The sequence below is a fragment of the Rhizobium sp. P2_G9 genome (genome assembly GCF_056403475.1).
Window position 1 is genome coordinate 1 of the sequence record NZ_JBFUFK010000026.1, and the last position, 55,925, is coordinate 55,925.

The 55,925-nt window shown below is 60.1% G+C and carries 55 protein-coding genes, 1 tRNA gene, 1 pseudogene and 1 riboswitch (1 of these 58 running past the window's edge); of the genes and pseudogenes, 38 read left to right on the forward strand and 19 right to left on the reverse strand.

What is annotated here, in order from left to right; all coding sequences use genetic code 11:
• Positions 1-22: 22 nt before the first annotated feature.
• From AC1DYF_RS21065 to AC1DYF_RS21075, 3 genes are all read right to left on the reverse strand, one after another.
• Positions 23-1,138 (reverse strand): ABC transporter substrate-binding protein, encoded by a 1,116-nt coding sequence (locus AC1DYF_RS21065; protein WP_477878717.1) that lies wholly within the window; start codon positions 1,136-1,138, stop codon positions 23-25.
• A 217-nt stretch (positions 1,139-1,355) separates the two neighbouring features.
• A complete protein-coding gene (locus AC1DYF_RS21070; RefSeq protein WP_477878718.1) occupies positions 1,356-2,429 on the reverse strand; it encodes an ABC transporter ATP-binding protein in 1,074 nt (357 codons plus the stop codon).
• 108 nt (positions 2,430-2,537) lie between these two features.
• Positions 2,538-3,443, reverse strand: a complete 906-nt coding sequence (locus AC1DYF_RS21075; protein WP_477878719.1) for a LysR substrate-binding domain-containing protein — start codon at positions 3,441-3,443, stop codon at positions 2,538-2,540.
• A 139-nt stretch (positions 3,444-3,582) separates the two neighbouring features.
• On the opposite strand from AC1DYF_RS21075, the gene AC1DYF_RS21080 reads away from it, so the two are divergent.
• From AC1DYF_RS21080 to AC1DYF_RS21105, 6 genes are all read left to right on the forward strand, one after another.
• Positions 3,583-5,154 carry a zinc-binding metallopeptidase family protein gene (locus tag AC1DYF_RS21080; RefSeq protein ID WP_477878720.1) on the forward strand — a complete coding sequence of 524 codons (1,572 nt, stop codon included), beginning with the start codon at positions 3,583-3,585 and terminating at the stop codon, positions 5,152-5,154.
• Positions 5,155-5,185: 31 nt separating this feature from the next.
• On the forward strand, positions 5,186-6,109 hold the full coding sequence (locus AC1DYF_RS21085) for a dimethylarginine dimethylaminohydrolase family protein (RefSeq protein WP_477878721.1): 924 nt from the start codon (positions 5,186-5,188) through the stop codon (positions 6,107-6,109).
• 23 nt (positions 6,110-6,132) lie between these two features.
• The gene (locus tag AC1DYF_RS21090; protein ID WP_477878722.1) at positions 6,133-7,302 is read left to right on the forward strand and encodes an alpha-hydroxy acid oxidase; all 1,170 of its coding nucleotides are present in this window, start codon (positions 6,133-6,135) and stop codon (positions 7,300-7,302) included.
• Positions 7,299-8,660, forward strand: a complete 1,362-nt coding sequence (locus tag AC1DYF_RS21095; RefSeq protein WP_477878723.1) for an FAD-binding oxidoreductase — start codon at positions 7,299-7,301, stop codon at positions 8,658-8,660. Before AC1DYF_RS21090 ends, AC1DYF_RS21095 begins: the two co-directional genes overlap by 4 nt.
• A 120-nt stretch (positions 8,661-8,780) precedes the next feature.
• Positions 8,781-9,836 (forward strand): calcium-binding protein, encoded by a 1,056-nt coding sequence (locus AC1DYF_RS21100; protein WP_477878724.1) that lies wholly within the window; start codon positions 8,781-8,783, stop codon positions 9,834-9,836.
• A gap of 157 nt (positions 9,837-9,993) precedes the next feature.
• Complete coding sequence (locus AC1DYF_RS21105) at positions 9,994-11,040, forward strand: zinc-dependent alcohol dehydrogenase family protein (protein ID WP_477878725.1); 1,047 nt, start codon at positions 9,994-9,996, stop codon at positions 11,038-11,040.
• On the opposite strand, the gene AC1DYF_RS21110 is transcribed toward AC1DYF_RS21105, so the two are convergent.
• Both AC1DYF_RS21110 and AC1DYF_RS21115 read right to left on the reverse strand, forming a co-directional pair.
• Complete coding sequence (locus AC1DYF_RS21110; RefSeq protein WP_477878726.1) at positions 11,012-11,773, reverse strand: phosphodiesterase; 762 nt, start codon at positions 11,771-11,773, stop codon at positions 11,012-11,014. The two genes, AC1DYF_RS21105 and AC1DYF_RS21110, sit on opposite strands and share 29 nt — an antisense overlap.
• Positions 11,774-12,028: 255 nt before the next feature.
• On the reverse strand, positions 12,029-13,387 hold the full coding sequence (locus AC1DYF_RS21115; protein WP_477878727.1) for an aspartate aminotransferase family protein: 1,359 nt from the start codon (positions 13,385-13,387) through the stop codon (positions 12,029-12,031).
• Positions 13,388-13,588: 201 nt separating this feature from the next.
• Between AC1DYF_RS21115 and AC1DYF_RS21120 the strand changes: the two genes are divergently transcribed.
• Together AC1DYF_RS21120 and AC1DYF_RS21125 are read left to right on the forward strand one after the other, a co-directional pair.
• Entirely contained in the window at positions 13,589-14,947 is a 1,359-nt protein-coding gene (locus tag AC1DYF_RS21120) for a glutamine synthetase family protein (RefSeq protein WP_477878728.1), read from the forward strand.
• Between the two features lie 137 nt (positions 14,948-15,084).
• A complete protein-coding gene (locus AC1DYF_RS21125; RefSeq protein ID WP_477878729.1) occupies positions 15,085-15,690 on the forward strand; it encodes an imm11 family protein in 606 nt (201 codons plus the stop codon).
• A 2-nt stretch (positions 15,691-15,692) separates the two neighbouring features.
• Here the strand turns inward: AC1DYF_RS21125 and AC1DYF_RS21130 are convergent, their stop codons facing one another.
• Positions 15,693-16,214: a hypothetical protein gene (locus AC1DYF_RS21130; RefSeq protein WP_477878730.1), complete on the reverse strand. Its 522-nt coding sequence runs from the start codon at positions 16,212-16,214 to the stop codon at positions 15,693-15,695.
• Between the two features lie 319 nt (positions 16,215-16,533).
• Here AC1DYF_RS21130 and AC1DYF_RS21135 point away from each other — a divergent pair, with 319 nt between their 5' ends.
• The 7 genes from AC1DYF_RS21135 (at position 16,534) to AC1DYF_RS21165 (ending at position 23,672) form a co-directional block, all read left to right on the forward strand.
• On the forward strand, positions 16,534-18,207 hold the full coding sequence (locus AC1DYF_RS21135; protein ID WP_477878731.1) for an amidohydrolase: 1,674 nt from the start codon (positions 16,534-16,536) through the stop codon (positions 18,205-18,207).
• Positions 18,208-18,511: 304 nt separating this feature from the next.
• A complete protein-coding gene (locus AC1DYF_RS21140; protein ID WP_477878732.1) occupies positions 18,512-19,609 on the forward strand; it encodes an ABC transporter ATP-binding protein in 1,098 nt (365 codons plus the stop codon).
• 1 nt (position 19,610) lies between these two features.
• Positions 19,611-20,534 carry an ABC transporter permease gene (locus tag AC1DYF_RS21145; protein ID WP_477878733.1) on the forward strand — a complete coding sequence of 308 codons (924 nt, stop codon included), beginning with the start codon at positions 19,611-19,613 and terminating at the stop codon, positions 20,532-20,534.
• Positions 20,527-21,330 (forward strand): ABC transporter permease, encoded by an 804-nt coding sequence (locus AC1DYF_RS21150; protein ID WP_477878734.1) that lies wholly within the window; start codon positions 20,527-20,529, stop codon positions 21,328-21,330. The genes AC1DYF_RS21145 and AC1DYF_RS21150 overlap by 8 nt, the downstream gene beginning before the upstream one ends.
• Before the next feature lie 14 nt (positions 21,331-21,344).
• The gene (locus AC1DYF_RS21155; RefSeq protein ID WP_477878735.1) at positions 21,345-22,379 is read left to right on the forward strand and encodes an ABC transporter substrate-binding protein; all 1,035 of its coding nucleotides are present in this window, start codon (positions 21,345-21,347) and stop codon (positions 22,377-22,379) included.
• Positions 22,380-22,443: 64 nt separating this feature from the next.
• Positions 22,444-23,475 (forward strand): histone deacetylase family protein, encoded by a 1,032-nt coding sequence (locus AC1DYF_RS21160; RefSeq protein WP_477878736.1) that lies wholly within the window; start codon positions 22,444-22,446, stop codon positions 23,473-23,475.
• A gap of 122 nt (positions 23,476-23,597) precedes the next feature.
• Positions 23,598-23,672: transfer RNA gene (locus AC1DYF_RS21165), tRNA-Val, on the forward strand.
• Between the two features lie 84 nt (positions 23,673-23,756).
• Here the strand turns inward: AC1DYF_RS21165 and AC1DYF_RS21170 are convergent.
• From AC1DYF_RS21170 to AC1DYF_RS21185, 4 genes are read right to left on the reverse strand one after another with little or no spacing between them, the layout of a single operon-like run.
• On the reverse strand, positions 23,757-24,563 hold the full coding sequence (locus tag AC1DYF_RS21170) for a tyrosine-type recombinase/integrase (RefSeq protein WP_477878737.1): 807 nt from the start codon (positions 24,561-24,563) through the stop codon (positions 23,757-23,759).
• A gap of 20 nt (positions 24,564-24,583) precedes the next feature.
• Complete coding sequence (locus AC1DYF_RS21175) at positions 24,584-24,922, reverse strand: helix-turn-helix domain-containing protein (protein WP_477878738.1); 339 nt, start codon at positions 24,920-24,922, stop codon at positions 24,584-24,586.
• Positions 24,922-25,254: a hypothetical protein gene (locus AC1DYF_RS21180; RefSeq protein ID WP_477878739.1), complete on the reverse strand. Its 333-nt coding sequence runs from the start codon at positions 25,252-25,254 to the stop codon at positions 24,922-24,924. Before AC1DYF_RS21180 ends, AC1DYF_RS21175 begins: the two co-directional genes overlap by 1 nt.
• Positions 25,251-25,628: a hypothetical protein gene (locus AC1DYF_RS21185; protein WP_477878829.1), complete on the reverse strand. Its 378-nt coding sequence runs from the start codon at positions 25,626-25,628 to the stop codon at positions 25,251-25,253. The genes AC1DYF_RS21180 and AC1DYF_RS21185 overlap by 4 nt, the downstream gene beginning before the upstream one ends.
• 111 nt (positions 25,629-25,739) lie before the next feature.
• On the opposite strand from AC1DYF_RS21185, the gene AC1DYF_RS21190 reads away from it, so the two are divergent.
• From AC1DYF_RS21190 to AC1DYF_RS21200, 3 genes are all read left to right on the forward strand, one after another.
• The gene (locus AC1DYF_RS21190) at positions 25,740-25,991 is read left to right on the forward strand and encodes a hypothetical protein (RefSeq protein WP_477878740.1); all 252 of its coding nucleotides are present in this window, start codon (positions 25,740-25,742) and stop codon (positions 25,989-25,991) included.
• The gene (locus tag AC1DYF_RS21195) at positions 25,975-26,277 is read left to right on the forward strand and encodes a hypothetical protein (protein WP_477878741.1); all 303 of its coding nucleotides are present in this window, start codon (positions 25,975-25,977) and stop codon (positions 26,275-26,277) included. The genes AC1DYF_RS21190 and AC1DYF_RS21195 overlap by 17 nt, the downstream gene beginning before the upstream one ends.
• 169 nt (positions 26,278-26,446) lie before the next feature.
• Positions 26,447-26,695 carry a hypothetical protein gene (locus AC1DYF_RS21200; RefSeq protein WP_477878742.1) on the forward strand — a complete coding sequence of 83 codons (249 nt, stop codon included), beginning with the start codon at positions 26,447-26,449 and terminating at the stop codon, positions 26,693-26,695.
• Between the two features lie 317 nt (positions 26,696-27,012).
• Here the strand turns inward: AC1DYF_RS21200 and AC1DYF_RS21205 are convergent, their stop codons facing one another.
• Positions 27,013-27,846 (reverse strand): glycosyltransferase family 2 protein, encoded by an 834-nt coding sequence (locus tag AC1DYF_RS21205; RefSeq protein ID WP_477878743.1) that lies wholly within the window; start codon positions 27,844-27,846, stop codon positions 27,013-27,015.
• A 1,068-nt stretch (positions 27,847-28,914) separates the two neighbouring features.
• Here AC1DYF_RS21205 and AC1DYF_RS21210 point away from each other — a divergent pair.
• Positions 28,915-29,142, forward strand: a complete 228-nt coding sequence (locus AC1DYF_RS21210; RefSeq protein ID WP_477878744.1) for a hypothetical protein — start codon at positions 28,915-28,917, stop codon at positions 29,140-29,142.
• Between the two features lie 570 nt (positions 29,143-29,712).
• On the opposite strand, the gene AC1DYF_RS21215 is transcribed toward AC1DYF_RS21210, so the two are convergent.
• From AC1DYF_RS21215 to AC1DYF_RS21225, 3 genes are all read right to left on the reverse strand, one after another.
• Positions 29,713-30,030, reverse strand: a complete 318-nt coding sequence (locus AC1DYF_RS21215) for a hypothetical protein (RefSeq protein WP_477878745.1) — start codon at positions 30,028-30,030, stop codon at positions 29,713-29,715.
• Between the two features lie 429 nt (positions 30,031-30,459).
• A complete protein-coding gene (locus AC1DYF_RS21220) occupies positions 30,460-31,107 on the reverse strand; it encodes a hypothetical protein (protein WP_477878746.1) in 648 nt (215 codons plus the stop codon).
• Positions 31,108-31,498: 391 nt separating this feature from the next.
• Complete coding sequence (locus AC1DYF_RS21225) at positions 31,499-32,071, reverse strand: TetR/AcrR family transcriptional regulator (protein ID WP_477878747.1); 573 nt, start codon at positions 32,069-32,071, stop codon at positions 31,499-31,501.
• 108 nt (positions 32,072-32,179) lie between these two features.
• On the opposite strand from AC1DYF_RS21225, the gene AC1DYF_RS21230 reads away from it, so the two are divergent.
• Both AC1DYF_RS21230 and AC1DYF_RS21235 read left to right on the forward strand, forming a co-directional pair.
• A complete protein-coding gene (locus AC1DYF_RS21230) occupies positions 32,180-32,866 on the forward strand; it encodes a glutathione S-transferase family protein (RefSeq protein ID WP_477878748.1) in 687 nt (228 codons plus the stop codon).
• 95 nt (positions 32,867-32,961) lie between these two features.
• Complete coding sequence (locus AC1DYF_RS21235) at positions 32,962-33,933, forward strand: alpha/beta fold hydrolase (protein WP_477878749.1); 972 nt, start codon at positions 32,962-32,964, stop codon at positions 33,931-33,933.
• A 126-nt stretch (positions 33,934-34,059) separates the two neighbouring features.
• Here the strand turns inward: AC1DYF_RS21235 and AC1DYF_RS21240 are convergent, their stop codons facing one another.
• Positions 34,060-34,389 carry a transposase gene (locus AC1DYF_RS21240; protein ID WP_477878750.1) on the reverse strand — a complete coding sequence of 110 codons (330 nt, stop codon included), beginning with the start codon at positions 34,387-34,389 and terminating at the stop codon, positions 34,060-34,062.
• A 137-nt stretch (positions 34,390-34,526) separates the two neighbouring features.
• Here AC1DYF_RS21240 and AC1DYF_RS21245 point away from each other — a divergent pair, with 137 nt between their 5' ends.
• The gene (locus AC1DYF_RS21245) at positions 34,527-36,467 is read left to right on the forward strand and encodes a methyl-accepting chemotaxis protein (RefSeq protein WP_477878751.1); all 1,941 of its coding nucleotides are present in this window, start codon (positions 34,527-34,529) and stop codon (positions 36,465-36,467) included.
• 188 nt (positions 36,468-36,655) lie between these two features.
• Here AC1DYF_RS21245 and AC1DYF_RS21250 read toward each other — a convergent pair whose 3' ends face one another.
• Together AC1DYF_RS21250 and AC1DYF_RS21255 are read right to left on the reverse strand one after the other, a co-directional pair.
• Entirely contained in the window at positions 36,656-37,228 is a 573-nt protein-coding gene (locus AC1DYF_RS21250; RefSeq protein WP_477878752.1) for a dihydrofolate reductase family protein, read from the reverse strand.
• A 298-nt stretch (positions 37,229-37,526) separates the two neighbouring features.
• Positions 37,527-38,735, reverse strand: coding sequence for a calcium-binding protein (locus tag AC1DYF_RS21255; RefSeq protein ID WP_477878753.1), 1,209 nt, complete (start codon positions 38,733-38,735; stop codon positions 37,527-37,529).
• 216 nt (positions 38,736-38,951) lie between these two features.
• Between AC1DYF_RS21255 and AC1DYF_RS21260 the strand changes: the two genes are divergently transcribed.
• From AC1DYF_RS21260 to AC1DYF_RS21275, 4 genes are all read left to right on the forward strand, one after another.
• Positions 38,952-39,671 carry a hypothetical protein gene (locus AC1DYF_RS21260; RefSeq protein WP_477878754.1) on the forward strand — a complete coding sequence of 240 codons (720 nt, stop codon included), beginning with the start codon at positions 38,952-38,954 and terminating at the stop codon, positions 39,669-39,671.
• Between the two features lie 140 nt (positions 39,672-39,811).
• The gene (locus AC1DYF_RS21265; RefSeq protein WP_477878755.1) at positions 39,812-39,997 is read left to right on the forward strand and encodes a helix-turn-helix domain-containing protein; all 186 of its coding nucleotides are present in this window, start codon (positions 39,812-39,814) and stop codon (positions 39,995-39,997) included.
• 9 nt (positions 39,998-40,006) lie between these two features.
• Complete coding sequence (locus tag AC1DYF_RS21270) at positions 40,007-40,414, forward strand: hypothetical protein (RefSeq protein WP_477878756.1); 408 nt, start codon at positions 40,007-40,009, stop codon at positions 40,412-40,414.
• 146 nt (positions 40,415-40,560) lie between these two features.
• Positions 40,561-41,019, forward strand: a complete 459-nt coding sequence (locus AC1DYF_RS21275) for a hypothetical protein (protein WP_477878757.1) — start codon at positions 40,561-40,563, stop codon at positions 41,017-41,019.
• A gap of 580 nt (positions 41,020-41,599) precedes the next feature.
• On the opposite strand, the gene AC1DYF_RS21280 is transcribed toward AC1DYF_RS21275, so the two are convergent.
• Positions 41,600-42,244, reverse strand: coding sequence for a hypothetical protein (locus tag AC1DYF_RS21280; RefSeq protein ID WP_477878758.1), 645 nt, complete (start codon positions 42,242-42,244; stop codon positions 41,600-41,602).
• Positions 42,241-42,585, reverse strand: a complete 345-nt coding sequence (locus tag AC1DYF_RS21285) for a hypothetical protein (RefSeq protein ID WP_477878759.1) — start codon at positions 42,583-42,585, stop codon at positions 42,241-42,243. Before AC1DYF_RS21285 ends, AC1DYF_RS21280 begins: the two co-directional genes overlap by 4 nt.
• Positions 42,586-42,872: 287 nt before the next feature.
• Positions 42,873-42,992: riboswitch (TPP riboswitch) on the forward strand.
• Between the two features lie 92 nt (positions 42,993-43,084).
• Here AC1DYF_RS21285 and thiC point away from each other — a divergent pair.
• The 12 genes and pseudogenes from thiC to AC1DYF_RS21345 form a co-directional block, all read left to right on the forward strand.
• Positions 43,085-44,893 (forward strand): annotated as a pseudogene (gene thiC / locus AC1DYF_RS21290) (phosphomethylpyrimidine synthase ThiC).
• A 1-nt stretch (position 44,894) separates the two neighbouring features.
• Positions 44,895-46,115, forward strand: coding sequence for an FAD-dependent oxidoreductase (locus tag AC1DYF_RS21295; RefSeq protein WP_477878760.1), 1,221 nt, complete (start codon positions 44,895-44,897; stop codon positions 46,113-46,115).
• Positions 46,112-46,309: a sulfur carrier protein ThiS gene (gene thiS / locus AC1DYF_RS21300; RefSeq protein WP_477878761.1), complete on the forward strand. Its 198-nt coding sequence runs from the start codon at positions 46,112-46,114 to the stop codon at positions 46,307-46,309. The genes AC1DYF_RS21295 and thiS overlap by 4 nt, the downstream gene beginning before the upstream one ends.
• Position 46,310: 1 nt before the next feature.
• Complete coding sequence (locus tag AC1DYF_RS21305) at positions 46,311-47,084, forward strand: thiazole synthase (RefSeq protein WP_477878762.1); 774 nt, start codon at positions 46,311-46,313, stop codon at positions 47,082-47,084.
• Complete coding sequence (locus AC1DYF_RS21310) at positions 47,081-47,686, forward strand: thiamine phosphate synthase (RefSeq protein WP_477878763.1); 606 nt, start codon at positions 47,081-47,083, stop codon at positions 47,684-47,686. Before AC1DYF_RS21305 ends, AC1DYF_RS21310 begins: the two co-directional genes overlap by 4 nt.
• Complete coding sequence (locus AC1DYF_RS21315; protein WP_477878764.1) at positions 47,656-48,435, forward strand: hydroxymethylpyrimidine/phosphomethylpyrimidine kinase; 780 nt, start codon at positions 47,656-47,658, stop codon at positions 48,433-48,435. The genes AC1DYF_RS21310 and AC1DYF_RS21315 overlap by 31 nt, the downstream gene beginning before the upstream one ends.
• 179 nt (positions 48,436-48,614) lie before the next feature.
• Positions 48,615-50,255 carry a calcium-binding protein gene (locus AC1DYF_RS21320; protein WP_477878765.1) on the forward strand — a complete coding sequence of 547 codons (1,641 nt, stop codon included), beginning with the start codon at positions 48,615-48,617 and terminating at the stop codon, positions 50,253-50,255.
• A gap of 366 nt (positions 50,256-50,621) precedes the next feature.
• The gene (locus AC1DYF_RS21325; protein WP_477878766.1) at positions 50,622-51,791 is read left to right on the forward strand and encodes a transporter substrate-binding domain-containing protein; all 1,170 of its coding nucleotides are present in this window, start codon (positions 50,622-50,624) and stop codon (positions 51,789-51,791) included.
• Positions 51,788-52,378, forward strand: coding sequence for an ANTAR domain-containing response regulator (locus AC1DYF_RS21330; protein ID WP_477878767.1), 591 nt, complete (start codon positions 51,788-51,790; stop codon positions 52,376-52,378). The genes AC1DYF_RS21325 and AC1DYF_RS21330 overlap by 4 nt, the downstream gene beginning before the upstream one ends.
• A gap of 27 nt (positions 52,379-52,405) precedes the next feature.
• Complete coding sequence (locus tag AC1DYF_RS21335; RefSeq protein WP_477878768.1) at positions 52,406-53,299, forward strand: proline iminopeptidase-family hydrolase; 894 nt, start codon at positions 52,406-52,408, stop codon at positions 53,297-53,299.
• Between the two features lie 79 nt (positions 53,300-53,378).
• Positions 53,379-55,076 (forward strand): ABC transporter substrate-binding protein, encoded by a 1,698-nt coding sequence (locus AC1DYF_RS21340; RefSeq protein ID WP_477878769.1) that lies wholly within the window; start codon positions 53,379-53,381, stop codon positions 55,074-55,076.
• 121 nt (positions 55,077-55,197) lie between these two features.
• Positions 55,198-55,925, forward strand: the 5' portion of a protein-coding gene (locus AC1DYF_RS21345) for an ABC transporter permease (protein ID WP_477878770.1). Its footprint extends 310 nt past the window's final position; only the first 728 of its 1,038 coding nucleotides appear in the window; it begins with the start codon at positions 55,198-55,200; the stop codon falls past the right edge of the window.

The window sequence follows — 55,925 nt, forward strand, 5'->3', positions numbered from 1 at the left end:
CCCCCCCCCCCCGCCATCAATCTCAGGCCGAGATCACCTTCGTATACGCATCCAGCGCCGCACCGTAATTCTTCTCGTACCATTCCATGTTGAGCGCGATCTGCTTCTTCATGTTGTCGGGGTCGACCGGGTTGAGGCGCTTGCGGTCGGCCGGGATCAGCGCGTCGGCGGCCGGGTTGGCCGGGCCCTGGCCGAGCTTGTCGAACATGACGATCTGCTTGTTCGGATCCTGGGCGGAGGCGATGAACTTCATCGCATTGTCCTTGCCGCCCGGATTGTTCTTGAGCACGCCGAGTGCGCCGGGCGAGATCAGGCCCTGGTCCCAGATGAACTTGATCTGGCCCGAAGAATCGCTCTCGATCAGGCCAGCGCGGGTCGACCAGATCAGTGCCATCGAGGCTTCGCCGTTGATCAGCACCGACTGACTTTCGGCGCCGCCGCCCCAATAGGAGACGACATTGTCCTTGAATGCGGCGAGCTTCTTGTGGGCACGGTCGAGGTCGAGCGGGTAGAGCTTGTCGGGTGCGACGCCATCGGCGAGCAGGGCGGCTTCCCACATGCCGGCGCCCCATTTGTAGAGCGAGCGCTTGCCCGGGAATTTCTGCACGTCGAAGAAGTCGGCCATGCCGGTCGGGACTTTGTCGCCGTATTTCTGTGAGTCATAGGCGATGATGTAGGAGAAGAAATAGGTCGAGGCGGAATATTTCCAGCCGAAGCCGGGGCGCATCTTGTTCTTGTCGACGATCTTGTAGTCGATCTCTTCCATCATGCCCTGCTTGCCGAGGGATTCAGCAGAGAATGGGTCGACGTCGACCAGGTCCCAGGTGGGTTTGCCGGAGGCGACCTGCGCCTTGATCGCGCCTTCGGTCGGGCCGGTGCCGTCTTCCTTGACGGTGATCCCGGCTTCCTTCTGGAAGGGCTGGCCATAGGCTGCGTCATAGGCAGGCCCGGCATCGCCGCCCCAGTCGACCAGCACCAGTTCGTTGGCGGCGGCGAGCGCGCCCTTGGCCTTCAGTGCCAGCGGCGCGCCGACCAGCAACATGGCGGCCAGCTGGGTGAAGCGGCGGCGCGAAATCTCCCCGCGCGCGGCTTTCTGTTCCAGGATTGAGATGCAATCTTTCTCGAAATTGTCAGTCATGTCGTTCACCTCTGTTCTTGTGTTTATGCTCGTTTGGATGTCCCAAGCGCGTCGTTGCCGATGTGCTCATCCCTTGTTTTCAGGCAGTCGCCGAGCTGATGGCAACCCTGCATATGCCAGGCGGACTTTCGTTGGCGAGCCAACGATTCATCCGCTTAGTCCTTGTTTTGTCGCAGGTTCTTGCCGGAAAACCGCGGAACACTTTTCCGGAACCTGCTTAGAGGAAATAGCCTTCCTCTTCCCTCCAGCCGACCCAGGCCTTGTTGCCCGGCACGAAGCTCTGGGCGACGGAATGGGTCGGCATTTCCAGGATCAGCGACGGGCATTGCGGCGTGCTCGCCGAAAAGCGCGTCACCGAACCGAGATAGGTGACTGTGTCGATGGTGACGGGAAGCGCATTGCCGCCCGCCGGCCGTTCGGCGTGAAGCGCCATATGCTCCGGCCGGATGGCAAGGTTGTGTGTCGGCGCACCGGCGTCGGTGCTGGCCCTGATCAGCTGGTCGCCGCATTTGGCTTCGGCACCGCCGGTCACCGAGGCTGATCCGTTGAGCGGCAGGATGTTGATGTCACCCAAAAATTCCGCGACGAAGCGGTTGGATGGCTTTTCGTAGACGTCGCGCGGGCTCGCAAGCTGCTGCAGCTTGCCGTGGTTGAAGATCGCCACGCGGGTGGAAAGCGCCAGGGCCTCTTCCTGGTCGTGGGTGACGAAGACGAAGGTCGTGCCGGTCTCCTGGTGCAGCCGGCGCACCTCGTCCTGCATCGAGCCGCGCAGGTTTTTGTCGAGCGCGGAGAAGGGTTCGTCGAGCAGCAGCACCGAGGGCTCGAAGGCGAGCGCACGGGCCAGTGCGACGCGCTGCTGCTGGCCGCCGGAAAGATCGGCCGGACGCTTCTTCTCATGGCCGCGCAGGCCGACCTTGTCGACCATGTCGTCGACGCGCGCCTTGATTTCCTGGCCGGATTTGCCCTGGACCTGTAGCGGGAAGGCGATATTCTTCTCCACCGACATATGCGGGAAAAGCGCATAGCCCTGGAAGACCATGCCGAAGGCGCGCTTTTCCGCCGGCAGCCGGGTAATGTCGACGCCGTCCTTGGTCAGCGTGCCGGATGTCGGGCTGACGAAGCCGGCAAGGATCATCAGGAATGTGGTCTYGCCGGAACCGGAGGGGCCGAGCAGCGTCAGGAATTCACCACGGCCGATCGTCAGCGAGATGTCGCTGAGCGCATGAAAGTCGCCATAGGTTTTGCCAATTCCCTGGGCGCCAATTTCAGCTGCCCGCTTTGTAGACTGCATCGTCGTTCCCTTTTTACTGAAGCGTATGAAGGAAATATCGGCAGTACAAACGAAATCTTTTCACCCATTCGACAAATTTCGTTCACCTATAGCGGCAAAACCGGTCTTTTACATGGATGGTAGCATTGCCTCGTTTTTCAGCACCTCGGCCTTCAGCCATTCGCTGAAGGCGACCACGGTCTTGTTGTCCGCCTTGGCTTCCGAGGCGACCAGAAAATAGGAGCGGTTGGATTTGATGTAGATGTCGAACGGGCGCACCAACTGCCCGGTCGCCATCGCGGTGCGGCAGATGAATTCGTCGCCCATGGCGATCCCCTGGCCGGACATGGCGGCGGAATAGACGAGGTTCATGTCGGAAAAGACGATGCCGGTCTGGGCGAAGGCAGGGTCGATTTCGGCTGCCGTCAGCCAGCTCTCCCAGTCGTCATTGTCGACGAGGTGCAGCAGGCAGGTCTTGCGCACATCGGCCGGATCGGAGAGGCCGAATGTCTTGTTGATCAGCACCGGGCTGCAAAGCGGGGTGAATTCCACCTCGACCAGAAGCTCCACCTGCATGTCGGGCCAGTAGCCGGTGCCGAAGGCGATGAACACATCGACCTCCGGATTCGACACGTCGTCGAGCCGCATCGGCGTCGAGATCGACAGCCGGACATCGGGGTGGCCTTCGCGGAAATTGCCGATATGGGCGCAAAGCCAGCTCGAGGCGAAGCCGGGGGCGCAGCAGACGTTGATCGTGCCTGAGACGCCGCGATTGGCATGGCGCACGGCCGAGCCGGAGATGGTGTTGAGCGCCTTGCGGATATCCTCCGCATAGCCAAGCCCCTGTTCGGTGAGCTCGATGCCTGTGCCGATGCGATTGAAGAGCTGGAAGCCAAGGTCGCGCTCCAGCAGACGCAACTGATGGCTGACGGCGCTGCGGGTGAGGTTCAGCTCATCAGCGGCCTTCCACACCGATCCATGCCGGGCAAAACTATCGAGCGCACGGAGCGCCTGGGTCGAAGGCATCCACTTCATTCCGATCCTCCCAAGGGTTGGAATGCTAATCAAAAAATGGGCATAGGTGAACAGAATTTGCGTGGGCGGGGAAATTATTTCACTTTTTTGAAGCTCCGAACTGGGGTGTATTCGGCCAGGAGAAGGAGAATTCCCATCCATGCCCCTTTCCGCGGCCCAGTCCCACGCGATCGCCCATGTCGAAGCCATCAAGGCCGACCTTTCCGCCTGGACGGCGACGATCTTCGACTATGGCGAAACCGCCTGGCGCGAATACCGCTCGGTCGAGTGGTATGTGAAAAAGCTGCGGCAAGAAGGCTTTACGGTAGAGGAAGGCTCGGCCGGCATGCCGACCGCCTTTGCCGCACAATGGTCGAACGGGCAGGGCCCTTCGATCGGCATGTATTGCGAATATGATGCCGTGCCGGGCAATTGCCAGGCGGCGGCGACCGTCGAGAAGCCGCGCGACGGCTTGAACGTGCATGCCGGCGGGCATACCGATCCGCATTCCGGCCTCGGCATGGGCGGCCTTGGCGGGCTGCTTGCCACCAAGGCGGCGATGCAGAAGCATGGCATCAAGGGGACGCTGCGTTTCACTGGAGAGCCGGCCGAGAAGGTGCGCGGCTCCAAGCCGATCCATGCGGCCAAAGGCTATTATGACGGGCTGGATGCGATGCTTTCCTTCCACCCGTTCTACATGCTGCCGATGTGCAATACGGTGCGCTGGGACACGCATTGCGGCGCGGCCTATTCGATGATCTACCGCTTCATCTGCGACCGGCCGGAACACTGGGGCATGAATGACGGTGCGCCGATCCCGCAATCGCATTCCGCCGTTCGCGCGCCCGGCGCCAATGATGCTTTGATGATGATGTATCTGGCGTCGAAGGCGTTACGCGATTCCATGCTGACGCACCAAGGCGGCTGGTCGATCAGCGAAGCGATCCTCACGGCGGGACAGGCGACCGCCGACAACCTGCCGGCCGGGCTTGCCGAGATCCAATACATGATGCGGATGCCGACCATCGCCATGGCCGAGCAGGTCACTGCCGTGCTCGACCGCAACGCGCAGGCCGCCGCAGATATGAGCGGCTGCCGCTGGGAGCGGCACTGGGTCTGCAAGTCGCGGCCCGGGCTTGCCAATCACGCCATGGCGAATGTCGTCTGGGATTCATTGCAGGCCGTCGGCGCGCCGAAATGGGATGAGCAGGCGAGGGCCGTGGCGCGCGAGATCCAGATGAATTGCGGCCTAGACCCGATGGACAATCCCTTCATCGACGAGATGGAGCAGTTGATGGCACCTCAGGAAGCGGAAGCCATCCTGCGCCGCGACCTGCCGCCGTCGCAGCTCAACTCCACCTCCGATGACTATACCGACATGTCCTGGCATGCGCCGCTGGCCCGCTTCTACATCGCGCGTCCTGCGCTCAAGGCGCCTGCCGGCTATCGCTATCCAGGCTGGGTGATGAACGCGCTCGGCGGCATTCCGGCGACTATCGACCCTATGGTCGAGACCGCGTCGAAAGTGTTGGCACTCTCGGCTCTTCGGCTGCTCGAAGACGAAACGGCGCGCAAGGCGACGATGGACGAGTTCAAGGCCCGCACCGGCGGCGGCGTCGGTGGCAGCCAATGGATCGCGCCGCTCTGCGACTATGACCCGCCGATCAGCTTCCGCTGGCCGGAATATGTCACCACCGCACGCGGCCGCGAGTGGTGGATACCGACTGCATGAAAAACAAACAGGCAATCCAAAGAGGAACGTCATGAGCTCATATTTCAAAGAACCCTTCTCGCTGCAGCGCCGCAATCTCAACGGCGGCACCGAGCGTCTGACCGGCTGGGGTTTCCGCAACGAGACCGACAGCCTGACCGATGTGCTGCTCGGCTCGCCCGCCTATCTCCGCCACCTCGCCACCTCCTCGTTGTCGAAAAAACATCTGCGCGACAATCCGGCCAATATCCAGACGGCGCAGGCGCAGCACAAGGAACTGGTCTCGGCCTATGAGCATTTTGGCGTCAAGATCCATTGGCATGAGCCGACACCGGAACTGCCGATGCAGGTCTATTCGCGTGATTCCTCGGTCATGACGCCCTATGGCGCGATCATCACCGCCATGGCGCAATGGTGGCGGCGTGGCGAGAACTATGCCGCGATCCGCACCTATGAGAAACTTGGCATTCCGATCTACGACATGGTGACCGCCGGAACGTTCGAAGGCGGCGATTTCAATGTGATCGAAGACGGCGTGGTGTTGATCGGCTGTGGTGGCGCCCGCACCAACGAGGCCGGCGCGCAGCAAGTCAAGGAATGGTTCGACAAAGAGGGCTGGGAAACCCGGCTCGCCTTCATCGACGAATATTATGTGCATATCGACCTGATGGTCGTGCCGATCGCGCCGAAGCTGACGGCCGTCTGCCTTGACTGCACCGATCCGGCAATCGTAACCTGGCTGAAAGACAAGGGGCACGATATCGTCGACGTTCCGTTCCAGGATACGATGGCGCTGGGCTGCAACTTCATGTCTCTCGGCAAGGATCGCGTGATTGCGCCGACCTCCAGCCGCGCGCTGGTCGAGCAGCTCAAGGCGCGCGGTTTCGAGGTTGCGACCGTCGACACTGCCGAGATTTCCAAAACCGGCGGCGGCATTCACTGCATGGCGCAGGCGCTCCGCCGCGAGGCTGCATAAAGACGACGCTTGCGGGAGGATCTATGGTCAATATCGCAAAACGGTTTCCATCCGTCCCGCATATGAAAAAGGCAGCCCGGTGGCACATACCGGGCTTTGCCTGGGAATATATGACCGGCGGCATCGGGCTGGAAGAGAATGTCCGGCGCAATAGCGCCGATCTGCAGAAGATCCAGTTCATGCCGCGCTATCTGAGCGAAGCGCAGTCGCCGGTCATCTCGACGAAAATCTTCGGCAAGACCTATGACGCCCCCTTCGGCGTGGCGCCGGTCGGCCTTGCCGGGCTGCAGATCCCCGGTTGCGAGCCGCCGATCGCCAAGGCGGCGCTGAAGCATAATATCGTCCACATTCTCTCGACGCATGCCACGACCAGCCTCGAGAAGATGAAGACCTTTTCGGGGCCGAACGGCTGGTTCCAGCTCTATCCGCCGAACGACCCGAAGATGGAAACCGACATGATCGAGCGGGCCAAGCGCTCGGGCTATGACGTGCTGGTCGTCACTGTCGACATCCCGGCGCCGACGCGGCGCGATCGCGATATCCGCAACGGCCTGTCGGTGCCGCCGCAATTCGGACCGCGCACGGTCTGGCATGCGGCGATGCGGCCGACCTGGCTGATGCGGCTTGCCAAGCATGGCATTCCGCATTTCGAGAACCTGACGCCCTACGCGCCATCAGGCCTTTCGGTCACCGAATTTGCCAAATTCCTCGGCGGTATCCTTGCCAACCAAATCACGGCGGAGCGGTTCAAACGCATTCGTGATCAGTGGCCGGGCAAAGTGATCGTGAAGGGCGTGCTCGATCCGGACGAAGCGGCCGAATATCTGGCGCTCGGCGCAGATGGTATCATCGTTTCCAACCATGGCGGGCGGCAGCTCGATGCGGCGCCGTCTTCCGTTTCCATGCTGCCCCTGGTGCGCAAGCGGGTCGGCAAGGAGGCGCTGGTGATGGCTGATGGCGGTGTGCGCTCGGGGCTCGATATCGCCCGGATGATCGCGCTTGGCGCGGATTACGTCTTCATGGGCCGGCCCTATATTTTTTCGATCGCGGCGATCGGCGATGACGGTCCAGCGCATCTTATCGACGTGCTCAAGCTGGAACTTACAGGCACGATGCAGCAGATGGGCTGCCGAACGCTGCCGGAACTCGCGAATTTTCTGCATGAGCCAGCCGCTTGGCTGAGGGAGCCATGAACCAGCAACAGACAGAATTTCTCGCAGCGCTTTCGTCGGCGCTGGGCGAGGCGATTGTCTTCATCGGTGACCGCATTCCGGAAAAGGCTCGTAGCGATGCCAGCCAGACCGGCCGGCATCTGCCGCTCGCCTATATCAGGCCGCGCAGCGTCAATGAGGTTTCGGTAGCACTGAGGACCTGCGACGCCCACCACATCCCCGTCGTGGTCCAAGGCGGCATGACCGGCCTTGCCGGCGGCGCCAATGCGAGCGGGGACGAAGTGGTCATCACCATGGACCTGATCGCAGGCGTCGAGGAAATCGACGCCGCGGCTGGCACGATGACGGTCAAGGCCGGCACCGTTCTTGAAGCCGCGCAAAGGGCGGCAGAAGAGGCCGGCTTCCTGCTGCCGATCGATCTCGGCGCGCGCGGCTCCTGCCAGATCGGCGGCAATCTCTCCACCAATGCCGGCGGCATCCGTGTGATCTCGTATGGCGTGACGCGCGACAACGTGCTGGGCATTGAAGCGGTGCTGGCCGACGGCACGGTGCTTTCCTCGCTCAACCGCATGCAGAAGAACAATACCGGCTATGACCTCAAGCAATTGTTCATCGGCGCGGAGGGCACACTGGGCGTGATCACCCGCGCCGTGCTGAAGCTCAAGCCGCTGCCGACTGGCCGGGCAACTGCGCTTTGCGGGCTCAACAGTTTTGACGACGTCGTCTCCCTGCTGCATCATGCGCAGAAATCGCTGCCGGGGCTCTCGGCGTTCGAACTGATGTGGGAATTCTTCTTCCGCTTCAGCCGCGAGGCGGAAGGGTTCAAGTTCTTCGATCAGGATTATCCCTTCACCGTCATCATCGAGCAGTCGGGCGAAGAAAGCCTCGAAACCTTCCTCGGCGCAATGTTCGAGGAAGGCCTGGTCGCCGACGCCCTGATCGCGCAGTCGGAGAAGGAGCGCGGTCAGTTCTGGAAAGTGCGTGAGGGCCTGTCGCTCGATGCTTTGCCGCGGCTGATCAATTTTGACGTCAGCCTGCCGATCGGCATTCTCGATCGCTATGCGAGGGAAGTGACAGCGGGGCTGGAAACGGAATTTCCGGGCGCGCATGTGTCGATCTTCGGCCATGTCGCCGACAGCAATATTCATCTCTGCATTTCCGCCGGCGCGATCGACGATGCGACGGAGCATCGGATCGACACGATCGTCTATGACCATGTGCGGACCCATCAGGGCTCGATCTCGGCCGAGCACGGGATCGGCACGCTGAAGCGGGATTATCTGCCTTATTCGCGCAGCCCTGAAGAGCTTGAGGTGATGCGGCGGATCAAGCAGGCGCTCGACCCGAACTGGATTCTCAATCCGGGGAAGGTGATTTGATCTGCGTTGGCTCCGGCTGTTGGAGCCAAGCTTCCAAATGAATTAATTCAAGTATTGCTAAAATAAAAGGCCAGACCCTATACTGCCCGTGATCAAGCCTATTGAAAACGGGAGAGTTCAATGGTCGACATCTCACCCATCTTTACAGTTTCCGACCTCAGAGAGAATGGCTTGTTTTTGCAGGCCGAAGTGCCCACCGTCGTGGTCACTGCGAGCGGAACCATCATTGGACCCGATGATTTTGGTGTGGAGAGCTTCGTGAGCAACTCCGCAGCCTTCATTCGAGGCTCCGTGGTCGCCAATCATCAGGGCATCACGTTCGGATCGGGCGCAACGACAGGTGAGAAGATCGTTGTCTATGAAGGCGGATCCGTTTCCAGCATTGCTGTGGGGTATGGCGCACTCGCCATCACCGGAAACAATAGCAGCATCACCAATGCCGGTCTCGTCTCCGGCACAGACTATGGCATCTATTTCGACACGCAAACCGATGACGGCGGCACATCGCAGGTCCTCAATACCGGGACAGTCTCATCGGACAAGTACGGCATCTATGCCCTCGGTCACCAGGAGCTGGATATCAAGAACACCGGTATAATCTCCGGGAAGACGGCAAGTTTTTATGAGTTCCAGGACGAAGCCGTCCAGAAGATCACCAACAACGGCCAGATGTTCGGCGATGTCCTGCTTGGTGGTGGCTCTGATACGTTCAATAGCCGCAGGGGGGCGATAGACGGCAATATCCGGGGTGGCGATGGCAATGACCGGATTATCGGCAGCAGTGACGACGACAGGATCTATGGCGAGGGTGGAGCGGATATCCTGACCGGCGGGGCGGGGCAGGACACGTTCGTCTTCACCAGCTCTGCGCCTAGCCTGGTGGAGATCGACAAGATCAGGGATTTCAATCACGCCGACGACGTCTTCGAACTGCAGTTCTTCTCCATCTTCCGGCACATCGGTTCGTTGCAGAAAAGCGAATTCCGCGCCATCGCCGACCCTGACTCCACAGACGGAGTAACCGCCGCCACCCGTATCCTGTATTACAAGGCGGATGGCGACATCTTCTTCGATCGGGACGGCTCGGGCACGAAATATGACCGGGTGGAGCTTGCCCATGTTGAGCCGAACACGGTGATTGACTACACCGATTTTCAGCTGGGACTGTCGATTTAGCCGCTGTTGTCGACATGGGGCGGCCGAGCCCGATTGCTGCCTTTGTCGGCCCTTCGGAGAGATTGACCCATCAGCAAAAGTCATGGTCTCGGGCCCTTTGCCTGCTGGCGCACACATGGCAATGTCCCGGCAAACCGATTGCAGCGGGATCCACACCATGAAAGCAATGTATTACGAAGCCTATGGCATGACGCCCGAAATCCGCACCGTGGCCCACCCTGTGGTCGAGCCGCATGGCGTGGTCATCAAGGTCGAGGCCTCGGGTATCTGCCGCAGCGATTGGCATGGCTGGCAGGGGCATGATCCGGACATCCATCTGCCGCATGTGCCGGGCCACGAACTCGCCGGCACGGTCGCGGCGGTCGGCGCGCAGGTGATGCGCTTCAAGGTCGGCGATCGGGTGACGGTGCCCTTCGTTTCCGGCTGCGGCCATTGCGAGGAATGCCATTCGGGCAACCAGCAGGTCTGCTCGCACCAGATGCAGCCGGGCTTTACCCATTGGGGCTCGTTCGCCGAATATGTCGGCATTCACTATGCCGATACCAATCTCGTGCATCTGCCTGATAGCATCGATTTTGCCACTGCTGCCAGCCTCGGCTGCCGCTTCGCCACGTCCTTCCGGGCGATCGCCGATCAGGGCAGGGTGAAGGGCGGCGAATGGGTGGCGGTGCATGGCTGCGGCGGCGTGGGCCTGTCGGCGATCATGATCGCCAGTGCGCTCGGGGCCAGCGTCGTCGCCATCGACATCGCCGACGACAAGCTCGCCTTCGCCCGCTCGATCGGGGCGGTGGCGACTGTCAATGGCAGGGCGGTGGCCGATGTGCCAGAAGCCGTGCGCGAAATTACCGGTGGTGGTGCGCATGTCTCCGTCGACGCGCTCGGCCATGCCGTGACCAGCTACAATTCCATCCGCAATCTCCGCCGCCGCGGCCGGCATGTACAGGTCGGCCTGATGCTCGGCGACGATGCGGATGCGAAAATCCCGATGGCGCAGGTGATCGGCCACGAGCTGGAGCTCTATGGCAGCCACGGCATGCAGGCCTGGCGCTATGGCGCCATGCTGGAGATGATCGCCACCGGCAAACTGACGCCGCAAAAACTGATCAACCGGCATGTCAGCCTCGAAGAAGCCGTACCGCTGCTCACCGGCATGGACACGTCGACCGAAATCGGCATCAACGTGATAACGGTCTTCGACCGGTAGCCTTCGTCTGACAATCTTCGATTGACGGTCTTGGATAGGCCGGCGGCTCGTCGCTGTAGACGGTCTCCACCGAGCCGCTCACCAGCGGCAGCTGATGATTGATCGCCGGCAGCGCCGAAAAGCTGATGCCGCGCCAGACGCCACTCACAGCGCGATGGCCGTGGCCGAAGAAGATGTGCTTGACCAGGTGGCCTTGCAGCAGGGCGGCAAACTCCTCGGGATCGTCGAGCATGATCTTGTCCATCAGCTCATGCGCGATCGAGAAGGGCGGATGGTGCATGAAGAGATAGACCGGCCGGCCGGCGGCCTTGTCGAGCGCCTGTTTCAGCCATTCGCGCCGCTCCGGTGAATAGAGACCGGCGGAGGAGGGTGGGCCCTTCAGCGTGTCGAGGAACAGGAAGACGCCGCCGTGTTCTTCGCGCAGGTCCTGGACGAAGCCGCCGTGATCGCGCGGGTGGTCGACGAAGACCTGCTTGAAATTCTCGCGGTCATCGTGATTGCCGAGCATCAGCTGCGTTTCGATCGGGAAGGCGGCCAGGCGGTCCTTGAGCCATTCGTAGGCGGCAATCTCGCCGCGATCGGCAAGGTCGCCGGAAATGGCGCAGAAGGCGGCATCGGGATGGTGTTTGGCGATGTCGTCGAGACAGGCGTTGAGGCGCTCGACGGGATCGAGCCCCCAGAGTTTTCGGCCGGGGGCGATGAGGTGGAGGTCGGTGAGGTGGATGAATTTCATGGGTGGGGTCCAAAAATGCGGCTTGGCGGACTGGGCTACCCCCCTCTGCCCTGCCGGGCATCTCCCCCTCAAGGGGGGGAGATCGGCTAGAGGCCCGCTCATCGCCTAACGCAGATGCCTGCTACCGGGCATTCGACGTAGAAGAGGCGCGGAGCGGTGCCCCATCCGATCTCCCCCCTCGAGGGGGAGATGCCCGGCAGGGCAGAGGGGGGTAGCGCCGAATTCAAGTTTCAATGCCACGCTTCCGTGACATCCTTATCTCAATTCCTTCCAAGCCGCATCCAGTGCTGTCCTGAGCGTCGCGGTCATGAAATCCACCTCCTCATGCGTGATGATCAGCGGCGGCGAGGCCAGCATGCGGTCGCCGGTGGCGCGCATGATCAGGCCGGCGGCGACGCATTTGTTGCGCACCAGGGTGCCGACATCGTCGGGCTTGTCGAAGCGCTTGCGGGTCTTCTTGTCCGCCGTCATCTGCACCGCGGCCATCAGGCCGACCGACTGCACCTCGCCGACCATGTCGTGATCCAATAGCGTCGCCAGCGATTTCGCCAGATACGGCCCGATATCGTCGCGCACGCGCTCGACCAGCTTTTCCTCTTCGATGATCCGCAAATTTTCCAAAGCGGCCACGGCGCAGACCGGGTGGCCGGAATAGGTGTAGCCGTGGTTGAAGTCGGTCGAGGTGATGACCTCGGCCACACGATCGCTGACCAGCACGGCCCCGATCGGCAGGTAACCGGAGGAGAGGCCCTTGGCGACCGGGGCCAGGTCCGGTTCGAAGCCGTAAAGCTGGTGGCCAAACCAATGGCCGGTGCGGCCGAAGCCGCAGATCACTTCATCAGCGACGAGCAAGATGTTGCGCGCCTTGCAGATGCGGGCGATCTCCGGCCAATAGGTGTCCGGTGGCACGATGACGCCCCCGGCGCCCTGGATCGGCTCGGCGACGAAGGCGGCGACATTGTCTTCGCCGAGTTCGTCGATCTTGGCGTTGAGCTCTTCCGCGACGCGTTTGCCGAATTCTTCCGGCGAGAGTTCGCCGCCCTCGACATACCAGTAGGGCTGGCCGATATGGTGCACGCCCTCGATCGGCAGCGCGCCCTGCTCATGCATGTATTTCATGCCGCCGAGGCTGGCGCCGGCGACTGTCGAGCCGTGATAGCCGTTGCGGCGGGCGATGACATGGGTCTTCGACGGCTTGCCGATGTGGGACCAGTAGACGCGGGCCATGCGGAACCAGGTGTCGGTGGCTTCCGAGCCGGAGCCGGTGAAGAACACATGTTTCAGGTTGCCGGCATGGGCAGTGATCTTTTCCGACAGCAGGATGGTCGGCGGCGTCGTGGTGCCGAAAAAGGCGTTGTAATAGGGAAGCTCGAGCATCTGCTTATAGACGGCGTCGGCGATTTCCTTGCGGCCATAGCCGATATTGACGCACCAGAGGCCGGCAAAGGCGTCGAGATATTTCTTGCCCTGGTTGTCCCAGATATGCGAGCCCTGGCCGCGCTCGATGATGCGCGTGCCGGCCGCGTTGAGCTTCCTCATGTCCGTGAACGGGTGGATATGGTGGGCGGCGTCGATGGCGCCGAGATTGGACAAAGCGGCGTTGGCGGCAGTCATTTCGTTCCCCCTTTGCCACAGCCTGCATGCCGGACGATGGCGAAAGCACCCGGTTGGCATGTGGTTTGACGATTTTGCCTGATTGAAAGGCGGCCTGTTATCGGCTAGGAAAATGCCCGTGCCAGGCCATTTTGGCAAGCCATTTGCCGATTTTCGCCGCAAAATCCCTTCTCTCACCTTCCGATGAGGCCAAACCCGATCATGAATGACCAAAAGCCGGTAGCCGGTTCCGTGGACGTTTCAACCCCGCCCCGTATCGAAATCCTGCTGGTCGACATGAATGGAAGGCTGCGCGGCAAGCAGGTCCCGCTGGAGGCGGAGAAGAAGATCTGGTCGGGCGCCGTGCGCCTGCCGGCCTCCACGCAGTCGCTCGATATTTGGGGCGACGACAATGATGACCTCACCGGCATTTCGCTGACGCTCGGCGATCCCGATGGCGCTGTCATGCCCGATCCGAAGTCAGAAGTTGCAATGCCCTGGGCGCCTGCCGGTTCGCGGCAGGTACTGGCGACCATGCATACGCTGGAGGGAGATCCGCATTTCTGCGATCCACGCGGCATGCTGGCGGCATTGCTCAAACGCTTCGAGGCCAAGGGCCTGACGCCGGTCGTGGCGACCGAACTCGAATTCTATGTGATGGACGGCGCGTCGCGCGAAACCGGCATTCCCGTGCCGCCGTCGATCCTGACCTGCAAGGGCGAGCCCAACGGTTTCCAGCTCTACGAAATGGATTCGGTCGACAGCCTGCAGCCCTATCTCGATCTCGTGCGCGCCTATTGCCAGGCGATGAACCTGCCGGCGGACGCGACCACGGCGGAGTTCGGGCCGGGGCAATATGAGATCAACCTCAACCACAAGGCCGATGCGCTTTCAGCGGCGGACGACTGCATTTATCTCAAGCGGGTGGTGGAACAGGCGGCGCGCAAATTCGGCCTGAAATCGACCTGCATGGCCAAGCCCTATAGCGAACATTCAGGCTCGGGCCTGCATGTGCATGCCAGCCTGATCGACAGGGACGGCCGCAACGTGCTGGATGCCAAGGGTGGCGATCCCGTGCTGCTCAAATCCTTTACCGCCGGCTTGTTGCAGACCATGCGCGCGGCACAGCTGATCTTCGCGCCGTTCGCCAATTCCTATCGCCGTTTCCAGCCGGGTTCGTTCGCGCCGGTCGACGTCAACTGGGGTTTCGGCAATCGTGGCACGGCGATCCGCATTCCGGAAAAAGATGGGCCGGGCGCACGCGTCGAGCACCGTGTCGCGGGCGCCGATGCCAATCCCTATCTGCTGCTGACCGCCATCCTCGGCGGCATGCTGCTGGGGTTGGAGGAGACGCTCGACCCCGGCGAGGTGACGACGCCGACCAGCGCACCGGAGAAAACCGAGCGGCTGACGCACGATTTCCTCACCGCCGTCGAGGATTTTGCTGCCTCGGATTTCATCGGCGATGTCCTTGGGAAGCAGTACCAGAAGCTCTATGCCGATACGAAGCGCAAGGAGGCGATCACCTTCCTGCGAACAGTGTCGGATTTCGATTATCGGACCTATCTGCCTCGCATCTGATCATTCTCATTGTGGCCCATGTTCGACATCTGCTTCACCCCAATCCTTAACACCAGACCCATCCGAGGGCTGTAAATGGGAGCTGTGGTAACCCTGACCGGAATATCAATTACGTGCTTCAGAAGTGGATGTCGACTATGACCTATATTGTCGAACAGACGTCACTTTCTCCCTATTTCATCAGTGCTTCGCGGTTTGATCGCGAAACAAAAAAGCCTGATCTGAGCCGCGCAGCAGAAATTTCAAAAGTTTTTAAGGATGGCACGCGGTTTCTGTTGCCGGAGGAGGTACCGGCTCGACTTCACGCCCCCTGGAAAAAATTCCGCGACATTTTCCGGTCCGACAATGGCATCCTGATCATCTCGACAGCCCTGCGCGATTTGTTGAAGGAGTTGGATCCTGGCGTCCATCAGACGCTGCCCATCAAGGTGAGCAGCAATTCTCCGACCGAGGTGCGTTTTGTCCTCAACGTGCATGCAATGCAGGACAGTGTGATAGATGAGCAATCCGACGTCGGTTCGATGGCGTTTCAGGGATTCGATCGTGAGAAAATGCGGTTCAATCACAATCATGGAACAACCGGGCCGGTCAACATCGTCTTCAACACTGCGGCTATGCGCGGCCTCAACTGTTGGCGCGAGCGCCGTTATCCCGGGAGCCTGCTGATTTCGAATGCCCTACATGATGAAATAGCGCGCCGCCGCCTTCGGTTCTTTGAAGTACGCAAAGCGCGGGATGTCTGACATCAGCTGCATTTGGGCGATGGCATTTTGCTCCAATTGACTGGGCCGAGATCGACGATATCCCGAATGGTGTCATGTGCGATAATCTGCCGATCGCAGAGAGAACTGTGGTAGAAAACGACCAGATTAAGACCGTCATGCCGAAGGCTCGGAACCAGCATGCCTTCGAAACCGACGCAGCTCGCGACATTTGTGACCTTGTCCGCGCGCGTAAATTGTTCCGTGACCCGATCCACTTTTCGGATCGCGCCATCTATCTTGATGAGCGTTTGCCTCATGATCACATCCTCCACTTCCAGGCGGCGGACGCCATCGTGGATGTCGTAAAAACGCTCCAGCGTCGGCATTGTGAGCCCGAATTTGGCAAGTTTTTTGGGAGCGCTGAGATCCAATACGGCATCGAGCCGAATGTTGAACTCGAATAGCCTCAAGGGTGTTTCGACCGACTTTCTCGGTGGGCTCATCAATCGATCGAAGTGCGCTTCCGCCAACGCGCCTTTCCGCGTCAGCGAAACGACGATCATATTAAGCCCTCCGCCTGGACACCACATGCTTTCATAGCGTGGCGAATCATGCATGTGCGGCATCGCGACTGCGACATACCACGCTCTGCTCTCACGCGAAGTGGCCGGCTCCTCCGCTATTGCCTTGCCAAGCGCACTGTTCTCCTCGCCTTCCATGAAACGCGATACTACTCTCGCCAATCGCTTCGCCTCTTTGCTTTGAATTCAGGTGCAGACTACTCGTTGAAACCAAAGCGTGCAATTGATCGGGCGTGGTAATCCGATCCTCCTGCTGTATATCATGTACCGCTCCATAGAATCATCCAGCGCAAGTGTGGCCATGTCAGACATCCGCCCCATCCTGATCCTCAATGCCAAGATCCTGACAATGGACCCTGACAATCCGCGGGCAGAAGCGGTTTACGCAGAGGACGGGCGTATTGTTGGTGTCGGCTCGAATGTCGAGATGCGGGCGCTCGCCAAGCCGGAAGCGGAGATCATCGAGGCCGGCGGCAATACGCTGGTGCCGGGTTTTTCCGAAAACCATTTGCACCTTTTCTCCGGCGCAGCGGAGCTCGATCATCTGCATCTCACCGGCGTGCACGGTTTCGAAGCCCTGAAACAGGCCGCGCAGACCTATGCGGCAGCCCGCCCGAACGAAACCGTGATCTATGGGCAGGGGGCGGATTACACCATCCTCGGCGGCGACGAGCRCGTCACCCGCCATCATCTCRACCGGATCATTGCCGACCGTCCGTTCGCCATCGTCGCGCATGATCACCATACCGTATGGGCCAATACCAAGGCGCTGGAATTCGCCGGCCTGCTCAATGGCAAGCAACTCGGGCCGGGCCAGGAAGTGGTTATGGGCGAGGATGGGCTTGCCAATGGCGAATTGCGCGAGATGGAGGCATTCGGGCCGCTGTTCACTGCCTCTGGCTTCGACCGCTATCGCCTTGGCCTGTCCACCGGCGGCGAGCCCAATCCCTATCCGGTCGGGGCGGAATGGGAGAAGGATATTGCCGTCATGCGCCGCGGCCTCGCCTATTGCGCCGAGCACGGTTTTACCTCGCTGCAATGCATGGATGGCAATCTCTATCAGCTGCAATTGCTGGCCGAGATCGAGGAGCGCGACGGTTTTCTGCCATGCCGGGTGCAGATCCCCTTCCATCTCAAGAATTTCATGCCGCTCTCGGCGTTGGAAAAGGCGTCGATGATGGCGGAAGCCTATCATTCGGATTTCCTCAAATCCGGCGTGGTCAAGATGTTCTTTGACGGCGTGCTCGACAGCTGGACGGCGATCATGGTCGAGCCCTATGCCAACAAGCCGGATTCGCGCGGTGGCGAGAGCCTGTTCACGCCGGATGAGATGAAGGCGGCGGCGATCGAGATCGACCGGCGCGGCCTGCAGATTGCCGTGCACGCCATTGGCGACGGCGCCGTGCGGGCCGTGCTCGACGGCTACGAGGCGGCGCAAGAGGCCAATGGCAGGCGCGACAGCCGCCATCGCGTCGAGCATATCGAGGTGATCCACCCCGACGACATCCCGCGCTTCAAGGCGCTCGGCGTCATCGCCTCGATGCAGCCGCCGCATCCGCCGGGCGCCATGGGCCTGCCGCTGGAGCCGACCGTGTCGATGATCGGCCGCGCCCGCTGGCCCTATTCCTATGCCTGGCGGACGTTGAAGGAAGCCGGTGCGCATATCCCCTTTGCCTCGGATTGGCCGGTGTCGCCGATCGATGCGATGGCCGGCATCCAGGCCGCGGTGACGCGCAAGAAATGGGCCGAGAGCGATCCGGACCAGAGCTTTTCGCTGATCGAAGCCATTGCCGCCTACACGATCGAAGGCGCCTATGCGCAGTTCGCCGAAGACCGCAAGGGCATGATCAGGCCCGGCTACTTCGCCGATCTGACGCTGCTGAGCGCGCCGGTGGAGGAGGTCCAGCCGGATGACCTGCATATGGTGCGTCCGGTGAAGGTCATTTGCGGCGGCCGGGTAACCTATGCGGTGTGAGTGCGCCACATCTGGCCGGGGGATTCAATAAATCCGACCCGGTTTGCGCCTTGCTTCGTTTAGGCCGAAGCAAGGCCCCGAGAAAATATATTGAACGAACGGTCAATAGCAGTTGTCAATTCCCATCCGCTGTGGTGAGTTAGCGTCGGTTTCGCCGTAAGACCCGATCAAAGACTGGGCGACGGCGCGATTGGGAACAGAGGCGACATTGCTATTCGCTACGGCACGAGGAGGGTGCACTTTTCCCATTTTTCGGCGGTTCCACGCTGATGGAATCAAGGGTAAACGGGCGATGTGAGCTATTATGGCTGATCAGAACGCGATCGAAATTCGCGGAGTCACAAAATATTACGGTTACGGCGAATATCGGGTGGCGGCGGTCCACGGCGCCAATCTTTCCATTCGCCAGAATGAGTTTTTCACCCTTCTCGGCCCATCGGGCTGCGGCAAGACCACGCTGCTCAGGCTGATCGCCGGCTTTGAATTCCCGCAGGAAGGCGAACTGGCGCTCTATGGCGACAATATCGCCGAAATGCCGCCCTTCAAGCGGCCGATCAACACCGTCTTCCAGAATTACGCGCTCTTTCCGCATATGAGCGTCGCCGACAATATCGGCTTCGGGCTGAAAATGCTCGGCAAGAGCAAGCAGGAGGTTGCCGCTCGCGTCGACCAGATGCTGAAGCTGGTCAGGATGGAGCAGTTCGCCAAGCGTGCCACCAGCCAGCTCTCGGGTGGCCAGCAGCAGCGCGTGGCGCTGGCCCGGGCGCTGGCGCCGTCGCCGAAAGTGCTGCTGCTCGACGAGCCGCTTTCTGCGCTCGACTACAAGCTGCGCAAGGAAATGCAGATCGAGCTCAAGCGCCTGCAGGCCGAAACCGGCATTACCTTCGTTTTCGTCACCCATGACCAGGAAGAGGCGCTGACGATGTCGGACCGCATCGCGGTCATGTCATCGGGCAATATCCTGCAGGTCGGCTCGCCGCGCGACATCTATGACCGGCCGGCGGACCGCTTCGTCGCCGACTTCATCGGCGAGACGAATTTCCTCAAGGGCAAGATCGAATCGCTCGCCAGCGACGAGGCGGTGATCGCGCTCAATTGCGGCGTCTCGGTGATCGCGCCGGCGCCGAAATCGGTCGCCGCCGGAGACGAGGTCACGGTGATGATCCGCCCGGAACATGCCCGCCTCGTCGGGGCGAGTGGCGGCGAACGCGCCATTGCCAGCGGCCCGCTCGAGGACATCGTCTATTTCGGCACCGACACCTATTTCAACGTCAAGCTGGCCGACGGAACACTGTTTACCGTGCGCCAGCAGAACCGGCCCGGCGAAGAGGGAAGCTATGCCGGCGGTGACCGTGTCGGCGTGAGCTTCCCGGCCAATTCGATCCGTGTGCTCAGAGGTTGACATGGCAAGTCATGAGCAACTGATCGCCAGGGAGATACGGAAAGATGTTCGCAATCGCTGGCTGCTTTCCACGCCGGCACTGCTGATCATCCTGCTCGCTGCCACCGGTCCCCTGTTGATCGTTGTCGTCTATTCCTTCCTGACGGCCGGCCCCTATGGCGACGTGGTGTGGAAGTTCTCGACCGATGGCTGGTTCAACGTGTTCTTCGAACGCGATATCTTTGACGGCACGCTGTCCTTCGCCGACGCGCAGCTCTCGATTCTCCTGCGTTCGGTGCGGCTCTCCGTGCTGACCACGATCCTGACGCTGATCTTCGGCTTTCCGACCGCCTATTTCATCTCCACCCGTCCGGCCAAGACGCGCGAGCTCTGGCTGTTCGTGATCACCATACCCTTCTGGACCAATCTTCTCATCCGCACCTTCGCCATGCTGGAAGTGCTGCGCAACGAGGGGCTGATCAACACCATCCTCATCGATCTCGGCATTATCGGCAAGCCGATCCAGATGCTGTTCACCGATGCGGCGATCCTGATCGGCATGGTCTATGTCTACCTTCCGCTGATGGTCCTGCCGCTCTATGCCAGCATGGAAAAGCTCGATTTCCGCCTGGTCGAGGCCGGTTACGATCTCTATGCGACACCGTTCCAGGTGCTGCGGCGGATCATCATCCCGCTGGTCAAGCCGGGCATGATCGCCGGTTCCATCCTGGTCTTCATTCCCTCGCTCGGCGCCTATGTGACGCCCTCGGTGCTCGGCGGCGGCAAGAACATGATGCTCGGCAACCTGATCGAGCTGCAATTCGGCCAGGGCCGGAACTGGCCGCTCGGCTCGGCGATTTCGATCGCGCTGATGGTGATCGTCATGGTGGCGCTGCTTGCCTATGTCCGCAATGCCGGATCATCGACGGAGAAGGGGCATGGCTAGGCAGTTCAACATCCGCCGCCAGGCCGGCTTCACGACGATCGCAATGATCTCGTTCTTCATCCTCTACCTGCCGATCGCGGTGCTGGTCGTGTTCGCCTTCAACTCGGGCGACAGCATGGCGCATTGGCAGGGCCTGTCGCTGCGCTGGTTCTACAAGGCCGCCGGCAATGTCGATGTGATCGACGCCTCGCTGCGCTCCTTCCAGATCGCCCTGATCGCCGGCATTCTGGCGACCATCACCGCGACGCTGGCGGCGATCGCGACGACGCGGACGGCAGCGTATCGGGGGCTGACCGCCAAATATGCGTTCATCAACCTGCCGCTGATGGTGCCGGAAATCGTCACCGCGGTGGCGCTGCTGATCTTCTTCTCGCGCATCAAGATCTGGACCGGCTATTCCGGGCTCGGCTACCTGATCGCCGCCCACACGGCCTTCTGCATTCCCTTTGCCTACCTGCCTGTCAGGGCGCGGCTGGAGAATATGGACCTGACGCTCGAACGGGCGGCTGCCGACCTTTATGCGACACCCATCCAGGCGTTCCGCCACATCACCCTGCCGCTGCTCTGGCCGGGCATCATTGCCGGCTTCATGCTGGCCTTCGTCATCTCGCTCGACGATGTCGTGATCACCGAATTCGTCAAGTCGGGCGGGCAGGACACGCTGCCGACCTACATGCTCGGCCAGATCCGCCGCGCGACATCGCCGGAGGTCAATGCCATTTCCACCGTCTTCCTGCTCCTGTCCGTGGCGGCGGTGACGATCTTCTTCTTCATCAACAACAAGCGTGCACAATGAGGAAAGGTAGAACCATGAAACTGGGAAGGAAATTACTGACGGCAGCCGCGATGCTGATGGCATCGGTCGGTCTCGCCCGCGCCGATGGCGAACTGCATATCTACAATTGGGGCAATTATACCAGCCCCGACATGATCAAGAAGTTCGAGCAGAAATACAATATCAAGGTGACGATCACCGACTATGACTCGAACGACACCGCGCTTGCCAAGGTCCGGCAGGGCGGCACCGGTTTCGACATGGCCGTGCCGTCGCAGAACTATCTGCCGATCTGGATCCAGGAGGGCCTGCTGCTCGAAACCGATCCGGGCAAGATGGAGAATTTCAAGAATGTCGCCAAGCAATGGACCGATCCGCCGTTCGATCCGGGCCGCAAATATTCGGTTCCGTGGGCGATGGGCATTGTCGGCGTGGTCGTCAACACCGACGTCTACAAGGGCGACATCAACACCTGGAGCATCATCTTCAATCCGCCGGAGGAGTTGAAGGGCAAGATCAACGTCGTTCCGGAAATGTCCGACGTCATGGATGCGGCGATCCTCTACAATGGCGGCAAGAAGTGCACGGGCGACCTCACGGTGCTCAAGAAAGCCCGCGATACGCTGATGGCCGCCAAGCCCTATTGGGTGGCGATGGAATATAACACCATCCAGAAGATGACCGCCGGCGATTTTTCCGCCACCAGCGACTGGAACGGCTCGGCCTTCCGCCAGCGCCTGGCCAATCCAAAAATCCATTTCGGCTATCCGAAGGAAGGCTTCGTCTACTGGTCCGACAATCTGGTCGTGCTCAAGGAGGCCAAGAATGTCGAGAATGCCAAGCTCTTCCAGAATTTCATGATGGATCCTGAAAGCGCGGGCATGAATTCGGGTTTCCATCGCTATGCGAACGGCATCCTTGGTTCGGAAAAATATATGCCGGCCGACATGAAGGACGCGCCGGAAATCAACGTGCCGGACCAGTTCAAGTCCGTCGGCGTGCAATCGCAGACCTGCCCGCCGGATGTGCAGGCGCTCTACACCAAGATATGGACCGAACTGCAGAAGTAAGCCTTACCCGGCCGCCTCGCCCCGCGAGGCGGCCGTTCCATTTCCTCATTCCGGCAGAAATCGCATGAAAACCGTCTATTCCGAGCGCCATAAGGGCCATTCCGGCAATGTCGAACTGGTGGCCGGCGCCATCGTGCCGGCCTTCGAAATGCCCTCGCGCGCGGCGTTCATCCTGTCACGCATCGATGACGTGAAGCTCGGGCCGGTGCTGGCGCCGCAGGAGCACGATCTCTCGACCGCCGCCAAGGTGCAGGACAAGGCCTTTCTCGATTTCCTGCCGACCATCTATCCGCGCTGGAAGGCGGAAGGCCGCGACGGCACCGCACTCCCCTTCACCTGGCCGACCCGCGGCCTGCGCGGCGACAAGCTGCCGGAACATATCGACGGCCAGCTCGGCTTCTATTCCTTCGACGGCGGCTGCGGCTTTGTCGAGGGCACCTGGGACGCGATCAAATCTTCGCATGATGTGGCGCTGACCGCGGCCGGCCTGGTCAAGGGCGGCGAACGCGCGGCTTACGCGCTCTGTCGGCCGCCGGGCCACCATGCCGGCCACAATTTCATGGCCGGCTATTGCTATATCAACAATGCCGCCGTCGCTGCCCAATGGTTCCTCGACCAGGGTGCTGCCCGCGTCTCCATTTTCGACGTCGATTATCACCATGGCAACGGCACGCAGGAAATCTTCTACAGCCGCTCCGACGTGCAGGTGATCAACCTGCATGCCGACCCGATGCAGGAATATCCCTATTTCCTCGGCAGTGCCGACGAGACGGGCGAGGGCGAAGGCCACGGCTTCAATATCAACTATCCAATGCGCTGGGGCACGGACTGGAGCACCTGGAACGAGGCGCTGGAAGACGGCTGCCGCAAGCTCCGGGACTATGCACCGGACGTCGTGATCATCTCACTCGGCGTCGACACCTATGAGAAGGACCCGATCTCGAAATTCAAACTCAAGACCGAGGACTTCCCCAAGATCGGTGCCACGATCGCCAGGCTCGGCCTGCCGACGCTCTTCGTCCAGGAAGGCGGCTACGCCGTCGCCGAAATCGGCGTCAACGCCGTGGGCGTGCTGACCGGCTTCGAAGGCGGCTGAGAATTTTTCGCGGAGGGTGGGCCGGTTTTCCGAACCGCCCCTTGCAATGGTCCGGGAAACCTGCTAATTCCCCGCATCCTCGCGATACAGAAAAGCAAATCACCTTTGTTTTTCAATAGGATGGGCGTGTAGCTCAGCGGGAGAGCACTTCGTTCACACCGAAGGGGTCCACAGTTCGATCCTGTGCACGCCCACCATCCGAAGCCCGAGATTTCCAGCACTTTCAGACGGCGTTGCGGGTGTTTTACGAACTGCTCTCCAGGTTTGACCGAACCTGAGCCTCATTTTGCCCTCTTGATCTCCAGTGTATCGGCCAATCCGCGCAGGTGCGTCGGCGAAAAACGGCCGTAGACTTTGAAGGTTAGCCGGACGTCGCTGTGCCCCAAGAACTGGGCAACCTCCTCGAAGGAATGACCGTCTTCCACCAGCCAGACGGCGGCGCTGTGGCGGAACACATGGGGCGAGACGTCGTCCAGTTTCGCCGCCGCGGCTGCAGCCTTGATGCCCTTCTTGATCGATTTCACCTGCTCGCCGGCCCACTCGATAACGAAGCGGGTGAGGGTGGCTTTCTTCGCCTCTTCGAGTTCTGCCCGCAGTGTCGCGTTCATCGGCACCGTGGCGCGGCCCTTGCGCGCTGTCTTGTCGAAGGGGTTCCGCAACTGGATGATCCCGCGAACGAAGTCGACGCGGTCCCATGTCAATTCCAGCGCGGCGGTCGCCCGGGCGCCGGTCGAGATCAGCAGCAGGATCGCCAGGCGGATATGGGGCACCTTGGCGCCGTCCAGCATCCGGCCCACTTCCTCGCGTGTCAGGTACCGATCCTTCGGCTCGGGCTTAGGCGGCCGTTCGATCTTCGGGGCATCGCTGATCAGCTTGTTGTCGCGTGCCCAAACCAGCACAGTTCGCAGATGACCGAGTTCTGTCCAGATCGAGCCGTCCGACTTCTTCGCCTCGCGCCGCATCTTAGTATAGCTCCGGCAGTCGTCGGCGGTGATCGCTTCGCCCTCGAGGTGACCGAACACCGGAGCGAGCGCTTTCCAGGTATGCTTCATCGTGTCGAGCACGGCCTTGCCCGCCTTGTCGAGCACGTAGCTATCCCACAGCGCCTTTACTGTCTTCCCGGCTGGTCGGGTGAGGGCCGAATATCGAGCCGCCGCGCGCGCGTGCGCTTCTCGCTGGTCAGTGGTGCCAAGACGATAACGTCGGCGGATGGGCTTCCCATTTGGCCCGATTTCGTCCCAGGCGACGCAGAATTCGCCTTGGAGCCGGGTAACTCTCCATTGTTGCTTTTGCATTCGAACCTCTCAACATCTGATTGACGGATACGGACGAGCTTGCCGCCAAGCTTGAAGCAGCCGAGCTCGCCGCGATTGATAAGCCGCCGAACATGGCGCTCGGAGCAACCCCACCGCTCGGCAAGGGTCGTGGGTGTGAAGACTGTCTCCATCACTTTCCCCCGCTTTCCCCGTTATCCACAGCCCGCTTCCGCGCGGCGAGGCGATCCCATATCCGGAGAATTTCGTCCCCGATGAATACGACGTCGGCCACCTCCGGGCCGGACACGACGGTAGGAGCCGGCGAGGCACGGCTTTCGTCGAACAGGCTGTCGAGTATGTCGATGGTGTGCCCCATGCGCGCCGCCACGGACTCGAGCAGCCGCGAGACGTTGCGACGCGTGCGCTCCGCATCCTCCTCCACCAGCAGCGCGGCGGCGCAGACATCGAGGAGGGTCGCGTCGTCCATGATCTGGTCGACGTTGGCTTCAGTGATTTTCCTCATGACAGCGTCTCCCGCAAGAATCGCTCATTCCGGACCTTGACGTCGGCGACGACGATGCCGAGCACGTTTTCATTGAACTTTTCGAGCGAGCACCGGTGACCGCCGGTTTCCTGATGACGGTACGCCGGGTTGTCGAGCGTCATCACGATCGGCTCATCTTTGAGGAGGCAGCGCTGGACGCGATAGAGCACCGGGCCGAAGCCATCGTGAATGAGGTAAATGCCTTCACAGACATATTCATTGACCGGAGCGATCAGGACATAATCACGTCGGCTCATCAGGTGCGGCTCGAAGCCGTCGCCGTCGACCATATGGACGCGCAGGGCCGGCGATAGGACGCGCTCGGCCGGGATTGCTGGAGCAAAGAAGTCCATCACCTCTAGCCCTCCCGTTCGGTTAGGATGACGGCGGTGCAGCCGCCAGTGCTCTCGTTGATCGAGAAATGGCTGTAGACGTCCCAGTTGGGATAGGCCCTCGGCTCCGCCATGTTGTTCCTCGGCGTGCTCCGTATCGCTGGTCTCATCGTCAACGGGGCACGGCAGAACGTCACGCCCCATATCCGCATGATAGGCGCCGGCTGCGGCGCGATGATCTTTTTTTGCATGTGCTATTGCTACTGGCTTTCCGGAATCGTGAGCGCATGGATCGTCCTCTACCCACTGTTTGTGGTGACTGAGTTCGTCAATATCAGCCGTGCTGCTCACGATGTCGGAGAGAACTATGGAAGAACTCATTGAGTTCGTTGGCAAGCTCCCGATGCCAGCGGCCGTGGCGTTTGCAGCCGTGTTCGCCGCGGTAATCGCGGCTTCCTGGCGCGGCATCCTAAAGGGTAGGGACGCGGACCCGGCGCGGGATGTGCCCGCGGCCCAAGTAGCAGCCGTAATCGTTGATCCTACCGCGCTCAATGCCGCCACAGCCGCGCTGCATCGGCATACGGAGTCGGTCGACCTGCAGACAGACATGCTGGACCGCGTTCGTGACGAGATCAGAGAATTGTCTAGAGAGGTTGGCCGGCGGACCTGATGCGGCGCGCCGCGTTCCAACAATGCTGCGTGCAACCGGCATCGGCGCCAAATTGTCTCCAGTCTAACGGACTTGCGTTCTTTGCCGAAGGAAGTACAACGCCTACACCTTGCTTGCCCAAGCCGACGACGGCATAGTCCAGCGTTGCAATCCGACTGGAGGGAAGTCAATGGGTGTCATCAAGACGTTCGATCAGAACGGGAGCCACCTTGAGATTGCTAAGGAACTTGTGGGGGAGGAGTTGCAATACAGCATCTTTATCGATGGCTGCGTGGTAGGCACCCTTAATACAATCAACACCGACGCAGTGGCTGATAGCAAGCTCGACGGCTATGTTGACATCCAGGCCGTGATCTTGGAAGAGATCGAGCGGTCCATCAAGCGAATTCATCGCCTCGGGATCTTGCCGCATCGGTGAGGATATCTCCCCATGACATAAAATGTGGGACGGCAGGGCTGTGCCATCCCCATCGTAATTTCCGGATGCTCTGGTTTGCGGGGTAAGACAGTGGTTTCCCACCTGGCGGGGGAGCGCCCGCATCCGGTTGAACAAGTATGCATCGCCGCTACTACAGAGCAATGACAGATCAAACTTAACCCTAACCGCGTCCCAGCGCGGAACTTGTTTCGGCCATCACGGAATCGGTCGACCGGGGGGGATGATCTATGAGCCTAGCCGCCGTCCCCACCCGCTCTGCAGGGCAGCACCCCGGCCAACCAAAATCTGAGTGCTCGTCACGATTTGCAGTTCACTATTCTCTGAACCCCTGGCGACTTCATGAGCGGCAGCGCGAACCGCTTTCGAAAGAGCAGAAGGCTTTTTATATGTGTTCTGCCCGCGAACGTCAGCACACCGGCTGAGCTGGAACGCTGGTGGTCATGAACAAGCTGTGCCCCAGGATAGCAGATCACACGCTTGCCCGCCCGCCAGACACGGGCGCAGAGATCGACGTCCTCCATATAGAGGAAATAGCTTTCGTCCATGCCGCCCAGTTCTTCATAGAGGTCGCGGCGTATGACGAAGCCGGTTCCCATCACCCAGTCAGCCTCGAAAGGACGTTCCCCGATCCAAGCGTCACGCATCAGGTGCCGGTCGATCCGGCGCCGCATCAACTGTCCGGCCTGTTTCACCCGGCGTGCAAACACATCCATGAGCGAATAGAAGCGCCGCCCCGAATACTGTCTGCTGCCGTCCGGATTGATCAGGTCGAGGCCGACAATTCCGACGTCCTTGCTGGCTTCCATGTGGCTCAGCACGGGCGAAACGCTGTCGAATTTGAAATAGGTGTCGGGATTGAGGACGAGGAGATAGCGACCCGTGGCGTTGCGGAAGCCAAGGTTCACACCGGCGCCGAACCCGCCGTTATGGGAGGCGGCGATAAATACCACCTCAGGCGGGACCCCCTTTTGGATTCGCTTGAGCGAGCCGTCCTGCGAATAGTTATCTACGACGACGATTTGATCGGGTCGGGCTACACCGACGGCGGCAATTGAACTGACGCAACGTATTGTCAGTTCAGGGGTTCCATAGTTGACCACGATCACAGTCAGTTTTGAAGTGTCATCCATCCTTGGTTTCAGCTTATTGACCTGACCAAATTTATAGCGTCTTTTGATCTGTCTGACCAACTTCAGGAACAACTTTCCGCATCAATAGTAAATTGCTGCGTTGTGGAACGGCAGACTCGGCAAGATGTTCCGGCTCCATCCGCGCCTAACCAAGGCGAGAATGGGCCCGGCGCGGGCGTCCATATCGGCTTGGGTTTGTCGGTATGATGACCACGCACGGCTTTTGGAATTGGGTGGCCGCAGGCATCCTGTACCTCGCGAACAAGATAAGGAAACATCAGTTCCCTGGAAAGCCGCTCTCCTTTTTCCCGCGTCAGGTGGTGCGGGATTGCTGCGAAAAGGGGCATCGCAGCGGAGAGCGACCATCAGGGCACGCAGGGCTCAAGTGGGGTTTGAGCGCGCTGCGGGCGTCGAACAGCAAATACGGCTAGCGGTTCCCTCATGGCACCCCCGCGCATCCCTGTCCGAACATCGATATTAATTCTCGGGAACATAGGTCGCAATACTTCGTAGGGCGCTTTACGACCAATCGATCTTGCGGTGTGGATACCAAGAGCGCGCAAACGATCAAAGTCGCGATCATTTCATCTCTGTCAGCACTCGCTCTTGGTCTGGATAAAGCTCCCGCCCAGCTCTGCCTTGCGAAATCCGGGCCGCATTCTTAGGTTTGTACGGTATCTGACGGTGCCGGAACGCTCAAGTTCATCTGGCGTTGTCCTCGGACGCCAGGCTCGGCTTACCGTGGTTCCCCTCAAGGTATTCGCCTCCGAGCCGTGTACGAGGCCCACCGTGAGCCCCTCTGCGGTGGGCTTCTTATTTTCTCGCTTCGTCGCAAGTCTAACGCCGCCAGCGTCAAACGGTTGTCATGGAACTTTCATTCAGGGGTGCCGAATGTGCCGAGGTGGGGCCGCACTGTTTCTCAAAAACGACATTTAGTGCCCGATACCGGACGTTTTTGATGGACTCAACGGCGCGTCGGGCGCACACTGTAAATACCGGCTGCCAATGCCAAGGGCGCGGCCGGCTGAGAGCTAGCCGCTTCCGCCCCTACTGGAAAGCAGGCAGGCCATGGGTGTCTCCCCCAAGCGCAATTTCAGGCCTTCCGCGGCAGCGGTAATCGTTGTCCATGATGGTGACGGCTATGACATTCGCGTCTGCGAAAATGGCGAGGAGCGATGCGCACGCTTCGACGTCGAGCGCGACGCGATCGTCTATGCCTGCGGCGAGCGCATCAGGCTCGGTTTGGATGAGAACCCTATGTTCGAACAGGAATTGCTCGCATCCTTATCGTCATGATCACGTCGGCGGGGTGCGGGCATTGGTAAGCGTCGTCTGCGATCATGGATTTCGGATGAAACAAGAAAAGCCGGCGCACGTCCCCTGTGCACCGGCTTTGCCTCGTTCTTGAATGAGTGCACGACGAGTGCCGCCAATTGTCGTGCTTGACCGATGTTCAGGTTCGCTCTGGGAGGAGGTTCAACTTCGGGCCGCCGCCCTGGTTAGACCAGGACACCGAAGCTGAGAGCGATTGTCTGTTCAGCCTGTCGAGGATTGGAATTAACTGATTTGCCTGATCGGATGAACTTATATCGTGTATTAGATCGTGCTGATTTGTGACGAGTTGTAACAGCGGCCTTGCAAGCGGCCGGCAGCAGGGCAATCATGAGCCAAGATGCAAGCAGTCACCCTTTGGCAAGAGAAAATTCTTGAGCAAGATTTTGCGACCGTAGCAAGATTTTGAAAGCCCGCCGGCGCCGCGGCTGCTACCGTCCTTGTCGCTGCTTCTGAACTGGAAATAGGAAGCAGCCCGATGCGAGTGCCGCTGTCCTGAATTTCGAATAGGGGCAGCGGCATTTTCATCAGCCATCATGGCGAGGCTTGTTTTCCGCGCTGGCGGCGCTCCGCCTTGAGAGCTTCTGCTTTTTCCCGAGCTTCCTTTTTCCTGGCCTTCTCCGCCTCGCGCTCCTCTCGCCTGCGCGCCATGCCTGCGATGAACTTATCTCCCAGATCGCTCGACGGTTTTTCGATTGGCTGTTCATCTACAAGATTCATTGCCTTGTCGAGATCCTGGCGATACCAGAACTTCCGTCGCATCGTCTCGACAACCCGCGGCGCCGGATATTCCTTGCCGACCCGATCGAGGAAGTCCTCGACGTGCTTTTCCCCGACATAGCCGGCAGCCATTTCCGCCCTCATGCGAGGCGGCCAACTTCCGGCGGGAATTGCAGAAGGGCGTCTGCCAGCCATCTATACAGTCCTCCTCTTTGAAGAGGACAATCCAACGGCTTCTTTTTCGAGAGTCAAGTCACAGATGCAGGTGGCTCAGCCTGTGTCGGCTCTCTCAGCCGTGCTATTCACAGCTTCCGGCACCGAGATTTTGAGATATTCGCGGATCGCCCGGCCGAGCTGTATCTGCCATATTCCCGAGGCCGATTTTACCAATCCAGTCCGAATGCGCCGCACAATGGCATGGTGTTTGGACCACACCCTATGGCCATCGCCAGTAGCGATACCCTTTGCCACGGCCGGAAGGTATTGCCATCATGGCAACACCTGCAGGGTATGTGTGTCATGCACATGCCTTTGGCGATGTGGTACGGAACTGTGCAAGGATCACTTATTGCCATCAGCAGTGTCGCCAGTAGGCGGAATATTTGCCAGCAGCCCTCCGAACAAGCCGGCAAGGCCATCGTGCGACAATGCATGGTAGCGTTCGGCATCCTCGATGAAAATGGCGAACGAGTACAACAACGCAAGTTTTAGAACGGCATTTTCCATCGTGGAAAAATCGTCTTTCAACCGGAAGAGCTTAAGTCCGAAATTTGCGTCATTCTTCAGCGCCTCGGTGACCATTTCTGAAAGCGGTCTGCTGACGTTCCGAATGTTGTGAGCATACCGGTTTCTGATCTGAGAAAGAGCCTCAACAAAATCCCTGTCCCATTTCATTAGCACGCCCAGGGCTTCCGCGAACTCCAACTTGCTTGCGCGTCCGGATAACGGCAATTGGCGAATGGCAAAGTCCGTTACACCGCTGAATCTAGCTGCCGGATTGCCCCCGAGGCCGATCGGTCTGGACATTTGCAGCGCAATAAGTTCGTTGATCGTGGGCTCGACGGTTGCGATCATTTTGATCACCATCAGGTAATCATCATCGAGAGCCATCATCTGGAGCGTGCCAGGCGGGAGTCCAAGCCGCGCATCCCCAAGTCTCAGCTTATCGACGACGTCCTCCAAAAACTTTGTTAAGCCAGCGTCGGCCAATGATGCGCGCCCTCCAACCTATTGACCATATTTCAACCGCAAGGGTGAGACGAGTCAAGACGCAAGCAGCCACCTTTGACGAGGTCGAGGCGCTGCGATTTTACGAAGTGCTCTTAGGTTCGGCAAACCTGAAAAGCGGAACATTGGGTGCACATATGCCTCCAATGTCCGCTTTGCGAAGCGCTCAGTCCCGAGAAATCCCGGCCTGTCGCTTATAGGCCAATCGTTCACACCGAAGGGGTCACAGGTTCGATCCCTGTCACGCCCACCATCCTTTTTATAATATTTTTAATGGTTTAAACTCCAATTGTGCTGAAGCGTCATGGTCCATGTTCCATGCCACTAAAGCCGCTTTCGACGATGAAATTCCACTTGGCACCGTCGCTCATGGTCAGGGGATAAGGCCCGTGATCCGATAGGTCCGGATTGTCCGGTCATAAATCCCGATGTCCTGGCAGCCGCGTGCGATTAATTGGGCCCCCTCGATCGCAGCGAAGATCGCCATCGCGTGCTCCTCCAGATCTTGCCCGCTCGCCGTAGTCCTTGCCCGTGACAACACCTTGGCGATCCAGCCGACATTGGTCTCGGCAAACTTGTCGACCTCGGTCCTGACCTCGGGGGGAAGGTCGTCGAGTTCGGCACTCATTATGCCGCACAGGCACATGCGGTTGTCGTTTGCCAGGGCGGAGCGGAAGATCTCCACGTAGCGATCCATGCACCAGGTAGCATCATTGGACGTCGCCAACAACTCCGCCAAGTAGGCTGCCCCGTCCTCGGTATAGCGACGCGCCAAAGCGGCCCCGAGGTCACCCTTGGTCGGGAAGTGGTAGTGCACGCTGGCACTCTTGATCCCTACCTCCTTCGCGAGCTCGCGGAAGCTCAGGGCATTGTAGCCGTGCGCCTGCACCGTTGCTCTAGCGGCCGCCATCACCGCCTCGCGCATATCATATTTCGTTCTTGCCATCGCCAACCCTTACCTATCACTCGATAGATAGTTGTTGACGTCAAAAAAGGAAAGGGCTAATCGTCTGGTCGTAATCTATCTATCGATAGACAGTTTAAGGAGTCTACTATGAAAATCTTTGATCGCCCCGGCTTTCCCAATCCGGCCCGCATCCGGATCGTCCTCGCCGAGAAAGGGCTCGAACCTGAAGTCGAGTTCGTCTCCGTCGATCTCATCGGCGCCGAACATAAGCAGCCAGCTTTCCTCGAAAAGAACCCTTCGGGCGTGCTGCCGGTCCTCCAACTCGAGGACGGCGCCTACATCAGTGAGGCCACCGCCATCACGGAATATCTCGACAATCTTGACGGCGATCCGCGGCTCACCGGCAAGACGCCGAAGGAAAAGGCCGTCATCCACATGATGCAGAAGCGGGCGGAAACCGAACTACTCGACGCGGTTGGCAACTACTTCCACCACGCGACGCCTGGCCTCGGCGCCGAGTTGCAAATGTTCAAGAGCCCTGAATGGGCTGGCCGACAAGACTGGGGCATCCGCCAGCGCGATAAGGCGCTCGCCGGCATGAGATATTTCGACACGGTGCTGGAGGACCATCCGTTCGTTGCCGGTGATGCGTTCTCAATGRCCGACATCACTGTGTTTGCCGGGCTGATGTTCGCGGAGGCCGCCGGCATTGGCATCCCTGAAGATTACTCCGCCCTGACGTCCTGGCGCGCGAAAGTCTCTGAACTGCCGAGCGTCAAGAACCGCAGCGGCCAAATGTTCGTCTCTGAGGATCTGCGCAGGCTTGGCTTCTAACGCCCGCGCGAATGCGGCTCGAACGCCCCGCCGACGCCCCCATCCACATTTGCCAATCGCGCCGTCCCAGGCGGCAATTCTCACGGAGTTTCCTCATGTCTACGATCTCAACACCCGAAAGCGCTACGCGGCGCAACCTGCTCAAAGGGGTCGCCATCGCTGGCGTCGGACTTGCAGCCGCGGGGGCCGGCGCCAATCCCGCGGATGCAAAGCCCCCCGCGGCAAACCGTGCCGGCAAGCCATCCGGCGATCACCTCGTCACAAAAGATGGCACCAGCCTCTACTACAAGGACTGGGGCGCCGGTCCGGCCGTCGTGTTCAGCCATGGCTATCCCCTGTCGTCCGATGCCTGGGAGGACCAGATGTTCTTCCTGCTGCAGAACGGTTATCGCGTCGTTGCCCATGACCGCCGGGGCTTTGGCCGGTCGAGCCAGCCATCCAGCGGATACGACTACGATACCTTTGCCGACGATTTGGCCCAACTGGTCGAGGGGCTTGATCTGCGGGAGGCGACCTTCGTCGGCCATTCGATGGGCGGTGGCGAGGTTGCACGCTATGTGGCGCGCCATGGCCAGAGCCGCGTCGCCAAGGTCGCCTTCATCTCCTCGGTGACCCCCTTCCTGCTCAAGACCGCCACCAACCCAAACGGTGCGCCGAAGGAGTTGTTCGATACGTTCCGCGCGGCCGTGCAGGCCAACCGCTCCCAGTGGAATCTCGACGTCACTGTGCCATACTACAGCTTCAATCGGCCGGGGGCGCATGTCTCGGAAGGGCTGCGGGAGAGCTACTGGCGGCAGGGGCAGGCAACCGGTTTTCTTGCCGCCTACCATGCGCTTAGCGCTTTCTCGGAGACTGATTTCCGCGACGACCTAAAAAAGATCAGCGTCCCCGCACTGGTAGTCCACGGCAACGATGATCAGATCGTCCCGTTGGAGATCTCCGCGAAACTGACCGCCAGTCTCGTTTCGCATGCCAAGCTGATCGTTTACGAAGGCGGCTCGCATGGATTGCTGCATGTCGACAAGGACCGCTTGAACGCCGACCTGCTGGCGTTCCTTCGCAGCTGACGCTGTCGACTACAAAACGCCGGGGCTGGCGGCAGCCTGAGCCCCGGCGACTTTGAGCCCCCCGGTCATCAATCAGACCTGCAACGATTGGTTCAAAGACGATCGAGTAGAATAATGCCAGCCCGCCTATTGTTTGATGCATGCCCATTGTCTGGACCCAATTGACTGGACTCGGCGGGGGATCATTGATGAGGAAGTTCCAAGCGTTGACGCAGGCATCGACAATCGCCTCATAGCTTTCCCAGACGAGGGTACGAGCTGGTTGTGCCTCAGATATTGCCAGACATTTTCCATCGGGTTCAATTCGGGGGAATAAGGCGGGATGAACATCATGGTGATGTTGTCAGGCACTTTGAGTTCTCCCCCGGTCTGATGCCTGCTGGCGCCATTGCATAACAACAGCGCATGCGCGCCTTTAGCGGCATGGGCGCTGATTTCCTTGAGTTGGTCGTTCATGGCACGCGCATCCGCGCACTACGGGCAGGAGTAATACTTTTCGAATTAGCAAAATATTAGTCAAACATAAATTAATATTTCCGCATGGACTGGCGCCGCAGCGATAACGCCCGTTGCGACATAGACGGAGAAGACCAATGCCCAAAATTAGCATCCGAACCTCTTTGGCCGTAATGTTCATTGTGCTGACGGCGTTATTGGTCGCGATTTCAGTCACCTCAGTGTTTCGCATGTCCTCCTTGTTTCAGAACGCGGAGGCGATCGGAGAGGACAAGCTGCCTAAGGTCGCCATAGCGGGGGAAATCAAGTTCAGCTTCAATCTCCTGCGTGCTGCCACTGCCCGACAACTGTTGGCGGTCACGCCGGATGAGATCGCCCTGGAGAACAAGTTCACCAAGAGTGTCGAAAGCTCCCTTGATGAAAGCATGGCGAAACTAGAGGCCATTCTGAACACGGAACGTGGACGCGCCCTGTTCAAGACGATGAAGCAAGAAACAAACAAATACCGCGATATGCGCGACCAGCTCGTCATCAAGCTCCGCGACGCCGGCAAACTCGATGAAGCCAAGGCAAACCTGCGAGGTCCTCTCAAGGATCAAACCGACGTTGCCAACAAGGTCATCGCCGAGATCGTCAATTTCAATATGGGACTAGCAAAGGCTGAGGTCGAAGACGGGAAGTCAAATTACCATGAAACGCTGTTAATCATGGCAATTGTCAGCACCGTGGCTGTTTTGATCGCCATGGGTAGCATGTTCTATGCCATGACAGGGATTTCGAGGCCGATCTCCCGCATCACTGGGACTATGCGACGACTTGCCGAGGGCGACAGCACTTCTGAGGTGCCATTCTCCGGTCGCAGTGACGAGCTCGGTGAAATGGCTTCAGCCGTCGAAGTTTTCCGGCAGAACGCCATCAACAATGCCCGTCTGGAACAGGAAGCGGCTGCCAATCGCGGCGCTGCGGAAGTTGCCCGTGATGCCGAGCAGCGAAGGATTGCACGGGAAGCGGAGCAACTGCGCGTCGCAACTTCGACACTTGGTGAGAACATGAAGCGGCTGGCAGGAGGCGATCTCACTTGCCGGATCAATACTGAGTTTGCCCCGGAGTACGAGCCGCTCCGAACCGATTTCAACGCTACGGTCGAGCAGCTTAGCCAGACGATTTGCTCTGTTGCTGTTGCGGTCCATAACATGGACAGCGGCACCCGCGAGATCGCCAATGGCGCCAGCGACCTATCCAAGCGTACCGAGCAGCAGGCGGCTTCGCTGGAAGAAACGGCAGCTGCGATGGAGCAGATTACATCCAATGTCTCCACCTCGACCAAGATGACAGGGGAGGCGAGAAATATCGCTCAGGCAGCAAATAGCAGTGCGACCCAGTCGGCCGAGGTCGTGTCTCGCGCCGAGCAGGCTATGGGACGAATCGAGGAGAGTTCGCAGCAGATCTCCAACATCATTGGCGTAATTGACGAGATCGCGTTCCAGACCAACCTTTTGGCTCTGAATGCTGGTGTCGAAGCTGCGCGCGCTGGCGAGGCAGGCAAGGGTTTTGCTGTCGTCGCTCAGGAAGTACGCGAACTGGCCCAACGGTCGGCTCAGGCCGCCAAGGAAATCAAGGGACTCATTCAGAAGTCTACCGCGGAAGTCGAGGGAGGGGTCACGCTGGTGCGCGAAACCGGCTTGTCTCTGAAAACCATCGGCGACTATATCGCCGAGGTTAACCGGCATATGCAATCGATTGCCCAGGCAGCTCAGGAACAGTCGACTGGCCTCTCTCAGGTCAATGTTGCCGTCAACCAGATGGATCAGACAACCCAACAGAACGCGGCGATGGTCGAGCAGTCGACCGCAGCGGCTGCCGCCCTGGCGCAAGAAGCGGCGAAACTGCGGGACCTCGTGGCAAAGTTCACCGTGGAGCAGAGTTCCACTCAGAGCCAAGCTCTGCGCCAAACGGCGACTGCGATGGCGCGCCCGGCTCCGTCCGTCGCCAAAACCCCTGTACTGCCTCGCACAGCAGGTGGTCCCCGCGCATCGGGCAATTTGGCGACGAAAAGTGACTCGTGGGAAGAATTCTGACGAGACTATCATAGATGTGCCATTTGACGTTGGTCGAACGTGCCTTTGACGCAGGTCTGTGCAGATTAAAATGCTGTTCAGTTTGCGGTGCTTTCGGTTTGGCCGGGGTCAACGTTCGACGCTTATGGTGGGGTCAAACGCACGCCGAACACAGTCTGGCGAGCTTTCAAAGGCTGTGATGGTCGTGGTCATCGCATTTCTGCTTTATCGCCCCGAGGATGATTTTTCGCGTTTACCGGCGCATATTCCATGGCGACGACGCCATTGCTGAGGGGCGAAGCCGAAATCAGCTCAAACTGCTGCTGCTCTCCAGGTGCGAAGAGGGGTTTGCCCTGGCCGACTGCGCCGGGATAGCTGAGCAACCGGATGCGATCGACCAGGTCGTGGCGCAGAAGCTGCTGGACGATACTGAGGCTGCCATGCACATAAATGTTACCGCCGTCGCCGGCCTTCAGCGCCCGGACCGCATCCGACAGCGAGCCCTTCAGCAACTCGGCCGGCTTCCATTCGAGCGTCTTCAGGCTCGATGACACGACATATTTCGGCAGGGCGTTGAACCTGTCGGCGAAGTCGCCGGTTTCCTCGGGCCAGGAGCCGGCAAAAATCTCGTAGGTCGTGCGGCCGAGAAGCATGGCGCCGCTATCGGCAAGCTCCTCTTCCTTGAACCTGTTCATCTCATCGTTCCAGGTCACGCTGGGCAGCCTCTCGACCTCGGCAATTCCGTCGACGCTGATGAATTCGGTGACAATAAGCTTCCTCATCTTATCCTCGTTTCTTGACTGCAGCCGGTGATTTCCGAAGTGATGTTTCGAAGACGTGCGACGCCACTCAAATCCGACATGGTGCGCGCATTTCTCTCGGAGAGCGGTCGGGAACAGAGAAGATTTTGTCAGCCTGGTTGACAGCGTTCACGCTGATCCGGACCGCATACCCAAAAATCGCTCTGAGAGGCTTAATATCGGTGTGCTTGCCGGTCTCGCCACCTTGGCGACGACTGACCAGCACTGCGCCCAGAGGGCTCCATCAGAGGCCCTTGCACATCTGACCGACATAGAATGATCAATAGTTGAAGAGGAAATCGGTCTCGTCGAGAACGTGATGATCCGTATTTTTCAGAATGAGCACATCCTTACCGAAAACGAGCCAGGTGTCTGCCTTATGCTGCTCGATATGTGGCTGGAGATCGGCGAAGTTGTCAGGGCCGAGGAGGTAAATATCGATTTGGTCGAGGCCATTGGTAAACCCGCGGGCGGTGTCATGGCCATAGCCTTTGCCGATGCCGAAAAGGTCATATTCGGCGCCACCGATCAGCGTATCTGTGCCACCCCTCCCGAACATCTCGTTGTAGCCTGATTTCCCATTCAGGACATTGTCGCCCGGATTTCCATAGAGATAGTTGTCGCTACCAGTATCGTCGCTGCCAGTGGCGTTGATGTTCTTTTTGCCAAGCAAGGTCAGCGTTTCGACATTGTTTGAGAGGGTGTAGCTGACAGACGACTTCACCGTGTCGGTGCCCTCACTTTCGCTTTCCGAGAACGTCACTTTGGCATTGTCGGTCATGAAGACATCATTGCCGAGCCCGCCGTAGACCGTTTGCTCCCCCTTGGTGCCTCGTAGATCGACAATATCATTGCCATCGCGCAAATAAATCAGGCCGCCAGTAATAACGCCGTCGCTAATCAGTTTTTCCGCTCCGTCGTCTCCGAAGATCCCCCCGACGATCGTTCCGTGATTGACAATTTTGGTGGCAACGCCCGTCCCTGTTTCTATCGACAGCGCCACACCATCAGCTCCCGTGATTGTTCCGCCAACGTCGTTGACGATGGTGTTGCCGGCGCCGGTCACCTTCACGCCACGACTGCCGAAGATATAACCGCTGTTGGTCAACGTGGCGGCGTCGCCGTAAAGCAAGATCGCTTCGTAGACTTGCCCTTCAACTCTGCCATGGTTTTCAATCGTTGCGAAGTCGCCACTGGAAAAAATTGCCTGATCTCCGGTAATGAGACCAGTAGAGCCAACGACAATATGGGTATTGTTCTGCTGGTTGTTTATCCCGAGAGCCCATAGTTGATCACTATTGCTAACCGGGCTTGAGGCAACGAGGAAGCCGTTAACTGTTATATCCACCCCTGTGGTGACAACATTGACTGCCCACTCGTCTTGTTGCTGGAACAGAGATATTCCGCCGGTCTTTGTCACAACCAAGGAGGTCAGATTGAAGTCTTGGACTCCCTCATGGACAACTGTATCGATGACTGTCTTTGTCATTGCCGTTTCCTCCATGTTTATTAGCATGTAATCATATTGATCCGGCAAATGAAAGGCGCTTGCCCTCCGGGTCTGGCCGGTAATCGGCCACTGGCCAATCGTTATCCGTAGACTTTGAACGACTGGCGACGATAGTGTCGCCAGAGCCAATGCAACGGAATCCGCAATGCACACTGACAACGGGATAGTTGCCTGATGCCACGCCACGGGGAGAGGTTGCCTTATGCCTCGCTATCCGAAGAGCCGGCGCAAATCGCGGTATCGGCCGAACAATGGCGCGACCTGGAGAAGGCGTTAGGCAGGTCCGTCCTGCTGGGTGCTCGCGAAGCTTTTCAAACCCTCTGCAATGATTATCTCTTGCGTGAACAGCTCGAGCAGGCAGCCATCCGTGTTGCCGATGTCAAGCGATGTGCGGAGAGCGTGAATGCCCTTCTGACGCCGCTTCTTCAGTTTTCCTTTGGCCAGCCACTCATTCCGAAGGGCGTCTCGCAGGCCGCCTGGGATGAGTTTCAGTCGCAATTCGACGAAGCGCTGGAAGGTTTTAAGGTGCCGGTTGGGCAAGGGACACCCGGTGACGATGGGGACGCACCAGTCGGCGCCATCTCTCTGTCGCGCAATATGGTGATGGAAGTTGCCACCCGAATCTCTGCAGCGCTTGCGAAAATCCAGAGCGCCGGGGGCGTACCGGACACATTTCAGGATTCAGACGGCATCGAGGTCGGCATGGCACTGCAACACTTTGTCGTTCGCGCCAAGGCCTGGGCGAAAGACAACGGGCTTCCCTACGGCTCGATGAGGTCCCTGGACGACACGGCCGCGCCCTTCGCAACTTTCCTCCATTACGCGATGCGGCTGATGCCGGCGGATATCGTTCCGAGCATCCCGAGTGCTCAAGCCATGGCCGCCCGCATCCTCCGCTCCAAACGAGGCAATTGAAGGCGGGATGCAAATAGACTAAGGAAAATAATCCTATTTGCATCCCTGCTATTTGGATTTTTGTGTGAAAAATGGGCGACGAACACCGGTGAACGAACCGGTGTTCGCGCCACCGGGCGTCTCCCCGGCGAGATGGACCAATGTCTAAAATTTCCATGACGATCGACGATGCCGTTGCCTATTGTGGCATCGGACGGACGAAACTCTACGCGCTGATCAAGCAGGGCAAGCTCACCTCGAGGAAGAGCGGGCGCCGCACGCTGATCCTCACCGAAGAGCTGGATGCCTATGTCCGCGCTCTGCCAAGCTCCAAGACAGCGGCGTGAGGTGTGGCCATGGCAAAACCGACCGAACCGGCGGCGCAACCCGGCACCAGCCGGGCTCAGAGAACCGTGGCAACCGGCCAGACAGTCGATGAACGGAAACCAGCCGAAGCCGCTCTCCAGCTTCAGCCCAATACGCCCACCCCGCCGACGGAGCAGACCATGCCGTCGCTTACCCGTCAGCAGAAATGGAGCCGGGCAAATCCGCTGAAACGGTGGGCACATATGGCGCTCCGCTCGGCCGTTCGACAGGGCCTCGTCGCGCAGAGAGCCTGCGAAGATTACGGCAGCGAGAAGTCCGAGGCGCACCATACCGATTATTCGCGGCCGATACATGTCCAATGGCTCTGCCGCGCCTGTCATATGGCCGCACATAAGCGCCTGAAGGGAGCAGCGTTCGATGACAACGCCTCCCTTTGACCCCGTCCGCGCAGCGGCAGAATGGCTTGTGCAGCAGCAGGAGCCACCCTCCATGGTGATTCCGGTCCTGCGCGAACGGTTCGCCCTTTCGGTGACGGAAGCCTGTCACGGCTGCCGGATTGCCGGTGAACTTCGGAGGGCCGCGCATGCGTGACTTCACCAAGGTTTCGCCACTGATCTGGCGGGACAAGCGCTTTCACTGTCTCGCGTCTACCGACGCGAGACTGCTCTATTTTTACTTTCTCACAGGCGAACATCAGAACGCGTGTGGCTGCTTTCGCATTCCGGATGGCTACGCAGCCTCCGATCTACGATGGGATGCGGAGCGCTATGTCCAGGCGCGGGACGAGGTCGTCGCCGGTGGGCTCGCACAGTTCGATCCGGAGACAAGCGAGATCTACGTCAGCGGCTGGTACGAGACCAACCCGATTTGCAACGACAGCCACTTCAAAGGCGCACTCAAAAGTGTCTGCAACATCGAAAGCGACATGATCCGCGAGATTGTCGAACCTGAGATCGAGGCGAGCGACCAGCAAAGGCGCAAGAAAGTGCCAGAAAAGCAATCGCGGCTCGATGCAGCCCTGTTTCGGTCGAGAGACCTTTAGGGGCCGACACGTGACACCCGTGGGACACCGGTGTCGGACCGGTGTCGCACCTGTGTGACCATACAGAGACACAGACACAGACTGAGACGCAGATGGAGACCAAACAAAACCAAACAAAACAAAACTTGAAACCCGCTTCAGTCGCTGCAGTACGAGGTGCGTGGCGATGAACCGGCCGATGGCGTCTTCGGCTACGGCACGGAATCGTGTTCTCCGCGTGCCCGGGGATGAACCGTGAAAGCCAGCGATGTAACCGGCACCAATCGGGTGTTCTCCGCATGCGCGGGGATCGACCGATTTCCAACGACTTCGAAATTCCGGAGTTATGTAGGAATCCCACCAGCATTTCGATTCGGAATTAGGTACCGATGTCCCCAAGGCTGGCGGCACCTGGCTGGCAACGGAAATCTCTACACCTTCGCTGCCCAAAGTTCGCTGCGCAAAGCTATTGACTGCCAGCCTCCCGAAAGCCGCAGCAGATGAGTTCGAATGCTCGATCCCGACCGCCCCTGCCGGCTTTTGTACGGATCGAAGCGCACGCCAGTCAGCCGAGCAAGACGGACAGCCCATCTGGGACCGCCTATGGTCTCGACTTGCGAACGAAGACCGGATCTTCTTTCGGCGGGTCCGGAACTCTGGATTTGCCGTGCAGGTTGACACCAGCGCTGAGTTCGATGGTCTGCCAGATGTGGGCCGCGTTCGAAACTCCGAACTTGTCCTCCAGCATCCAGACAAACGCCTCTGTCGAGAGAATGTCCAGGTTGAGATTTTCCACCTGCCGCAGCGCCGCTCTTGCCTTTCGATCATCGACGATAAAAACCACGGCCCCGTGATCCCTCACGACTTTTTCGGCGGTCGACAGGATATTGAGAAGGCTCGCATCGCCGCGGCCCGTCCAACTCGGTTTCAAGTCCGGTCGGCTCCCGCCGATCGTCCAGTTGACCATCGCCTTCAGATATTCCCGGCCAGCCTCCGTCTCCATCACCGAAATTCGATGTTTGTTGGCATCGAACCAGTCGCCGATGAGTTTGCGTTGTTCTCTTCTGGGGTCGTCCCCGGGGTCGGGCTCTCGCGTGGATTCGATTTTCACCATGTCGGTGACCCAGACCTCGACTCCCGGGATGAACAGGGCGTCGAGGCCATCGAGCCCCGCATGAGACAGTAAGGACAGAGGGGAGTTGTCCGGGATCAGAAGCCGCGGCGCGCGGTCAATCCCGTCGTTCATCCGCCCATCCCCCAGCGCCGCATTGCGGCCGCCACCTCCGACCGGATTTCATCCTTGTGTTCCCCACTGACAGCGTGCCTGGCCACTTTCAATGGGAAGTCGGGATCGGCGGTATCGTATCCCAAGGGGTCGACAACTGGCCGATGTAGCGTGGGGCGTGATTTGCGAACCTCCGGGGGAACCGGTTCTCCGGCCGCGATCTTCAGGCGGATGAACTCCTCGGCGGACATGACCACCGTGCGGGGCTGATCCCTGTTCATCACCACGACCGCTTCGACATCGGCAGCGCGCAAGACATCGCCGAGGTTCTTTTGAAGATTGATTGATCGAATGGACTGCATGGCGGCCTCCATATGTTTTACGTAATTTTACATAAATGCGGGGTCGAGTGCAAGAATGGCTTCGGTAGGGCCGATGGGGTTTTTAACCAGCCTGCAGGACTGAACATGAAGGCCGTAAACCCCTCCGTCATGGAACCGTCTATTGCGAGCTGTACGGCGCAGCGAGCAGCGTATTCTCCGCATCCGCGGAGATAAACGGAGAGAAAATGGATCCAGCCAATTCGGCAGTCACCCACTTGCAGACTTTTCGCACGCTTGACGAACCCCACTCGTCCGCATAACCTCACCGCATTCACCAGGGGGGTCCCGACAAGGGGCTGAGATACTGCTGAGCGATTTCGCGGCGCAGTGACCCGTTGAACCTGATCCAGTTCATACTGGCGTAGGGACGGTGCAAGCGCTGACGACACGCGGATTCACGCCCTGAATCCGTATCGGCGTTCTCCATCATTCCGGCTCGATGACTGGGTCTCCAACGCGAAAACTTTGGAGCCTCACGATGAATATTGCCGCAAAGCCTGAAACCCCGACAGTCACCACCGGCCCGCTTCCGGCGTCGACGAAGATTCATATCCAGGGGGAAATCCATCCCGGCATCCGGGTGCCGATGCGCGAGATCGCGCTGCATCCGACCGCTGGCGAGCCGCCGGTGACGGTCTATGATTCCTCCGGCCCCTATACCGATCCCGCGCATGTCGTGGCGATCGAATCCGGCCTGCCGCGGCTGCGCCAGGCATGGATCGAAGCGCGTGGAGACGTGCAGGCTTATGAGGGGCGCGTGGTGAAGCCGGAGGACAATGGCTTTGTCACCGGCGACCGCCTGACGCCGGAATTTCCGGTGCGCGAGCGTCCCTTGAAGGCCAGGGATGGCAGGGCGGTGACGCAGCTTGCCTATGCGCGGGCCGGGATCATCACGCCGGAAATGGAATTCGTCGCCATCCGCGAGAATATCGGACGCAAGGCGATCCGGGAAAAGCTCGCGCGCGACGGCGAGAGTTTTGGCGCGGCTATTCCCGATTATGTGACGCCCGATTTCGTGCGCGAGGAAATCGCCCGGGGGCGGGCGATCATTCCGGCCAATATCAATCACCCGGAGAGCGAGCCGATGATCATCGGCCGGAATTTCCTGGTGAAAATCAATGCCAATATCGGCAATTCCGCCGTCACCTCGTCGATGGCCGAGGAGGTCGACAAGATGGTCTGGGCGATCCGCTGGGGCGCCGATACGATCATGGACCTGTCGACCGGCCGCAACATCCACAATATCCGCGAATGGATCATCCGCAATGCGCCGGTGCCGGTCGGTACCGTGCCGCTCTACCAGGCGCTTGAGAAGGTGGGCGGCATTGCCGAGGACCTGAGCTGGGAGGTTTTTCGAGACACGCTGATCGAGCAGGCCGAGCAGGGTGTGGACTATTTCACCATCCATGCCGGCGTGCGGCTTGCCTATATTCCGCTGACGGTCAATCGCGTCACCGGCATCGTCTCGCGCGGCGGCTCGATCATGGCCAAGTGGTGCCTGCATCACCATAGGGAGAGTTTTCTCTACGAGCATTTCGAAGAAATCTGCGACATCTGCCGGGCCTATGACGTCTCCTTCTCGCTGGGCGACGGGCTGCGGCCCGGCTCGATCGCCGATGCCAATGACGCGGCGCAATTTGCCGAACTCGAGACGCTCGGCGAGCTGACGAAAATTGCCTGGGCCCGAGACTGCCAGGTGATGATCGAAGGCCCCGGCCATGTGCCGATGCATAAGATCAAAGAGAATATGGACAAGCAGCTTGCGGTCTGCGGCGAGGCGCCTTTCTATACGCTCGGACCGCTGACCACCGATATCGCGCCGGGCTATGACCACATCACGTCCGGCATTGGTGCCGCGATGATCGGCTGGTTCGGCACGGCCATGCTCTGCTATGTCACGCCCAAGGAACATCTCGGCCTGCCCGACCGCAACGACGTCAAGACCGGGGTGATCACCTACAAGATCGCGGCACATGCCGCCGATCTCGCCAAGGGCCATCCGGCGGCGAAAGTCCGTGACGATGCGCTGTCGCGGGCGCGGTTCGAATTCCGCTGGGAGGACCAGTTCAACCTCTCGCTCGACCCGGATACCGCGCGTTCCTTCCACGACGAGACGCTGCCCAAGGAGGCACACAAGGTCGCGCATTTCTGCTCGATGTGCGGGCCGAAATTCTGCTCGATGCGCATCTCGCACGATCTGCGCGCCGAGGCGCAGAAGTAGGGGCTCGAAGCCATGGCGGCGAAATACCGCGCCGGCGGCGATCTCTATATGCCCGTGGGAGAGTGAGATGCGCATTCTCGTCAGGGGGGCCGGTGTCGCCGGCCTCGCGGTGGCGCATGAACTTGCGTCTCTCGGTTTTGCTGTCGATGTCAGGGATGTCGCACCATCGATCGGGGCGGGTGCCTCGTGGCTGGCCGGTGGCATGCTGGCGCCCTGGTGCGAGCGGGAAAGTGCCGACGAGCGGGTGCTCGTGGAAGGCAGGGCTGCCGCCGATTGGTGGGAGGCGGCCGTGCCTGGCGAAGTCATGCGCAAGGGCACGCTGGTGGTCGCGCCGCAGCGAGATCTGGGCGAGCTTGCCCGCTTCGCGTCACGCACATCCGGATATGAGTGGCTGGGTGAGGATGGCATTGCCGAGCTGGAGCCGGGGCTTGCCGGCCGCTTCCGCAAGGGGCTGTTCTTCCGCGAGGAGGCGCATCTCGATCCGCGGCGGGTGATGCAGGGCCTGCATCGATCGCTGCAGATGCAGGGTGTCCGGTTTCATCTCGGTGTGGCTGACGGTTTGGTCGAGTGCCAATTTGAGCCAGGGCAGTCGCATGTGCCGCAAGACCCTCTCTGGCATGCCGGCCATCTCCCCCACAAGGGGGGAGAAGACTTGCGGCATGCTCCCTGCCTCAATTGGGCCGCAGCGGAGCCGCGGCTTATGCCCGTCCCCCTTGTGAGGGGCCGAGGGAGGGGTCGAGACAAGTGGCTCGACCTCGAAGGTTGGCGAGGGGCCTTCGATCCAGATGCGATTGCATCGGACTATCACCAGATCATCGACTGCACCGGTTCTGCAATGATCGGCAAGCTGGAGCATCTGCGGGGCGTGCGTGGCGAGATGCTCTATCTGCAAACAGAGGAGATCGCATTGTCCCGGCCGGTCCGGCTGCTGCATCCGCGTCACCCGATCTATATCGTCCCGCGGCAGCACGGCCGCTTCATGGTCGGCGCGACGATGATCGAGAGCGATGCGGGCGGGTCGCCGAGCGCGCGTTCGATCATGGAACTGCTCAATGCCGCTTATGCCCTGCATCCGGCCTTTGGCGAAGCCCGTCTGATCGAGACCGGCGCGGGTGTGCGGCCGGCGTTTCCGGATAATTTTCCGCGCGTGATCGCAGCGGGACAGGTGCTGCATGTCAACGGGCTCTATCGCCATGGCTTTTTGCTGGCGCCGGCCATGGCCCGGCAGGTGGCGGAGCTTTTGGCAACGGCTGAGATGAAACGAACAAAGGCAGGAGCGACGGCATGAAACTGATCGTCAATGGCGAAGATCATCACCTCGATGCGGCAACACTCACCGATGTCATGACCCTTCTCGAATATGAGGGCGGATGGCTGGCGACCGCTGTCAATGGCGAGCTCGTTCATCGCGAGGACCGAACGGATTGCCGTCTCACCGACGGCGATCGGATCGAAATTCTCACGCCGCTGCAGGGAGGTTGACATGGTCGCATTTTATGGAACCGAAATCGGTTCGCGCCTGCTGTTGGGCACGGCGCGCTATCCCAGCCCTGCCGTTCTCGAAGAGGCGGTGCGGCGGTCCGGAACGGAGATCGTCACTGTGTCCTTGCGGCGTGAAATGGCCGGCAGCAAAGCAGGCGGGACATTCTTTGACCTGATTCGGGCGCTCGGTGTGCGCGTGCTTCCGAACACGGCGGGGTGCCATTCGGTGTCCGAAGCGGTGCTGACGGCAAAGATGGCGCGCGAGTTGTTGCAGACCGATTGGATCAAGCTGGAAGTGATCGGCCATCACGACACATTGCAGCCCGATGTCTTCGCCCTGGTGGAGGCGGCAAAGATCCTCTCGGGCGAGGGCTTCAAGGTGTTTCCCTATACCACGGACGATCTCGTGGTCGCCGAACGCCTGCTGGACGCCGGCTGTGAAGTGCTGATGCCATGGTGCGCACCGATCGGCTCGGCCATGGGGCCGGTCAACAGGATGGCGCTGAAATCGATGCGGGCGCATTTCCCCGATATTCCCCTGATCGTCGATGCCGGCATCGGCCGTCCCTCACATGCGGCGATGGTGATGGAGATCGGCTACGATGCCGTGCTGCTCAACACGGCTGTCGCGGGTGCCGGGGAGCCGGCTTTGATGGCCGAGGCCTTCGCGCAAGCCATCGAGGCAGGGCACAAGGCCTGTCGCGCAGGACCGCTCGAACCGCGGGACATGGCCGTGCCGTCGACACCAGTGATCGGCAAGGGGGTATTCGCATGACGCTCGATCCCTTCTACCTGATCGTCGACAGCGCTGCCTGGATCGAACGGCTGGTTCCGCTGGGCGTGAGACTGGTGCAGTTGCGGATCAAGGATGTCCCGGATGACAGGCTGCGCCAAGAAATCCGCCGGGCAAAGGCGATCTGTGCCGCTCACGGCTGCCAGCTTATCGTCAACGACCATTGGCAGGTCGCGATCGAGGAAGGCTGCGATTTCATCCATCTGGGCCAGGAGGATCTTGCAGCTGCCGATCTCTCAGCCATTCGTCGGGCCGGCTTGAAACTCGGCCTTTCCACGCATGACGAGGCGGAGCTTGCAACGGCGCTGGCCGCCAGGCCGGACTATGTCGCACTCGGTCCGATCTATCCGACCATCCTCAAGCAGATGAAATGGGCACCGCAGGGGCTTGAACGCATCAGAGACTGGAAACGGCGCGTTGCCCCGCTGCCGCTGGTGGCGATTGGCGGCTTGAATGTGGGGAGGCTGCAAGGTGTGTTCGAGGCAGGCGCCGATAGCGCGGCTGTCGTCACCGACATTACGCTCAATGCCGATCCCGAGGCGCGGACAGGGGAATGGATCGAACGAACGGCGGCGTGGCGATGAATGTCAGACCGAAGGTGCTGGTTGTCGCCGGCTCGGATTCTTCCGGCGGCGCTGGCATCGCACGCGATGTGGCGACGATTGCCGGTTTCGGTGTCGGGGCCTCGGTCGCCATCACGGCGATCACCGCGCAGACGCATGCGGCCGTCATCGCGGTCGAGCCCATATCCGCGCATCTGGTCGCCGCCCAGATGCGGGCGGCACTGGCCGCCGATCCGATCGCTGCCATCAAGATCGGCATGATGGCGACGGCGGAGGTGGTGCAGGCCATCGCCGATGTGCTGGCCGACATTGCCGGCATTCCGGCCGTTCTCGATCCGGTGCTTGCGAGTTCATCGGGAACCCGGCTGCTCTCTGATCCCGGGCTAAGAAGCCTCAGGCAAAGGCTGCTGCCCGCCTCCTCCCTGGTGACGCCCAATCTCCCCGAGCTCGGTATTCTCACAGATCGCGAAACGGCGCGTTCGGACGCCGAAATCGCGCACCAGGCCGCGCAAATCCTGGACATGGGCTGTCCCGCCGTGCTGGTCAAGGGCGGCCATAGGGACGGCGCGATGTCGATCGACACGCTCTATGTGCCCGCCGTGCCGCCACGGCATTTCGCTTCGCCGAGACGCCAGCTCACGTTGCGGGGAACGGGCTGCATGTTGTCGAGCGCCGTCGCGGCGCATCTGGCGCTCGGCCAGGACATGCCGGCGGCGCTCGCCGCGGCAAAGGCGTTCATGGACCGGCAGTTCGATGCGGCGGCCGAGTGATCGCTGACATTGCGGTCGATGACCCGAACGGAGCCGATGACGGGGACGTAGAGATATTCTTGCCGCCGCTGGCCGATATACTGCGGGGGCCATGCAAAACACGCCGGGTCCCCTGAACAGGGGATTGTGCGACTTTGTCGCATCTATACCGTTTTTGAGATCAAAACGGGGAGCGATCAATGTCTTATTCAATGGTGTTGAAGGAAACTGTCGAGGGAACCGACAAATCCGTGACCTTTGCCGGCATAGGCGGGGATTCGGTCATCATGACGGGAACCGGGTTCAAATACGATGCCGACGGCTATCTCAAGGCCGGCAACATCACCAAGCTGACCTATATCGACGATGATTTCTCAGGCCCCGTGAAGGCACAAACGGTGACGATGAAGCGCGCCGTCTCCGCCGCGGACCTCTATCACGATGTCCTGTCACCGGCGATTGCGCTGATCAAGCAGACGGCGGATTGGTCGACGATCGATACGATCGACACATTCACGTCCAAGCAGATCGTCATCGAGATGGATAATTTCAATTTCGTCACGATCAAGGGCACGGGCTTCACCCAGGATCCGACAAAGGGCACGGTGACGTCGCTCGAATATTCCGACTTCAACGGTCATTCGCTCGATACGGTCGATAACCTGCATGCCTCGCTTTCCGCGGTCATGACGGCGCTCGGCGGGTCGGGCGATATCTACAACTACCTCGCCCAGGGCGACAGTTCGATCAAGGATTTCACCGCTTTCCCGCCGACGCTGGAAGGAGGCCTCGGCGACGACAGGCTCGATGGCGGTGATGCTGCCTTTCCCGTTGCCGATTATCGTCATACGGCGCTTTCGGGGATCAAGGCGGACCTCGGTACCGGAAAAGTGACCGGCGGTGCGGGCCATGACACGCTGGTCGATGTCATCGGCCTCCAGGGCAGCAATTTCAACGACGAGATCATCGGCAAGGATACAAAGGATGGCACCTTCGGAGAGCAGTTGAACGGAAATGGCGGCGCCGACAAGATCAGCGGGCTTGGCGGTATCGACTATCTCTATGGAGATGACGGCAACGACACGCTTTCGGGAGGCAAGGGCGACGACAAACTGACCGGCGGGGCCGGCAACGACAAGATCGATGGCGGCGACGGGGTCGATCTTGTCAGCTTCGATGGTGATGTCCTGGGCAAGAAGGGCGTCGAGATCGATCTCGGCAAGACGGGCCTCCAGAATTTCGGCGCCTGGGGGAAAGACACGATCCTGAATGTGGAAGGCGTCTATGGCAGCGCCAACAATGACATGATCACGGGCACCGACAAGCATGACGAAGTGCTGATCGGCGGCGGCGGCACGGATGTCATCAAGGGGCTCGGCGGCAATGACACGCTCTATGCCCAGATCGGGCCAGGCGGCTTCTACACCGAAGTCATCGGCAACGATACGCTGGACGGTGGTGCCGGCAATGACATCATCAATAGCGGCGACGGCGCCGACCTGATGATCGGAGGCGCGGGCAAGGACACGTTCGTTTTCCAGCGGCTTCCCCAGACATTTTTCGGCGACGACGTCGACAAGATCAAGGATTTCGACAGCAAGCAGGACATGATCAAGATGGCCCACCAGGCGATCGACCAGTTCGATGCCGGCAAGGTGAACGCCGACCATTTCGTCCTCGGCACCGCCGCCAAGGATGGCGACGATTGGCTGATCTATGACAAGAAGACCGGCAATCTCTATTATGACGAGGATGGCAGCGGCACCGATCACGATCAGGTGTTGATTACCACCCTCATGAACAAGGGCGACCTGTCCAATACGGATTTTCTCCTGACCTGAATTCGATCGAGTGAGCTCCCAGCCATCTTGCGATTGCAGCGGGTGCGCCAACGCGGCGAGAGTCTGTCACGGCGTAACGCGATGCGAATGGTTGAAAAATGAGCACGAAATTCGATTGACTACAAAGTGAGCTTGTCATAGCTTCGCCTGACAAATGGCACTGATCGCCAACGGCAAATGAGCCCCGATCTCCGCAAATTTCTGCGGACGGGGCTTTTTTTATGCCGTTTCTCCGGTCGTGCCATGGCCTGATTGTTCCAATTGGGAGTTTGGCGTGGCAGACGGTGTTCGTGGTCAGAGCGGTGGATTGCCGGGCAGGTGTCAGGCCGGTGCGTGCCGTCATCGTCCCGGATTGCAGGAGGCGTCGTGATCCGGAAGACCATCCCCCTTTCGCTGCTTTATTCGACCACGGGCACCTATGCGGCGCTTGGCCGCGATGCCGTGGATGGCGCCCTGACGGCTGTTGCCGAGGTCAACGGCGACCCCGCTTCATCCTTCCAGTTCGAGCCGCGGGTCGATGACCCCGCTGGCAATGCCGAGCGCTATGCCGAATTCGCCGAAGCGGCCATTCGGCAGCGGGGATGCCGGCATATCGTCGGCACGATCACGTCCTGGAGCCGCAAGGATGTGCTGCCGGTCGTCGAACGGCATGGGGCGCTGCTCTGGTATGCCTTCCCCTATGAAGGCTATGAGACGAGCGACAGCGTCGTCTATCTCGGCGCCTGTCCCAACCAGCATCTGCTGCCGCTGTTCGATCATGTCCTGCCGCGCTATGGCAGGCGGCCGTTCATCGTCGGGTCGAACTATATCTGGGGCTGGGAGATCGGCCGCATCGCCCGTGAGATGACCGAGGCGGCAGGCGGCGAAGTGCTGGCCGAGCGCTTTGTACCGCTCGGTTCGGAAGAGGTCGACCATCTGATTGCCGAGATCCGCCAGAAACGGCCGGATTTCATTCTCTCCAATCTCGTCGGCCGCTCCGTCCATGCCTTTATCCGTGCCTATGCGGAATTGCGCGACAGCGACCCGGAATTCGGCGCCGACCGGCGGCCGATCGTCGCCTGCAACTTTTCAGAAACAGACCTCGAAGGGCTGAGCCCACGCGCAAAGGCAGGTCATATCGTCACTGATATCTATCTGGACAAGCTCGACACCGAGGAGAACCGGCGTTTCAAGGCACGGCTGGCGGCGCGTCGCGGGGGAGGGCGGCCGGTCACGGGGCCGTTCGTCTTTGCCTATATGGCGGTTTCCATCCTTGCCCAGGCCATCGCCGATGCCGGCACCGACGATCCCGATGTGATCCGCAAGGTGGTGACGCAGCGCCGGTTCGAGACACCGATCGGGCCGGTCTCCTTCGATCCGCGCACGCATCACGCCGGGCTGAGGCCCTATATCGGCCGCTCCGACGAAGAGGGCGGTTTCGAGGTTTTCGACATGGACACGCCGGTCATCGAGGCCGACCCCTATCTGGTGCGCTCGGTCTTTCCCGCCAAGCCCGTGAGCCATGCGCCGGCACCGGGACTGAAGGTGGTGAAATGAGCCAGTTCGAACGGCCGATGTTTTCGAGTTGGCAGGCGGTGATCCTGCACCGGCCGCATCCGGCCGTCGAGGCGCTGACGCGGCAGCTGCAATCGCTGCATATCCGGGTCAGGTCCGTCTGGCCGCAGCTCGACGAGCAGGATGCGACAGCCGATGTGGTGTTTTTCGATGCCGATATGGGGCACGACCAGCAGTTTCCCTGGCCATCGGGCTTTTCGCCCATGCCGCTCGTGGCACTCATCGGCTCGGAAGCGCCGGGACGGATCGAATGGGCGCTGGCCCAGGGTTCGAACGCGCATATGCTCAAGCCGATCGGCTCGACCGGCGCCTATAGCGCGCTGCTGATCGCCGCGCACGCCTATCGGAAAGCACGCAGCCATGCCGACGATATCCGTGTGCTCGAGGACCGCCTGCGGCAGCGGCCGATCGTGGTGCGCGCCGTGTTGCAGCTGATGCAGCAGGGCTATGCCGGCGAGACTGCGGCCTTCAAGCGGCTGAGAAGCATTTCCATGGATTGGGGCATGACGATCGAGGAGGCGGCGGATGCCATCTGCAGGAACGACAAGCGCACCCGCGGCGGACCATAGAACAAGGATGAAAAAGGGAGACGGAATATGGAGATAAAGGAAGGCTATGCACCCTATGGCGCCTACCGGACCTGGTACCGGATCACCGGCGACATGGCGTCCGGCAAGCCGCCGCTGATCGTGGCGCATGGCGGGCCGGGCTGCACGCATGATTATGTCGATAGTTTCAAGGATATTGCCGAAACCGGCCGCGCGGTGATCCACTACGACCAGGTCGGCAATGGCAAATCCACGCATCTGCCGGACAAGGGCGGGGATTTCTGGACCGTCGATTTCTTCAAGGCGGAGCTTCACAATCTCATCGATCATCTCGGCATTCGCGAGAGCTATTGCCTGCTCGGCCAGTCCTGGGGCGGCATGCTGTCAGCGGAGTTTTCGGTTGACCGGCCGGCTGGGCTGAAGGCGCTGGTGATCGCCAATTCGCCGGCCGCCATGGTCACCTGGATTTCCGAGGCCAATCGGCTGCGTGACGCGCTGCCGGCCGATGTGCAGGCGACGCTGCTCAAGCACGAACAGGCCGGCACCACGGATTCGGCTGACTATACCAAGGCGACGGATGTGTTCAACGAACGCCATGTCTGTCGCGTCGTGCCCATGCCGCCGGAGGTCAAGCGCACGTTCGATGCCATTGCCGAGGACCCGACCGTCTACCACACGATGAACGGACCGAACGAATTCCATGTCATCGGCACGATGAAGGACTGGTCGATCGTCGGCCGCCTGTCGACCATCAATGTGCCGGTGCTGCTGATCTCCGGCCGCTTCGATGAGGCGACCGAGGCCTGCGTACAGCCCTATGCCGATGAAATTCCGGATGTGCGCTGGCGAATCTTCGAACAATCCAGCCATATGCCGCATGTCGAGGAACGTGCCGCCTGCATGGCCGAGGTGAGTGCCTTCCTGGATGCGAAAGCGCCCTGAAAACAAGGACCGCCCTATTGGGGCGGTCGCGAATGCCAGTCCTATCGAACCAGCCACAACAACAGGGGAACAGACCATCATGACCAAGAGATCAATGACAACCTTCCGTCGTGCAGGGGCCGCTCTTGCCGGCGTCCTGCTCGCCCAGACCATGCTTGCGGGCCTCGCCCATGCCGAGGACCGGGCGGCGCTCATGGCCCAGCATCGCGGCGGCAGCATGGTGCTGTCGGCCGTGTCTGCGGCCGGCACCATCGACCCGGCGATCAACTATACCGCCCAGTACTGGCAGATCTACCAGATGACCTATGACGGCCTGGTCAAGTTCAAGCAGGCCGGCGGTATCGAGGGCTTCAAGATCGTCCCCGATATCGCCGAGGCGATGCCGGAGATGAAGAATGACGGCAAGACCTTCGTGTTCAAGATCCGCAAAGGCATCATGTTCTCCAACGGCAAGGAACTGACGCCGGCCGATGTCGTCGCCTCGTTCCAGCGCATCTTCAAGGTCAAGGGGCCGACCGTCGGCAGCTTCTATAACGGCATTGTCGGCGCCGACAAATGCATCGCTACGCCCGATACCTGCACGCTCGACGGCGGCATCAGCGCCGATGCGGCCGCCGGTACTGTGACCATCAATCTCGTGGCAGCGGATTCGGAATTCTTCGACAAGCTCGCCGTGCCGCATGCCTCGATCGTGCCGGCCGACACGCCGGCCAAGGATGCCGGGACGACGCCGATCCCGACCACTGGTCCCTATTATTTCGACAGCTACAATCCCAATGAAGCGCTGGTCATGAAGCGCAATCCGCATTTCAAGGAATGGAGTGCCGATGCCCAGCCGGACGGTTATGCCGACGAGATCATCTACAAGTTCGGCATGACCGAAGAAGCTGTCATCAACGCCATACAGAACGGCCAGGTTGACTGGATGTTCGATACGCCGCCGGCCGACCGTCTGCCGGAACTCGGCACCAAATATGCCAAGCAGATGCATCTCGATCCGCTCGCCGCCTTCTGGTACGCGCCGATGAATACCAACCTGGCGCCGTTCAACAATGTCAAGGCGCGCCAGGCGCTGAACTATGCACTCGATCGCGATGCGCTGGTCGGCCTGTTCGGCGGCGACGCGCTGGGGCAGCCGACCTGCCAGATCCTGCCGCCGGATTTCCCCGGCCATGTTGATGATTGCATCTACACCAAGGATCCGGGCCCGACCTGGTCGGAGGCCGACATGGACAAGGCCAAGCAACTGGTCGAGGAATCCGGCACGAAGGGCCAGAAGATCACCGTGATCGCCGAAGACAATGCCGTTGCGCGGGGCATCGGCACCTATGTCCAGAGCGTGTTGACCCAGCTTGGATATGAAGCCTCGATGAAGGCGATCTCGCCGAATATCGAGTTCTCTTACATCCAGAACACCAACAACAACGTCCAGATCAGCATCACGCAGTGGTACATGGACTATCCGGCGGCGTCGGACTTCCTCAACGTGCTGCTCTCCTGCGGCAGCTTCACCAAGGGCAGTGATTCCTCGATCAACATTTCGGGCTATTGCAACAAGGACCTCGATGCTCAGATGAAGGCGGCGATGAAGCTCTCGCTCACCGACGAGAAGGGCGCCGAAGCCGAATGGGCGAAGATCGACAAGGGCTATATGGCTGAGGCGCCGCTTGCGCCGCTGTTCACGCCGAAAAGCGTCAATTTCAGCTCGGCCCGCCTCGGCAATTACCTGTTCAACAAGCAGAACCGCTGGATCATCTCCCAGTCCTGGGTGAAATAATCCGTGTGGGCAATGGCGTGCAGCCGCATGCCATTGCCCGCTTCATCCTTGAACAATCCGAATCGGCGAGAATAGCGGCTGTTTGCGACCGTGTGACCGTCGGTGACGGCAGGAACTGGAAATGACCCTCGTATCCGACAGCATTGCCAATCCGATGGAGAATTCGGAAAGCAAAGGCCTCCGAAAAGGCTCCAGCCACTGGCAACGCGCCTGGCGGCTTCTCAAACGCGACAAGCCGACGATCGCCGCCGCCCTGGTGCTGCTGGTGATCATCCTGTCGAGCCTCGCCGCACCGCTTTATGCGCATTACGTGTCGGGCACCGATCCGTTCAGCTCCAATCTCAGCGGCAAGATCAAGATCGACGGCAAGAGGGTCAAGATCATGCAGCCTTCGACCGAGGGGCTGGGTCTTGGCGTGACGCCGATCGGGCCGACTTGGGCTGCGCAATATTTCCTCGGCGCCGATACGCAGGGGCGTGATGTCGCCGCCCGGCTGCTTTACGGCGGCCGCAATTCGCTGCTGATCGCATCCTGCGCCACGGCCATCTGTCTGGTCTTCGCCGCGCTGATCGGCATCTGCGCCGGCTTTTTCGGCGGCGCCGTCGATATGTTCCTGTCGCGGTTTCTTGATATCCTTTGGGCCTTTCCCGTCTATCTCCTGGCCATTTCGCTGTCGATCGTGCTGATTTCCAAGGGCATCGTGCTTGGCCCGATCGAGATCACCGCCGACAGCCTGCTGCTGCCGATCGGCATTATCGGCATCATCTACGTGCCTTATGTGGCGCGCCCGGTGCGCGGCCGCGTGCTGGCGCTGAAGAACAGCGAATTCGTGCTGGCGGCGATCGGCCT

Coding starts and splice junctions, on each gene's coding strand:
- AC1DYF_RS21065 (WP_477878717.1), bottom strand. CDS start 1,138: ATGACTGACAATTTCGAGAAAGATTGCATCTCAATCCTGGAACAGAAA.
- AC1DYF_RS21075 (WP_477878719.1), bottom strand. CDS start 3,443: ATGAAGTGGATGCCTTCGACCCAGGCGCTCCGTGCGCTCGATAGTTTT.
- AC1DYF_RS21080 (WP_477878720.1), top strand. CDS start 3,583: ATGCCCCTTTCCGCGGCCCAGTCCCACGCGATCGCCCATGTCGAAGCC.
- AC1DYF_RS21085 (WP_477878721.1), top strand. CDS start 5,186: ATGAGCTCATATTTCAAAGAACCCTTCTCGCTGCAGCGCCGCAATCTC.
- AC1DYF_RS21090 (WP_477878722.1), top strand. CDS start 6,133: ATGGTCAATATCGCAAAACGGTTTCCATCCGTCCCGCATATGAAAAAG.
- AC1DYF_RS21095 (WP_477878723.1), top strand. CDS start 7,299: ATGAACCAGCAACAGACAGAATTTCTCGCAGCGCTTTCGTCGGCGCTG.
- AC1DYF_RS21100 (WP_477878724.1), top strand. CDS start 8,781: ATGGTCGACATCTCACCCATCTTTACAGTTTCCGACCTCAGAGAGAAT.
- AC1DYF_RS21105 (WP_477878725.1), top strand. CDS start 9,994: ATGAAAGCAATGTATTACGAAGCCTATGGCATGACGCCCGAAATCCGC.
- AC1DYF_RS21110 (WP_477878726.1), bottom strand. CDS start 11,773: ATGAAATTCATCCACCTCACCGACCTCCACCTCATCGCCCCCGGCCGA.
- AC1DYF_RS21115 (WP_477878727.1), bottom strand. CDS start 13,387: ATGACTGCCGCCAACGCCGCTTTGTCCAATCTCGGCGCCATCGACGCC.
- AC1DYF_RS21120 (WP_477878728.1), top strand. CDS start 13,589: ATGAATGACCAAAAGCCGGTAGCCGGTTCCGTGGACGTTTCAACCCCG.
- AC1DYF_RS21125 (WP_477878729.1), top strand. CDS start 15,085: ATGACCTATATTGTCGAACAGACGTCACTTTCTCCCTATTTCATCAGT.
- AC1DYF_RS21130 (WP_477878730.1), bottom strand. CDS start 16,214: ATGATCGTCGTTTCGCTGACGCGGAAAGGCGCGTTGGCGGAAGCGCAC.
- AC1DYF_RS21140 (WP_477878732.1), top strand. CDS start 18,512: ATGGCTGATCAGAACGCGATCGAAATTCGCGGAGTCACAAAATATTAC.
- AC1DYF_RS21145 (WP_477878733.1), top strand. CDS start 19,611: ATGGCAAGTCATGAGCAACTGATCGCCAGGGAGATACGGAAAGATGTT.
- AC1DYF_RS21150 (WP_477878734.1), top strand. CDS start 20,527: ATGGCTAGGCAGTTCAACATCCGCCGCCAGGCCGGCTTCACGACGATC.
- AC1DYF_RS21155 (WP_477878735.1), top strand. CDS start 21,345: ATGAAACTGGGAAGGAAATTACTGACGGCAGCCGCGATGCTGATGGCA.
- AC1DYF_RS21160 (WP_477878736.1), top strand. CDS start 22,444: ATGAAAACCGTCTATTCCGAGCGCCATAAGGGCCATTCCGGCAATGTC.
- AC1DYF_RS21175 (WP_477878738.1), bottom strand. CDS start 24,922: ATGGAGACAGTCTTCACACCCACGACCCTTGCCGAGCGGTGGGGTTGC.
- AC1DYF_RS21180 (WP_477878739.1), bottom strand. CDS start 25,254: ATGAGGAAAATCACTGAAGCCAACGTCGACCAGATCATGGACGACGCG.
- AC1DYF_RS21185 (WP_477878829.1), bottom strand. CDS start 25,628: ATGGACTTCTTTGCTCCAGCAATCCCGGCCGAGCGCGTCCTATCGCCG.
- AC1DYF_RS21190 (WP_477878740.1), top strand. CDS start 25,740: ATGTTGTTCCTCGGCGTGCTCCGTATCGCTGGTCTCATCGTCAACGGG.
- AC1DYF_RS21195 (WP_477878741.1), top strand. CDS start 25,975: ATGGAAGAACTCATTGAGTTCGTTGGCAAGCTCCCGATGCCAGCGGCC.
- AC1DYF_RS21200 (WP_477878742.1), top strand. CDS start 26,447: ATGGGTGTCATCAAGACGTTCGATCAGAACGGGAGCCACCTTGAGATT.
- AC1DYF_RS21205 (WP_477878743.1), bottom strand. CDS start 27,846: ATGGATGACACTTCAAAACTGACTGTGATCGTGGTCAACTATGGAACC.
- AC1DYF_RS21210 (WP_477878744.1), top strand. CDS start 28,915: ATGGGTGTCTCCCCCAAGCGCAATTTCAGGCCTTCCGCGGCAGCGGTA.
- AC1DYF_RS21215 (WP_477878745.1), bottom strand. CDS start 30,030: ATGGCTGCCGGCTATGTCGGGGAAAAGCACGTCGAGGACTTCCTCGAT.
- AC1DYF_RS21225 (WP_477878747.1), bottom strand. CDS start 32,071: ATGGCAAGAACGAAATATGATATGCGCGAGGCGGTGATGGCGGCCGCT.
- AC1DYF_RS21235 (WP_477878749.1), top strand. CDS start 32,962: ATGTCTACGATCTCAACACCCGAAAGCGCTACGCGGCGCAACCTGCTC.
- AC1DYF_RS21240 (WP_477878750.1), bottom strand. CDS start 34,389: ATGAACGACCAACTCAAGGAAATCAGCGCCCATGCCGCTAAAGGCGCG.
- AC1DYF_RS21245 (WP_477878751.1), top strand. CDS start 34,527: ATGCCCAAAATTAGCATCCGAACCTCTTTGGCCGTAATGTTCATTGTG.
- AC1DYF_RS21250 (WP_477878752.1), bottom strand. CDS start 37,228: ATGAGGAAGCTTATTGTCACCGAATTCATCAGCGTCGACGGAATTGCC.
- AC1DYF_RS21255 (WP_477878753.1), bottom strand. CDS start 38,735: ATGACAAAGACAGTCATCGATACAGTTGTCCATGAGGGAGTCCAAGAC.
- AC1DYF_RS21265 (WP_477878755.1), top strand. CDS start 39,812: ATGTCTAAAATTTCCATGACGATCGACGATGCCGTTGCCTATTGTGGC.
- AC1DYF_RS21270 (WP_477878756.1), top strand. CDS start 40,007: ATGGCAAAACCGACCGAACCGGCGGCGCAACCCGGCACCAGCCGGGCT.
- AC1DYF_RS21275 (WP_477878757.1), top strand. CDS start 40,561: ATGCGTGACTTCACCAAGGTTTCGCCACTGATCTGGCGGGACAAGCGC.
- AC1DYF_RS21280 (WP_477878758.1), bottom strand. CDS start 42,244: ATGAACGACGGGATTGACCGCGCGCCGCGGCTTCTGATCCCGGACAAC.
- AC1DYF_RS21285 (WP_477878759.1), bottom strand. CDS start 42,585: ATGCAGTCCATTCGATCAATCAATCTTCAAAAGAACCTCGGCGATGTC.
- AC1DYF_RS21295 (WP_477878760.1), top strand. CDS start 44,895: ATGCGCATTCTCGTCAGGGGGGCCGGTGTCGCCGGCCTCGCGGTGGCG.
- thiS (WP_477878761.1), top strand. CDS start 46,112: ATGAAACTGATCGTCAATGGCGAAGATCATCACCTCGATGCGGCAACA.
- AC1DYF_RS21305 (WP_477878762.1), top strand. CDS start 46,311: ATGGTCGCATTTTATGGAACCGAAATCGGTTCGCGCCTGCTGTTGGGC.
- AC1DYF_RS21310 (WP_477878763.1), top strand. CDS start 47,081: ATGACGCTCGATCCCTTCTACCTGATCGTCGACAGCGCTGCCTGGATC.
- AC1DYF_RS21315 (WP_477878764.1), top strand. CDS start 47,656: ATGGATCGAACGAACGGCGGCGTGGCGATGAATGTCAGACCGAAGGTG.
- AC1DYF_RS21320 (WP_477878765.1), top strand. CDS start 48,615: ATGTCTTATTCAATGGTGTTGAAGGAAACTGTCGAGGGAACCGACAAA.
- AC1DYF_RS21330 (WP_477878767.1), top strand. CDS start 51,788: ATGAGCCAGTTCGAACGGCCGATGTTTTCGAGTTGGCAGGCGGTGATC.
- AC1DYF_RS21335 (WP_477878768.1), top strand. CDS start 52,406: ATGGAGATAAAGGAAGGCTATGCACCCTATGGCGCCTACCGGACCTGG.
- AC1DYF_RS21340 (WP_477878769.1), top strand. CDS start 53,379: ATGACCAAGAGATCAATGACAACCTTCCGTCGTGCAGGGGCCGCTCTT.